The organism is Geobacillus sp. Sah69, from assembly GCF_001414205.1.
Classification (GTDB): domain Bacteria; phylum Bacillota; class Bacilli; order Bacillales; family Anoxybacillaceae; genus Geobacillus; species Geobacillus stearothermophilus.
On record NZ_LLKS01000040.1, the window covers coordinates 1 to 54,634 of the forward strand.

General features: G+C 51.4%; 50 protein-coding genes and 11 pseudogenes. 41 read left to right on the top strand and 20 right to left on the bottom strand.

The genetic code is table 11. The features are described from left to right. Both AP057_RS10560 and AP057_RS17530 read left to right on the top strand, forming a co-directional pair. Nucleotides 1–820, top strand: an 820-nt coding sequence (locus AP057_RS10560; RefSeq protein ID WP_152968879.1) for an IS4 family transposase, incomplete at its 5' end; no start/stop codon positions are given. A 192-nt stretch (nucleotides 821–1,012) separates the two neighbouring features. Further along, nucleotides 1,013–1,678 (top strand): hypothetical protein, encoded by a 666-nt coding sequence (locus AP057_RS17530; protein WP_055358707.1) that lies wholly within the window; start codon nucleotides 1,013–1,015, stop codon nucleotides 1,676–1,678. On the opposite strand, the gene AP057_RS10570 is transcribed toward AP057_RS17530, so the two are convergent. From AP057_RS10570 to AP057_RS10580, 3 genes and pseudogenes are all read right to left on the bottom strand, one after another. Next, on the bottom strand, nucleotides 1,648–2,781 hold the full coding sequence (locus AP057_RS10570; RefSeq protein WP_055358708.1) for an IS4-like element IS5377 family transposase: 1,134 nt from the start codon (nucleotides 2,779–2,781) through the stop codon (nucleotides 1,648–1,650). The two genes, AP057_RS17530 and AP057_RS10570, sit on opposite strands and share 31 nt — an antisense overlap. 104 nt (nucleotides 2,782–2,885) lie before the next feature. After that, nucleotides 2,886–3,272: pseudogene (locus AP057_RS10575) on the bottom strand (ATP-binding cassette domain-containing protein); the annotation flags it as partial. 17 nt (nucleotides 3,273–3,289) lie between these two features. Further along, nucleotides 3,290–4,612 (bottom strand): annotated as a pseudogene (locus AP057_RS10580) (permease); the annotation flags it as partial. Between the two features lie 120 nt (nucleotides 4,613–4,732). Between AP057_RS10580 and AP057_RS10585 the strand changes: the two are divergent. From AP057_RS10585 to AP057_RS10600, 4 genes are all read left to right on the top strand, one after another. Continuing rightward, a complete protein-coding gene (locus tag AP057_RS10585) occupies nucleotides 4,733–5,920 on the top strand; it encodes an IS701 family transposase (protein WP_055358709.1) in 1,188 nt (395 codons plus the stop codon). Nucleotides 5,921–5,968: 48 nt separating this feature from the next. Continuing rightward, nucleotides 5,969–6,214, top strand: a complete 246-nt coding sequence (locus tag AP057_RS10590; RefSeq protein ID WP_055358710.1) for a nucleotidyltransferase family protein — start codon at nucleotides 5,969–5,971, stop codon at nucleotides 6,212–6,214. 169 nt (nucleotides 6,215–6,383) lie between these two features. Beyond that, entirely contained in the window at nucleotides 6,384–7,358 is a 975-nt protein-coding gene (locus AP057_RS10595; protein ID WP_055358711.1) for an aromatic acid exporter family protein, read from the top strand. 68 nt (nucleotides 7,359–7,426) lie between these two features. Next, nucleotides 7,427–7,933 carry a L,D-transpeptidase gene (locus AP057_RS10600; protein WP_053532715.1) on the top strand — a complete coding sequence of 169 codons (507 nt, stop codon included), beginning with the start codon at nucleotides 7,427–7,429 and terminating at the stop codon, nucleotides 7,931–7,933. Nucleotides 7,934–7,976: 43 nt separating this feature from the next. On the opposite strand, the gene prli42 is transcribed toward AP057_RS10600, so the two are convergent. Then, a complete protein-coding gene (gene prli42 / locus AP057_RS17050; RefSeq protein ID WP_152908485.1) occupies nucleotides 7,977–8,069 on the bottom strand; it encodes a stressosome-associated protein Prli42 in 93 nt (30 codons plus the stop codon). A 212-nt stretch (nucleotides 8,070–8,281) separates the two neighbouring features. On the opposite strand from prli42, the gene mce reads away from it, so the two are divergent. The 6 genes and pseudogenes from mce to gndA all read left to right on the top strand — a co-directional run bounded on the left by mce (nucleotide 8,282) and on the right by gndA (nucleotide 13,370). Continuing rightward, nucleotides 8,282–8,692 (top strand): methylmalonyl-CoA epimerase, encoded by a 411-nt coding sequence (gene mce, locus AP057_RS10605; protein WP_055358712.1) that lies wholly within the window; start codon nucleotides 8,282–8,284, stop codon nucleotides 8,690–8,692. Next, nucleotides 8,616–9,542, top strand: a pseudogene (locus AP057_RS10610) (acyl-CoA carboxylase subunit beta); the annotation flags it as partial. The gene mce and the pseudogene AP057_RS10610, both read left to right, overlap by 77 nt. A gap of 258 nt (nucleotides 9,543–9,800) precedes the next feature. After that, nucleotides 9,801–10,925, top strand: a complete 1,125-nt coding sequence (locus tag AP057_RS10615) for a tripeptidase T (RefSeq protein ID WP_033016462.1) — start codon at nucleotides 9,801–9,803, stop codon at nucleotides 10,923–10,925. A gap of 117 nt (nucleotides 10,926–11,042) precedes the next feature. Then, nucleotides 11,043–11,528 carry a chemotaxis protein CheW gene (locus AP057_RS10620; protein ID WP_049624856.1) on the top strand — a complete coding sequence of 162 codons (486 nt, stop codon included), beginning with the start codon at nucleotides 11,043–11,045 and terminating at the stop codon, nucleotides 11,526–11,528. 81 nt (nucleotides 11,529–11,609) lie between these two features. Continuing rightward, entirely contained in the window at nucleotides 11,610–11,804 is a 195-nt protein-coding gene (locus tag AP057_RS10625) for a hypothetical protein (RefSeq protein ID WP_011231827.1), read from the top strand. Nucleotides 11,805–11,960: 156 nt separating this feature from the next. After that, the gene (gndA, locus tag AP057_RS10630; RefSeq protein WP_055358713.1) at nucleotides 11,961–13,370 is read left to right on the top strand and encodes an NADP-dependent phosphogluconate dehydrogenase; all 1,410 of its coding nucleotides are present in this window, start codon (nucleotides 11,961–11,963) and stop codon (nucleotides 13,368–13,370) included. 164 nt (nucleotides 13,371–13,534) lie between these two features. Here gndA and AP057_RS10635 read toward each other — a convergent pair whose 3' ends face one another. The 4 genes from AP057_RS10635 to AP057_RS10650 all read right to left on the bottom strand — a co-directional run bounded on the left by AP057_RS10635 (nucleotide 13,535) and on the right by AP057_RS10650 (nucleotide 17,996). Continuing rightward, the gene (locus tag AP057_RS10635) at nucleotides 13,535–15,460 is read right to left on the bottom strand and encodes an FtsX-like permease family protein (protein WP_055358714.1); all 1,926 of its coding nucleotides are present in this window, start codon (nucleotides 15,458–15,460) and stop codon (nucleotides 13,535–13,537) included. Continuing rightward, nucleotides 15,457–16,212, bottom strand: coding sequence for an ABC transporter ATP-binding protein (locus AP057_RS10640; RefSeq protein WP_015375338.1), 756 nt, complete (start codon nucleotides 16,210–16,212; stop codon nucleotides 15,457–15,459). The genes AP057_RS10635 and AP057_RS10640 overlap by 4 nt, the downstream gene beginning before the upstream one ends. 93 nt (nucleotides 16,213–16,305) lie before the next feature. Continuing rightward, nucleotides 16,306–17,310, bottom strand: a complete 1,005-nt coding sequence (locus AP057_RS10645; RefSeq protein ID WP_049624858.1) for a sensor histidine kinase — start codon at nucleotides 17,308–17,310, stop codon at nucleotides 16,306–16,308. Continuing rightward, complete coding sequence (locus AP057_RS10650) at nucleotides 17,310–17,996, bottom strand: response regulator transcription factor (protein WP_015375336.1); 687 nt, start codon at nucleotides 17,994–17,996, stop codon at nucleotides 17,310–17,312. Before AP057_RS10650 ends, AP057_RS10645 begins: the two co-directional genes overlap by 1 nt. A gap of 179 nt (nucleotides 17,997–18,175) precedes the next feature. Between AP057_RS10650 and AP057_RS10655 the strand changes: the two genes are divergently transcribed. Together AP057_RS10655 and AP057_RS10660 are read left to right on the top strand one after the other, a co-directional pair. Beyond that, nucleotides 18,176–19,456 carry an IS110 family transposase gene (locus tag AP057_RS10655; RefSeq protein ID WP_055358715.1) on the top strand — a complete coding sequence of 427 codons (1,281 nt, stop codon included), beginning with the start codon at nucleotides 18,176–18,178 and terminating at the stop codon, nucleotides 19,454–19,456. Nucleotides 19,457–20,285: 829 nt separating this feature from the next. Further along, nucleotides 20,286–21,914: a YncE family protein gene (locus AP057_RS10660; RefSeq protein WP_235468555.1), complete on the top strand. Its 1,629-nt coding sequence runs from the start codon at nucleotides 20,286–20,288 to the stop codon at nucleotides 21,912–21,914. A gap of 64 nt (nucleotides 21,915–21,978) precedes the next feature. On the opposite strand, the pseudogene AP057_RS17875 reads toward AP057_RS10660, so the two are convergent. After that, a pseudogene (locus AP057_RS17875) lies at nucleotides 21,979–22,210 on the bottom strand (hypothetical protein); the annotation flags it as partial. Nucleotides 22,211–22,521: 311 nt separating this feature from the next. Here AP057_RS17875 and AP057_RS10665 point away from each other — a divergent pair. Beyond that, nucleotides 22,522–23,889, top strand: coding sequence for a glycoside hydrolase family 1 protein (locus AP057_RS10665; protein WP_055358716.1), 1,368 nt, complete (start codon nucleotides 22,522–22,524; stop codon nucleotides 23,887–23,889). A 107-nt stretch (nucleotides 23,890–23,996) separates the two neighbouring features. Here AP057_RS10665 and AP057_RS10670 read toward each other — a convergent pair whose 3' ends face one another. Then, the gene (locus AP057_RS10670) at nucleotides 23,997–24,614 is read right to left on the bottom strand and encodes a cyclase family protein (RefSeq protein WP_025948588.1); all 618 of its coding nucleotides are present in this window, start codon (nucleotides 24,612–24,614) and stop codon (nucleotides 23,997–23,999) included. A 73-nt stretch (nucleotides 24,615–24,687) separates the two neighbouring features. Next, nucleotides 24,688–26,181: a glucose-6-phosphate dehydrogenase gene (gene zwf, locus AP057_RS10675; RefSeq protein ID WP_049625498.1), complete on the bottom strand. Its 1,494-nt coding sequence runs from the start codon at nucleotides 26,179–26,181 to the stop codon at nucleotides 24,688–24,690. Nucleotides 26,182–26,409: 228 nt separating this feature from the next. On the opposite strand from zwf, the gene rnz reads away from it, so the two are divergent. Further along, nucleotides 26,410–27,333 carry a ribonuclease Z gene (rnz, locus tag AP057_RS10680; protein ID WP_055358717.1) on the top strand — a complete coding sequence of 308 codons (924 nt, stop codon included), beginning with the start codon at nucleotides 26,410–26,412 and terminating at the stop codon, nucleotides 27,331–27,333. Here the strand turns inward: rnz and namA are convergent. Both namA and proI read right to left on the bottom strand, forming a co-directional pair. After that, the gene (namA, locus tag AP057_RS10685) at nucleotides 27,330–28,352 is read right to left on the bottom strand and encodes an NADPH dehydrogenase NamA (protein WP_033016477.1); all 1,023 of its coding nucleotides are present in this window, start codon (nucleotides 28,350–28,352) and stop codon (nucleotides 27,330–27,332) included. The two genes, rnz and namA, sit on opposite strands and share 4 nt — an antisense overlap. A 139-nt stretch (nucleotides 28,353–28,491) precedes the next feature. Beyond that, nucleotides 28,492–29,331 carry a pyrroline-5-carboxylate reductase ProI gene (proI, locus tag AP057_RS10690; RefSeq protein WP_049625499.1) on the bottom strand — a complete coding sequence of 280 codons (840 nt, stop codon included), beginning with the start codon at nucleotides 29,329–29,331 and terminating at the stop codon, nucleotides 28,492–28,494. 509 nt (nucleotides 29,332–29,840) lie between these two features. On the opposite strand from proI, the pseudogene AP057_RS10695 reads away from it, so the two are divergent. Both AP057_RS10695 and AP057_RS10700 read left to right on the top strand, forming a co-directional pair. Further along, nucleotides 29,841–30,371: pseudogene (locus AP057_RS10695) on the top strand (MBL fold metallo-hydrolase); the annotation flags it as partial. A gap of 59 nt (nucleotides 30,372–30,430) precedes the next feature. Then, the gene (locus tag AP057_RS10700; RefSeq protein ID WP_049626761.1) at nucleotides 30,431–31,219 is read left to right on the top strand and encodes an SDR family oxidoreductase; all 789 of its coding nucleotides are present in this window, start codon (nucleotides 30,431–30,433) and stop codon (nucleotides 31,217–31,219) included. Between the two features lie 126 nt (nucleotides 31,220–31,345). Here AP057_RS10700 and AP057_RS10705 read toward each other — a convergent pair whose 3' ends face one another. Together AP057_RS10705 and AP057_RS10710 are read right to left on the bottom strand one after the other, a co-directional pair. Further along, nucleotides 31,346–31,543 (bottom strand): YqzH family protein, encoded by a 198-nt coding sequence (locus tag AP057_RS10705; RefSeq protein WP_049626760.1) that lies wholly within the window; start codon nucleotides 31,541–31,543, stop codon nucleotides 31,346–31,348. A 15-nt stretch (nucleotides 31,544–31,558) separates the two neighbouring features. Then, entirely contained in the window at nucleotides 31,559–31,777 is a 219-nt protein-coding gene (locus tag AP057_RS10710; protein ID WP_047818654.1) for a CDGSH iron-sulfur domain-containing protein, read from the bottom strand. 84 nt (nucleotides 31,778–31,861) lie between these two features. Here AP057_RS10710 and AP057_RS10715 point away from each other — a divergent pair, with 84 nt between their 5' ends. The 12 genes and pseudogenes from AP057_RS10715 to AP057_RS10775 all read left to right on the top strand — a co-directional run. Further along, nucleotides 31,862–32,206, top strand: a complete 345-nt coding sequence (locus tag AP057_RS10715) for an iron-sulfur cluster biosynthesis family protein (protein ID WP_033016481.1) — start codon at nucleotides 31,862–31,864, stop codon at nucleotides 32,204–32,206. Next, nucleotides 32,196–32,435 carry a YqkC family protein gene (locus AP057_RS10720; protein ID WP_033009050.1) on the top strand — a complete coding sequence of 80 codons (240 nt, stop codon included), beginning with the start codon at nucleotides 32,196–32,198 and terminating at the stop codon, nucleotides 32,433–32,435. The genes AP057_RS10715 and AP057_RS10720 overlap by 11 nt, the downstream gene beginning before the upstream one ends. A 270-nt stretch (nucleotides 32,436–32,705) precedes the next feature. Continuing rightward, nucleotides 32,706–32,948, top strand: a complete 243-nt coding sequence (locus AP057_RS10725; protein ID WP_033009052.1) for a YqkE family protein — start codon at nucleotides 32,706–32,708, stop codon at nucleotides 32,946–32,948. A 15-nt stretch (nucleotides 32,949–32,963) separates the two neighbouring features. After that, nucleotides 32,964–33,317, top strand: coding sequence for a hypothetical protein (locus tag AP057_RS17535; RefSeq protein ID WP_049626759.1), 354 nt, complete (start codon nucleotides 32,964–32,966; stop codon nucleotides 33,315–33,317). A gap of 45 nt (nucleotides 33,318–33,362) precedes the next feature. After that, complete coding sequence (locus AP057_RS10735; protein ID WP_055358719.1) at nucleotides 33,363–34,610, top strand: RNA-guided endonuclease TnpB family protein; 1,248 nt, start codon at nucleotides 33,363–33,365, stop codon at nucleotides 34,608–34,610. Between the two features lie 63 nt (nucleotides 34,611–34,673). Further along, nucleotides 34,674–35,543, top strand: a pseudogene (locus AP057_RS10740) (aldehyde dehydrogenase family protein); the annotation flags it as partial. Nucleotides 35,544–35,964: 421 nt separating this feature from the next. Next, nucleotides 35,965–37,139 (top strand): annotated as a pseudogene (locus AP057_RS10750) (iron-containing alcohol dehydrogenase). 222 nt (nucleotides 37,140–37,361) lie between these two features. Continuing rightward, a pseudogene (locus AP057_RS10755) lies at nucleotides 37,362–37,761 on the top strand (acyl-CoA thioesterase). A gap of 18 nt (nucleotides 37,762–37,779) precedes the next feature. Then, entirely contained in the window at nucleotides 37,780–38,184 is a 405-nt protein-coding gene (locus AP057_RS10760) for a DnaA N-terminal domain-containing protein (RefSeq protein WP_014195972.1), read from the top strand. A 354-nt stretch (nucleotides 38,185–38,538) separates the two neighbouring features. After that, nucleotides 38,539–40,965 (top strand): nitrite reductase large subunit NirB, encoded by a 2,427-nt coding sequence (nirB, locus tag AP057_RS10765; RefSeq protein WP_055358720.1) that lies wholly within the window; start codon nucleotides 38,539–38,541, stop codon nucleotides 40,963–40,965. Between the two features lie 221 nt (nucleotides 40,966–41,186). Continuing rightward, complete coding sequence (nirD, locus tag AP057_RS10770; RefSeq protein WP_049626735.1) at nucleotides 41,187–41,489, top strand: nitrite reductase small subunit NirD; 303 nt, start codon at nucleotides 41,187–41,189, stop codon at nucleotides 41,487–41,489. Nucleotides 41,490–41,500: 11 nt separating this feature from the next. Beyond that, a pseudogene (locus tag AP057_RS10775) lies at nucleotides 41,501–42,702 on the top strand (molybdopterin-dependent oxidoreductase); the annotation flags it as partial. Nucleotides 42,703–42,874: 172 nt separating this feature from the next. Here AP057_RS10775 and AP057_RS17540 read toward each other — a convergent pair. Continuing rightward, nucleotides 42,875–43,012, bottom strand: a complete 138-nt coding sequence (locus tag AP057_RS17540; RefSeq protein WP_011231352.1) for a hypothetical protein — start codon at nucleotides 43,010–43,012, stop codon at nucleotides 42,875–42,877. Continuing rightward, entirely contained in the window at nucleotides 42,972–43,187 is a 216-nt protein-coding gene (locus AP057_RS16405; RefSeq protein ID WP_082432207.1) for a Fur-regulated basic protein FbpA, read from the bottom strand. The genes AP057_RS17540 and AP057_RS16405 overlap by 41 nt, the downstream gene beginning before the upstream one ends. A 180-nt stretch (nucleotides 43,188–43,367) precedes the next feature. On the opposite strand from AP057_RS16405, the gene AP057_RS10780 reads away from it, so the two are divergent. From AP057_RS10780 to AP057_RS10800, 5 genes and pseudogenes are all read left to right on the top strand, one after another. Further along, nucleotides 43,368–43,673, top strand: a complete 306-nt coding sequence (locus AP057_RS10780; protein WP_047818455.1) for a MerR family transcriptional regulator — start codon at nucleotides 43,368–43,370, stop codon at nucleotides 43,671–43,673. Between the two features lie 324 nt (nucleotides 43,674–43,997). Continuing rightward, a pseudogene (locus tag AP057_RS10785) lies at nucleotides 43,998–44,559 on the top strand (hypothetical protein). A gap of 60 nt (nucleotides 44,560–44,619) precedes the next feature. Next, the gene (locus AP057_RS10790; RefSeq protein WP_055358721.1) at nucleotides 44,620–45,468 is read left to right on the top strand and encodes a metallophosphoesterase; all 849 of its coding nucleotides are present in this window, start codon (nucleotides 44,620–44,622) and stop codon (nucleotides 45,466–45,468) included. Nucleotides 45,469–45,633: 165 nt separating this feature from the next. Next, nucleotides 45,634–47,139, top strand: coding sequence for a Na+/H+ antiporter NhaC family protein (locus AP057_RS10795; protein WP_049625239.1), 1,506 nt, complete (start codon nucleotides 45,634–45,636; stop codon nucleotides 47,137–47,139). A 63-nt stretch (nucleotides 47,140–47,202) separates the two neighbouring features. Then, a complete protein-coding gene (locus tag AP057_RS10800; RefSeq protein ID WP_049625240.1) occupies nucleotides 47,203–48,129 on the top strand; it encodes an endonuclease I family protein in 927 nt (308 codons plus the stop codon). A gap of 161 nt (nucleotides 48,130–48,290) precedes the next feature. Here the strand turns inward: AP057_RS10800 and AP057_RS10805 are convergent, their stop codons facing one another. After that, a complete protein-coding gene (locus AP057_RS10805; RefSeq protein ID WP_055358722.1) occupies nucleotides 48,291–49,250 on the bottom strand; it encodes a bile acid:sodium symporter family protein in 960 nt (319 codons plus the stop codon). A 226-nt stretch (nucleotides 49,251–49,476) separates the two neighbouring features. Here AP057_RS10805 and AP057_RS10810 point away from each other — a divergent pair, with 226 nt between their 5' ends. The 4 genes from AP057_RS10810 to AP057_RS10820 all read left to right on the top strand — a co-directional run bounded on the left by AP057_RS10810 (nucleotide 49,477) and on the right by AP057_RS10820 (nucleotide 52,177). Beyond that, nucleotides 49,477–49,698, top strand: coding sequence for a FeoA family protein (locus AP057_RS10810; protein WP_055358723.1), 222 nt, complete (start codon nucleotides 49,477–49,479; stop codon nucleotides 49,696–49,698). Next, nucleotides 49,698–51,692, top strand: coding sequence for a ferrous iron transport protein B (gene feoB, locus AP057_RS10815; protein WP_082432208.1), 1,995 nt, complete (start codon nucleotides 49,698–49,700; stop codon nucleotides 51,690–51,692). The genes AP057_RS10810 and feoB overlap by 1 nt, the downstream gene beginning before the upstream one ends. Before the next feature lie 15 nt (nucleotides 51,693–51,707). Beyond that, nucleotides 51,708–51,854 (top strand): FeoB-associated Cys-rich membrane protein, encoded by a 147-nt coding sequence (locus AP057_RS16410; protein ID WP_014195950.1) that lies wholly within the window; start codon nucleotides 51,708–51,710, stop codon nucleotides 51,852–51,854. Between the two features lie 113 nt (nucleotides 51,855–51,967). Then, a complete protein-coding gene (locus tag AP057_RS10820; protein ID WP_021321482.1) occupies nucleotides 51,968–52,177 on the top strand; it encodes a hypothetical protein in 210 nt (69 codons plus the stop codon). Nucleotides 52,178–52,355: 178 nt separating this feature from the next. On the opposite strand, the gene AP057_RS10825 is transcribed toward AP057_RS10820, so the two are convergent. Both AP057_RS10825 and AP057_RS10830 read right to left on the bottom strand, forming a co-directional pair. After that, nucleotides 52,356–52,778 carry a type II toxin-antitoxin system death-on-curing family toxin gene (locus AP057_RS10825; protein WP_021321483.1) on the bottom strand — a complete coding sequence of 141 codons (423 nt, stop codon included), beginning with the start codon at nucleotides 52,776–52,778 and terminating at the stop codon, nucleotides 52,356–52,358. A gap of 20 nt (nucleotides 52,779–52,798) precedes the next feature. After that, the gene (locus tag AP057_RS10830) at nucleotides 52,799–53,080 is read right to left on the bottom strand and encodes an AbrB/MazE/SpoVT family DNA-binding domain-containing protein (RefSeq protein ID WP_049626673.1); all 282 of its coding nucleotides are present in this window, start codon (nucleotides 53,078–53,080) and stop codon (nucleotides 52,799–52,801) included. A 408-nt stretch (nucleotides 53,081–53,488) separates the two neighbouring features. Between AP057_RS10830 and AP057_RS10840 the strand changes: the two genes are divergently transcribed. Both AP057_RS10840 and AP057_RS10845 read left to right on the top strand, forming a co-directional pair. After that, nucleotides 53,489–54,082, top strand: coding sequence for a DUF5317 domain-containing protein (locus AP057_RS10840; protein WP_055358726.1), 594 nt, complete (start codon nucleotides 53,489–53,491; stop codon nucleotides 54,080–54,082). A gap of 254 nt (nucleotides 54,083–54,336) precedes the next feature. Next, nucleotides 54,337–54,634, top strand: a pseudogene (locus tag AP057_RS10845) (IS4 family transposase); the annotation flags it as partial.

Below are 54,634 nucleotides of genomic sequence, written 5' to 3' on the forward strand. Positions count from 1 at the left end.
TCGTTTGGCCTTTCATGACCAGCATACGATTTTACCGAATGACCTAGGTATTCGGGATTTGGGCTTTTTCTCCGTTGCCGCACTGTCCGAGATCGACGCCCGCGGAGCGTATTATATTACTCGGCTCCGTTCCGATATGAAAGTGTATATCAAGGAGAATGGCCAGTGGAAGGAATGGGATTGGGAATCCCTTGGGAATCAATTAGAGGAAGGGGAATCAGTGGAAATGGAACATGTGTACATCGGACATGAACGCTTGTATGTTCCACGGTTGGTTTTCCGCCGTCTGACGGCGGAAGAATGGCAAAAACGGATGGCGTATGTGCGGAAAAAGGAAAAAAGAAAAGGGAAGGCGCTGGCACGCCAAACCCTCGAACAAAAGAAATACCACATCTTACTGACGAATTTACCACAAGAGTCGTTTGATGGTCAACAGGTTTATGAGCTCTATTCCCTGCGCTGGCAAATTGAATTGTTGTTTAAAGCCTGGAAATCCGTATTTGATTTGGAGAAAGTCAAGGAGATGAAAAAAGAACGTTTCGAATGCCATTTATACGGGACGTTGATTGCCATTTTGGTCACCCAGACGTTTCTGTTTCAAGCTCGGATGTATTGGCATCAAAAGGAAGACATTGAAATCAGTGAACGGAAAGCGCTCGATCTTCTCCAATCGTATTGGCACCAGTTGCTTTTGCGTTCGCATATGGCGGAAATCAACCTTTTCTCTCTCCTTTCCCTGTTACGAAAACATGCCAAGAAAGGTCGAAGGAAAGGGGAAGAAACGGCATCAGATATCTTAACGAAATTAGAGATATGGTAGAATTAGATATGGATATAAATACCAAATACCCCTCTTCTGGAGGGGTATTTGGTATGCCCAATAATGGATGTGATCCCCATCATTCACTGCGGGGATGAACACGAGTATCGTCTTAAAAATTTTATACCGCTAAACTTGACGGGTATGGGCGATACTCCTTCTTTAAAATTTTTTAGCTGAGAGTGATTTTGTATGGTTTTTGAACGGTTAAAAAACAAAGAAAAACTATATACTGTTATTGTCTCTCTTTTAGGGATGTGTATATTTGCTACAGAGGTTGATATCCATTCTCAATCCTTAAAAGATTGGGTTTTAGTATATATATTGACTGGTTCTGTCGTTTTGTTGAATCTTTTTCCTATTATCTTGCCCCCTAAAGCTAATTCTTTTTCAATGGATTCTGCTGTTTACTTGGCTACCCTGTTTTTATATGGATTGAACTTTACGTTACAGGTTCTTTTTATTTTTAGTTTGATAGAATTGTATCGTAATCAACGAATGTCTGCATGGAGACATTTATTTAATTTCTCAATGTATTGTTTGATGATATCAGGTGCTTATTACTCATTTTTATTCTTCGATGGGAATATTGGGAAGATAAATGTCCATCATTTACTTCCTTATTTGATTAGTTTGCTAGTTTATTTTAGTATTAATGTATTATTGATTTTTCTTTTCTTCTATTTCATTGGACAAATATTTAAAGGTGCTCTAGAGTTAGGCGTCTTAAAAGAGGCGTGTGTTGGTTATTCAGTAACATTGCTTCTTTCAATGGTTTTAGCCATTTTATTGTCGGAAGAGAAATATTTTGGCTTCACGAGTGTTGATTATCCAAAATTATACATACGCCTTCCATAAATTTGGGCATACTCAAACAAAGCAGCGGCCATCCCGGATTTCCAATCGAGAGGAAGCTGCCCAGAGAAAAAACGGCGAACGAACGAAATGAAGGAAAGAGAGACGTTCGTCTGTTTTTTGGTTTGATCATACAGCCATCGCAGCAACACATACGCAATGAACGCCCCAAACAGCTGATTGTATACCGCATTTTCCGTCGTGCCAAACAAGGTTGGGACATTCAGATATTGCTTTACCCAGCGGAAAAAGACTTCAACGGTCCAACGTTGTTGGTACATGTCGGCAATGGTTTCCGCAGACGCATGGAAGAGATTCGTCACGACCCGAATGTCGCGGCCATTTGCATCTCGAAAGATCACCACCCGGTGACGCTTGGTCGATCGGCATTGTTTCGTCCCCAACTGGCACGTGAAGTCGGCTTGAACCGATGARGATGTGCTGGAAAGGCGTTTCAAGCTTTTTTTCTGATGAAGTTCGATGTTGTCCTTCATTCGAATGACAAAGAGCTGATGCTGCTCCACAAATCGATCGAGGCGTTCGATTTTGAAATACGCCCGGTCTTCCACGAGCACTTGTTGAGCGTTCGTCAACTGTTCTCCCACCGGGCCATCATGACGCAGTCCGATGGTTTCCACCACGTCTGCCGGCAGCGAGGATTCCGGCGAATACGCGACGTGCAGCTTCACTCCGGCGCGTTCGCCGTGATATGGCGCCCATGGCAGGCGGTTTTTCCCGACCGTGACGGTCGTCGAATCCACCACCCGAAGCGGTTTGGGAAACCGAAGCGAGCGGCGGGTTTGGCGGTTGCACTTGGAAATGATCAACGCCAACAAGCGTTTCATGATGTCATAGGGAACTTCTTTCGCTTTCTTGGATACTGTKGAATAATGGAATCGCGGCAATCCATACAGAGGCCCCACATCGGCTCCGTGGCGAAAGCTTTTCCATTGATGCATGGCGGCCAGCAGGAAGAAGTGAATCAACTCGCGCAACGTAAAGGTTCGAGACGAATCACGATACCCAACCGCTTCGGCAATCAGTTGAATCTCTTCATCCGAAACAAGTTTTTGCATCAAATTCGGGAGTGTGGTATGCTTGTTCATAGAGAGCACCTCCTGGGTTTGTTTGTGTCGTTACTCACATTCTACAGGAAAGGTGCTCTTTTTTCTATACCCTTTGGATTTTATTGGATAATCAACACGCCTGGTTTTACCTTTTGTGTCGATTCTGGATTTAATCCAACCATCTTCATCGTTTTCTTTATTTTGTCATCATTAATTTTGTTTCTAATTAGGGCTAATGCTTTTAAATTATCAAACCCTGTCTTTCCCGCTATATATCCAGGCCGATCAATGATAATCCCAAAATTATTCGGAAACCGTTTATTGGTACCCAACTCTTCCCCATCCACGATCACACTACCGTGATCAGGAAATATAAATCCGCATATTAGTTTGAATAATACTGACTTGCCAGAACCGTTAGGACCAATAATTCCATAAATTTTCCCCTTTTCCACTGCAAAATTCATATTTTCAAAAATCGTTACCCCTTTAAAAGATTTACTGACTTGATTCAGTTGTATATGTGGCAACTTCCTCACTCCCCTTTTTATAAATCAATGTCTTTTTTATGAAAAATATACAACACAAAAATTATTCCTAAAATATTCCATAAAGATAGAACCACACTTATACGATAAATAGAGTGATCGCTTAATATATAGCCAATACTATTCAATCCAGATGGAATGATTAACCAATTATTAAGACCTGGAAACATAAAGATCGAAAGTATACAAATAGCCAATAGACTATAAAAAATTTCTTTGCTTAGCCAAGAAATAATAAACACAAATAACACATAGAAGAGAACTTGTAGATAACCATTGACAAAAAAATGATAAAATACCTCGGATATCGTAATAGAGTTATCAACAGAAATATAGAAATCAAAAGAAAAACGTTTCAAAGAAGAGAGCAACAAAGAAAATAATGCCAATATTAACAAATAGAATGCAATATATATCATTATTTTGCGATACCATTCCCAAAACCACTTACTTATAGAGCGATAACGCAAAAGCTTATAATAACCAATTTCCGACAATTCTCTTTGTAAATACAATTGTATTAAATAGATAAAACCAAAATATATAACCCAATAAGACAAAAATGACTTTAAACTAAATGTGTGGTTTGAACCGCCTATAAACATGAAAATAAATTGATCCCAAATGGTTTTTCCTAACTTTTCTCGCATACCGGACCATAATGCTATGACAATCAGTGCAAAAAAAATGATATAGCCCCAGTTATATCGCAATTTACTAAATATTTTCGTATTTAAATCTATTCGATTTACACTCCATACAATCAACGTCGCCAATCCTATTACAATTGCGAACGGTCCCCATATATTACCGAACTGTGCAGCCCCCGAATGTAAAATGAGGTAATTGCACAAATTGAATAAATAAGCATGACTAGGAAGAAGTTTAAATGACACTCCACTATATACCCATATGAAAACCGCAATGAATATGACAATACCTTTTCTTTGTGATTTTACATAAATGATGGCTAGAATAAAGTGGATACAAATCAAACTTAGAATGAGTAACGAAAGATGTAATAACAATGCTAAAAAGGGTGTATCTATAAATTTTTGCAATATTTGCGTTTCACTTAGAGAACCATCAAGCTTACTAAACGGGCTCCAACCAGCAAAAGAAGGAGCGCCAATTAATAAAAGCCCACTCACTGCTCCCCAAACTATCGTTGCTATACTGAGGCTTTGAACAAATTTATTTAATGTTTGATACACCCAACTTCGATAAGAACCTAATCGTATAAGAATCGTGTACTCAAAATCAGATATGATAATCGAAATAGAACGGTATAGTAAAACAGGTAAAATGAAATACAAAATAACTGTAGATGAGCAAATTCACTTACATAAATTGACAACTAAACAAAAAAGGAGACATGAACCGGACTCCTTGGGTAAAATAGATGTGCTCAAAACCCATTCACACAAGGAGGTTCATGTCTCATGAATAGATTAGCACATCACCAAGGAATCCACAAGTTTTTCTTCACGCTGGGGTTGACGCTGCAGCTTTCCAAACCGGTCATCAAGCATCTCATTCATATTGTCGATGCCTTGACCACCAAGGGATTCTCGGGAACATTGACTGATATTCATTACTGGAGCTTTCATCCGAATCATCGAACGACGCTCAGTCACTTTTTCACGAAAAGCCCTTGGAACGAGGAAAGGCTGCTTGGGAAGCTTCAAGAGTGGATCCTTTCCCAGGTCGAACGACTGGCCAAACGGAAGAATCAACCCCTTTTKGTTTCGATTGATGATACGATTTGCCAAAAAACAAAGCCTTCGTCACGGGCTGTGCACGCCATTCAAGGGTGCGACTGGCACTACTCGCATAAAGATCATCAATCGGTCTGGGGGCATTCGCTCGTTTGGCTGATGGTGCACACCTTCACGCAGGCGTTCCCATTTGCGTTCCGCCTGTATGACAAGAAAGCGGGAAAAAGCAAGATCGACCTGGCGATCGAGATGCTTTCCTCGCTCAAGGTGAAGCGGGCTCAGCSGGTGTATGTGCTCATGGATTCGTGGTATCCGTCTAARAAGCTCATCGAAGCCTGTCTGAAACAGGGATTCCATGTCATCGCGATGCTCAAGACGAACCGGATTCTCTACCCGAAAGGCATCGCCATCCAAGCCAAGCAGTTTGCCCGCTATATCGAGTCCAAAGACACCCGCCTCGTCACGGTGGGGCAGGAGCGTTATCGCGTGTATCGCTATGAGGGGGCCATCCATGGCCTCGATGACGCGGTGGTGCTGCTGGCTTGGAAGGCGGATCAGCCGATGGCGCCGGAACATCTTCATTGCATCTTGAGCACCGACCGGGAACTCGGGGACGAAGACATCTTGCGTTACTATGCTCAGCGTTGGACGATCGAGTGCTTTTTCCGGCAGGCGAAAGATCAACTGAAGCTGGATGGATACCGCGTTCGCCACATTCGGGCGGTGAAACGGTATTGGGCGGTGGTGCTGCTCTCCTGCGTGTACAGCATCGCCGAATCCCGCCAAAACCTCTCCACCGGGCTGGAGCTTCTTCGGTCGCGGAAAGGCCACAGCGTCGTCGAGTTCATTTATGACGCTGCAAAGCAAGATATTCCCATTGATGTGATCAAAAAACAGCTCCGTATCGCGTAAGGGGTACCCTGTTTGTCTCTCTAACCATGGAAATTATTGTAATGAAAAATGCTCATCTACAGACAAAAAGTCGTTTTGTTCGGCTCGCGGGCGCGCGGCACGGCCCGCTACAACTCGGACATCGACTTGTGCGTGGACTACACCGGCAAACAAAAGTGGAAAATCAAAGAGGATCTTGACGAGATTGTCGGCATTTACTCATGTGACGTGCTTTTTTTCGACGCGCTGAACGAAGCGATCCGGCGCGAAATCGAGCGCGACGGGAAGACGATTTATGAGAAATCTCCATCGTGAGCCTAGGCGGCTTGCCCTGCATGAGCGGACAGCCGCCTTTTTTGTCCTTTTGCGCCTGTTGGGACAGATCGGCTTCGGAGCGGAGGCCAGGATTGTCCGTTTTTCCTTGCACCGAAAGCGCCGTCATCGGTACAATGAAGTCGGCAACCATCGGCAAAGGAGACTCGCGATGAAAATCGGCTATCGGACATTGAAAACGGCGGTGGGGGTGGCGCTGGCGATTGCCATCGCTCAGCTCATCGGTCTTCATAACTTCGCTTCTGCCGGCATTATCGTCATCTTATGCGTCCAAGTGACGAAAAAGCGGTCGCTTGAGACCGCCCGGGCTCGTTTTGCGGCGTGCGTTGTCGCGATCGGGTTTGCGGCGTTGTTTTTTACCGTCTTCGGCTATCATCCGTGGACGATTGGGCTGTTGCTTTTGTTGTTCATTCCGGTGACGGTTCGCTTGAAAATCAATGAAGGCATTGCGACAAGCTCGGTCATTATTTTGCATTTGTATGCGGCCGGGGACATCACGTGGGGATTGGTCGCCAATGAGATCTTGCTGGTAGCGGTTGGCATTGGGGTAGCGCTGCTGATGAACATGTATATGCCGAGCGCCGAGAAGCAGCTCAAAGAGTACCAGTGCATTGTCGAAGATTTGTTTCGCATTATTTTAAAAGAAATCGTCCACTACTTGCGCACAAATGAGCTTGATTGGGATGGGAAGGAGCTGCCGCTTGCGGCGGAGACGCTCGACAAAGCGAAAAAGCTCGCCATGCGCCACGCCGACAATCAATTATGGCGGAATGAGGATGAATATGTCCGCTACTTCCGCATGCGCGAGCGGCAGTTGGAAGTCATCGAGCATATGCTTCCGCTTGTGACATCGCTTGTCTACACGGTCGAGCAGCGGATGATGGTCGCCGATTTTATCGACGAATTAAGCGACGCCATTCACCCGGGAAATACGGCCGATTGGTTTTTGCGGCGCCTTGCCGAGATGCGCGAACAGTTTAAGGCGATGCCGCTGCCAACGACGCGCGAACAGTTTGAAGAGCGGGCGGCGTTGTTTCATTTGGTGCGCGAATTGGAGCGATATTTAATCATCAAAAGCGAATTCCATCTCGGAAACGAACGAAAACCGCAGCGGCTGAAGGCATGATGCAGGGCATATGTCCATCCGTTTTGGCGCACACTATAGCCAAACGCTCAAGCAAAGGATGGACGGATATGCGGGTATGGTTGGCCATTTGTCTCGTGATCGCCGCCGTATTGGGGGCTCCTTTTCAGACAGCGGCGGAGGCGAAGCCGCTTGTCATTGTGAACAAAGCGATCAATAAGCTCGCGCTCGTCCGCGACGGCCGCATCGAAGCCGTCTATCCGGTGGCGACCGGGGTGAATGCGGCGTTGACGCCGGAAGGAATGTTTACCGTGACGGTAAAGGCGAAACACCCGTATTATCGGAAAAAGAACATCCCGGGCGGAGCGCCGAACAATCCGCTCGGCACAAGGTGGATCGGTTTTGATGCGCGCGGGACGGATGGGCGCATCTATGGCGTCCATGGAACAAACAACCCTGCATCGATCGGGGGCTACGCTTCGCAAGGCTGTGTGCGTATGCACAACCGCGATGTCGAGCATTTGTACGAGCGAGTGCCGATCGGCGCACGCGTGCTCATTCTCCGCAGCAACGAGTCGTTTTACGACATTGCCAAGCGATACGGCGCCATCCAATGAGAAACGCAAGCTTCCTGTTTCGGAGCTTGCGTTTTTTGCCGGGTTAAAACCATAGGCTGATGCCGGCAAGGAGCGTCGTCAGCAGCATGCAAATGAGCATCAAGTAAACCACGAATTTTTGCGTTTTGCGCGACAACGGTCCGTCCTCCTTCCGTCCGCTGTTCTACGTTTATTGTAACGGCAAACAGCGGAGCGGACAAGGAAAAAAGCAGGATGAGAGATGAAACGAACCGCTCCATGGCTTGACCGTTGCGCAGACAAAGAAAAACAAAAAAACAGGATTTTTTGTCGAAACGGCGAATAATAAAACGTTGGCCTCATCATTTTGCAGCAAAGGGATTGCAGACGATGCACGTGAAAAAAGTCGACCATATCGGCATCGCCGTCCGCTCGATTGAGAAAGCGCTTCCGTTTTATACAGATGTGCTCGGCCTGCCGTTTCTCGGCATCGAGGAAGTCGAGTCAGAGCAGGTGAAAGTGGCGTTTTTGCAGGCGGGAGAGGCGAAACTGGAGCTGCTTGAGCCGCTGTCGGCAGAGAGCGCGGTGGCGAAATTTATCGAGAAGCGCGGCGAAGGGATTCATCATGTGGCGCTTGGGGTGGAAGACATCACCGAGCGCATCCGTGAGCTGAAGGAGCACGGCATCCGCATGATTCAAGATGCGCCGAAACGCGGCGCCGGTCATCGGCTTGAACGATTCGGGCGGCGCCCGCGTGCACAACACGATCAGCGGCAACGCTCATTTTGCGGCGGCGAATGAAGAGGAAGCGCTCGCCGAGGTGCGGCGGCTCTTAGGCTATTTGCCGTCAAACAATAACGAAAAGCCGCCGTTTGGCCCGATTCCGGACGGGGACGACTACCGCCCCGATTTGGCCGATGTCGTGCCGATTGACGCCGTCCGCCCGTACGATGTGCGCCACGTCATCGCCCACGTCGTCGATGACGGATCGTTTCTGGAAGTGCAAAAAGATTTCGCCAAAAACATCGTGATCGGCTTTGCCTGCATCAAAGGCGAAGTGGTGGGGCTTGTGTGCAACCAGCCGAAGTTTATGGCCGGCGGGCTTGACATTGATTCGTCCGACAAGGCGGCGCGTTTTATCCGTTTTTGCGATTCGTTCAACATCCCGATCGTTACGTTTGAGGACGTCACCGGCTTTTTCCCGGGCGTCAAGCAGGAGCACGGCGGCATCATCCGCCATGGGGCGAAAATTTTGTACGCCTACTCGGAAGCAACGGTGCCGAAAATTACGGTCATTTTGCGGAAAGCGTACGGCGGCGCGTACGTCGCCTTAAACAGCAAATCGATCGGCGCCGATGTCGTCTATGCGTGGCCGAACGCCGAAGTGGCCGTCATGGGGCCGCAAAGGGCGGTGAACATCATTTTCGCGAGCGAAATTGAAAAAAGTCCGAATCCGGAAGAAACGCGGGCGCAAAAAATTGCCGAATACCGCGAGAAATTCGCCAATCCGTATGTCGCCGCCAAATACGGCATGATCGATGACGTCATCGACCCGCGCGATACGAGAATCAAGCTCATTCAGGCGCTCGAGATGCTTCGAAATAAGCACGAGGAGCGGCCGAAGAAAAAGCATGGCAATATTCCGCTGTAAAAACGGGGTCAAGGGGCCCCGTTTTGTTGCTTGGCCTCTATTTTCGCATACGGATTCGCATCCATCAGGCTCATTCCGCTGCTATGTCTCCCATTGCTTACGGATTTTTTCGTCTGTCGAACCCGGGAGCTCGCGCTGGCGCATTGCGAACGTGGCTGTCAGCGCTGTGCGTGCCGATCGTTCCGGCGTCTGGTTTGGCTCTTGGCGGAACATTTCGGTATACTTAAGGTGGAATACATAAGCAGGAGGAAAAAAGCGATGGTCAATGAACAGCGTCTTGTCGACGAATTTTTGGAACTCGTGCAAATCGATTCGGAAACGAAGCATGAAAGGGACATTGCGAAAGTGCTCAAACAAAAGTTTGAAGCGCTTGGCCTCGATGTGATCGAAGACGATGCGGCCGCGAAAACGGGGCATGGGGCAGGCAACTTGATTTGCACGCTCGCGGCGACGAAAGACGGGGTGGATCCGATTTATTTCACGTCGCATATGGATACGGTCGTGCCGGGCAAAGGCGTGAAGCCATCGATTCAAGACGGCTATGTCGTCACCGACGGGACGACGATTTTAGGCGCGGATGATAAAGCGGGCTTGGCGGCGATGTTGGAAGCGATTCGGGTGTTGAAAGAGCAAAACATCCCGCACGGCGTGATCCAGTTTATCATCACCGTCGGAGAAGAGTCGGGGCTTGTCGGGGCGAAGGCGCTCGATCCGTCGCTCATCCAAGCGAAATACGGCTATGCCTTGGACAGCGACGGCAAAGTCGGCAACATCGTCGTCGCCGCCCCGACGCAGGCGAAGCTGAAAGTCGTTGTGCATGGCAAAACCGCTCATGCCGGTGTGGCGCCGGAAAAAGGGGTGTCAGCCATTACGATTGCGGCGAAAGCGATCGCGAAAATGCCGCTCGGCCGCATCGACGAGGAAACAACGGCCAACATCGGCCGCTTTGAAGGCGGCACGCAAACGAACATCGTCTGCGACCGCGTCGATATTTTAGCGGAAGCCCGTTCCCTCGTTCCGGAAAAAATGGAAGCGCAAGTGGCGAAAATGAAAGAAGCGTTTGAAACAGTCGCCGCAGAAATGGGCGGCCGCGCCGATGTCGAGGTCGAAGTGATGTACCCAGGCTTCAAGTTCAGCGACGGCGACCACGTCGTCGAGATCGCCAAGCGGGCGGCGGCGAAAATCGGCCGGCCGTGCAAGCTGGAGAAAAGCGGCGGCGGCAGCGATGCCAATATCATCGCCGGCTTCGGCATTCCGACGGTCAACCTCGCTGTCGGCTATGAAGAGATCCATACGACGAACGAGCGGATGCCGATTGAAGAGTTGGTCAAACTGACGGAAATGGTCATCGCCATTGTCGAAGAAGTCGCCAATGCCGAGTGAGCATCCCGAGGCTGGATGCTCTTTTTCTCGAGCGGAGAACATTCGCGCTGAAAAGTAGGATGAAAGCTGCCGATAAAAAAAGCAAAGGCAAGATGTTGAAGAAGAGAGGGCTGGGGAATGGACAAATACGTCATCTTTCGCGTTGAGCGGGAACAGTACGCCGTTTCGATCGCGTATGTCGTCTCGATTGAAAAAATGACAGCGCCGACCGCCGTTCCGCATATGCCGGACTATATGGCCGGCGTCGTGCGCATCCGCGGCGAGCTTGTGCCGGTGCTCGATATGCGAAAGCTTCTATATGGGAAAGCGATCGAGGAAACCGAGCAGACGCGTCTTGTCGTCGCCGCGGTCGACGGGTTGTCGGTGGCGTTTATCGTTGACGAAGCAAAGGAAATTGTCGATATTGAACCGGAAGCCATCAAACCGCTGCAGCTCGTATCCGCGGAGCGCACGCCGTATGTCGTCGGGATCGCGACGCTGCCGGAGCGGCTGCTCACGGTGCTGGATCCGCGCGTCTTGTTTGCCCATTTGGAAGAAGCGGACGCGATTCGCGAGCAGGTGGCCGCTGCCCAAGCCGCTGCCCGGGCAGGAGAGACGGTATAGGTGTTTGCCTATACCGTTTTTTCTTCCGCGCATATCCTAACCATGGAAATGAACTTCAACACATGAGAGGAGGCGCATTCCATGGTTCGACCGTTCGGTCCGTATATGGGCGGATTTTATCCGCCGTACGTTGGCGGCTACGGCTATCCTCCATACGGTTATCACCATCCTCATTGGCATGGAGGGTATGACGGCTATCATCACTTCCCGTATGGCGTGCCTTATGGTCATTACCCGTTTGGACCATACGGCTTCCCGCATTATGGAGGCTACTAAGCATGAGGGGCGTTACGCCCCTTTTCGCATGGACAGGTCAAGCAAAGTCCGTCGTACCGCCTCGTTCCTAAATCGGTTTAGAAAAACTTGCAGGCAAGCGCAAACGTATGGTATGTTGTTTGATGAACAAACCAAAACGGAAAGGGACGTTGGACAATGGCGAAGCAGCAAATCGGCGTCATCGGACTGGCGGTCATGGGGAAAAACTTGGCGCTCAACATCGAAAGCAAAGGCTATTCGGTGGCGGTGTACAACCGTTCGCGCGAAAAAACGGACGAGTTTTTGCAAGAAGCGAAAGGAAAAAACATTGTCGGTACATACAGCATCGAAGAATTCGTCAACGCCTTGGAAAAACCGCGGAAAATTTTGCTGATGGTCAAAGCCGGAGCGCCGACGGACGCGACGATCGAACAGCTGAAACCGCATTTGGAAAAAGGCGATATTGTAATTGACGGCGGCAATACGTATTTTAAAGATACGCAGCGCCGCAACAAAGAGCTCGCCGAACTTGGCATCCACTTTATTGGCACGGGCGTCTCGGGCGGCGAGGAAGGGGCGCTGAAAGGCCCGTCGATCATGCCAGGGGGCCAAAAAGAAGCGCATGAGCTCGTGCGCCCGATTTTTGAAGCCATCGCCGCCAAAGTCGACGGCGAACCGTGCACGACGTACATCGGTCCGGACGGCGCGGGGCATTATGTCAAAATGGTGCATAACGGCATCGAATACGGCGACATGCAGCTGATCGCTGAAGCGTACTTCTTGCTCAAACATGTGCTCGGCATGGATGCTGCAGAGCTGCACGAAGTGTTTGCCGACTGGAACAAAGGCGAATTGAACAGCTACTTGATTGAAATTACGGCCGACATTTTCACGAAAATCGATGAAGAAACAGGCAAGCCGCTTGTTGATCTCATTTTGGACAAAGCTGGGCAAAAAGGGACGGGCAAATGGACGAGCCAAAACGCCCTCGATTTGGGCGTGCCGCTGCCGATCATCACGGAATCGGTGTTCGCCCGTTTCCTCTCGGCGATGAAAGACGAGCGCGTGAAAGCAAGCAAAGTGCTCGCAGGCCCAGCGGTGAAGCCGTTTGAAGGCGACCGCGCCCACTTCATCGAAGCCGTGCGCCGCGCGCTTTATATGAGCAAAATTTGCTCATACGCCCAAGGGTTTGCGCAAATGAAGGCGGCTTCTGAGGAATACAACTGGAACTTGCGGTACGGTGATATCGCCATGATCTTCCGTGGCGGCTGCATCATCCGCGCGCAATTTTTGCAAAAAATTAAAGAGGCGTACGACCGTGATCCAGCGCTTTCGAACTTGCTCTTGGATCCGTATTTCAAAGACATTGTCGAACGCTACCAAGACGCGCTCCGCGAAATCGTCGCCACCGCGGCGATGCGCGGCATTCCAGTGCCAGGATTCGCAAGCGCCCTCGCCTATTACGACAGCTACCGCACCGCGGTGCTCCCAGCCAACTTAATCCAAGCGCAGCGCGACTACTTCGGCGCCCACACGTACGAACGCGTCGACAAAGAAGGCATTTTCCATACGGAATGGTTGAAATAAGAAAAAAGCCCTTAGAGTCATTCGCTACTCTAAGGGCTTTTCGTGTTCGATAAAGCTAAAATTCGTTCCGTCAACTGGAACTGCATCTTCAGAATGGGATGACCACTGATCGAGTGGGCGAACGTTGGAACGGTTTTGGTTCTTCCCTCACTCGCTGCATCGTTTTAAAGCGCCTCGCGAATTAGCTTTTTGTAATAACGAACGGACAACACGCCAAACAGCGAATAGCAGACCGTGTAAATCGCCATCACCGTCAACATTGGCGTCCACAGTTCGGTGCCGAAAAAGAACCAGCCGGAACGGACAGCGAAATAGCTATGGGACAATCCCAGCAGCAACGGAATGCCAAAGTAGAACAGCTGTTTCCGCCGAATGCCCCCGAGCAAGTCTTTTTCGGTGAATCCCAGTTTGCGCAAAATGGTGTAATTCGGCCGCTCTTCTTCGCCGGCGCCCATTTGCTTGAAGTAAAGAATGCAGCCGGATGTGACCAAAAAGGCGAGTCCTAAAAAGGTGACGACAAACAAGATCAATCCGAACGTCTGCTTTTGGTGGCGGCTCATCATCAGGCGCGAATCGGTGATGGAGGAAAACTCCATGCGTTGAAACAACTGATCAGCCCGTTCAATATTTGTTTCGTCAGTCAGATGAATTCTGATATGCACCTTTTTCTTTTGTGGATCGGTTTCTTTTTGCAAACGATCAAACATCGTTTGGTCGACGATGACAGTCGGCATGCCGTACGTGAAATGATAGTTGACGTAATAGTCTTTTTTCATCCCAAGGTAATGAAGCGGGACCATGCGGCCGTTTACTTCTAAGCGAATCGTTCCCGTTTCTTTAAACGGCAAGAATTGACGGAGCATGTCCTGATATCCCGTCAGCAGTGCTTCATTAGGCTTGACATCGATGCGGCCTGTACTTGTGTCGCTGATCACCGATAGCGGCGCGGCGGACGGCTGAAACTGGCGCCGGCTTTGATCAGCGATGTCTAAAATCATCGAAATATCAGTCGGTGCTTCGATGACATCGATCATCGTTTCCCGATAGCGAATATCATGAGATCGCAGCGCCGCCGTAAAACGGGCGGCATCCTTTTTGTCCGTAAACGCGAAATCGGCGGCGACGTTGTTTTTGGCTGATTGCTCGGCTGAATAATAGGAAATATAGCTTAGTGAGATCAACCCGATCGCGATGGCCGACACGGTCGTGATGATCGTAAGCAGCAACGCGTTCGATTTCATGCGAAACATGAGCGACGATACCGATAGCACGTCGTTGATCGACAAATAGCCACCTTTTTGTTTTCGCCATAGGTGGAACAGAAAGCTGATCGTTCCTTTGAAAAATAAATAGGTGCCGATGATGACAGCGCCTAAAATGAACGCCATGGCCATGAATAACCCTTGAACGCTCTTCCAGTCGCTGCTAAACAATTTCGTCGATATACCATAGCCGCTGCCGATGAGGATGATCCCCACCATCCCTACGACCATGTTCCATACGGATACGTGTTTTGCTTCGGTTGTGGATGTAGTGCGGAACAAGGATAAAATCGTCTGTTTTTTGAGAAACAAGCGGTTCATCCCCATCATGAGAACATCAATCACGCTGAACACAATCAACGTTTGCACCAATGCTCGTCCAGAAAAGGAGAGAGATGCCGCTAGCGGAATATCGATGATTTTAAACAAAATCATCATCAACAGCTTGGAAGCGGCAAATCCCACCAATATGCCGATGATCAGTGTGCCGTAATAAAGAATGACGTTTTCGGCCGCCAGCATAAAAAAGATGTTTCGTTTCGTCATGCCGATCAACTGCAAAAGAGCGATCTCATGGCTCCGACGCTTGATAAACAGGGCGTTGGCGTACAAAAGAAAGACGGCGACAATCACGATAAGAAGCACCGCGCCTGTGCGGACGGCCGCCGCGCCTTTCACTCCCCCTTTGATGGCATCAAGCGATGGATCGTACTGCAATGTCACGAACGCGAAATACAAGGCGGAAGCAAACATCAAGGCAAACACGTACAAATAATAATGTTGGATGTTTTGTTTCAAGTTGCGGAACAGGAGTTGCTTCATGCTCATGGCCGAACACCGCCCAGCACGCCTTGCGTTTGCATAATGGCTTGGAAAAATTGCTGCCGCGTTTCCGTTCCTTTATACAGTTGCGTATACAATTGTCCGTCTTTGATAAAAACGACACGGCCTGAGAAACTGGCGGCGACCGGATCGTGGGTGACCATGATGATTGTCGTCTTCCGTTTTTTATTAAGTTGTTGCAGCTTGTGCAATAAATCGGAAGCCGATTTTGAATCGAGTGCGCCCGTCGGCTCATCGGCAAAAATGATGCTCGGTTCATGGATGAACGCCCGCGCCGCCGCAGCGCGCTGTTTTTGCCCACCAGAAATTTCGCTCGGATAGTGGTTTTGGATGTCAGTGATGCCAAGTTCAGCCGCCAATTCTGCAAATTTCTTTTCCGCTTCTCGCTTGGGCGTTTTCGTAATCGATAAAGGCAAAAGGACGTTCTCCTTCACCGTCAGCGTGTCAAGCAAATGATACTCTTGAAAGATGAATCCGACATGGCGTTTGCGAAATTCTGCCAGCTCTCGGTCTTTCATGGCGACGACGTTGTTTCCTTCGATGAAAATAGCGCCCTCGCTCACCCGGTCGATTGAGGAAAGAACGTTGAGGAGCGTCGTTTTCCCTGATCCAGAAGGCCCCATGATCGCGAGAAATTCCCCCTTCTCCACACGCAGATCGATGCCTTTGAGCACTTCTTGTAGGTTCTTTTTCGTTCCGTACGTTTTGTAGATGTTGGTTGCTTCCAATATGACCATCTCGTTTTCCCTCCTTCGTTTCTATCATAAGCAATGGGGTTGGTTTTTTCCTGCGTTTGGCCGAACAAAACGAAACCGCGTGTGACAAAATCGTCACATGCGGTGCGTGCGGATGATGTCATTTTCTTGTGGAAATAGGATCGTAAATGTCGTTCCGCGTCCGGGCGTGGATTCGACATGAAAGTCAAGAAGAAGCGGTTTGGCGGCTTTTTTCGCCAAATACAGCCCCATCCCCGTCGCCGCTTCATTTTGGTGTTCGGTGGTGGAGGTGAATCCTTTCTCGAAAATGCGCGGCAAGTCCTTTGGATCAATGCCCAAGCCGAAATCTTGAATTTGCAAGCGGGCATGGCCGTTTTTCATAAAGCTTTTCACGACAATGTCAGATGACTCGCTGTATTTCACCGCATTCGTGATGATTTGCCGGATGATAAAAGAAAGCCATTTGGCATCGCTTAGGACGGAGCGGACGTCCAATTGAAGGTCAAAGCCGATGCCTTTTTGCATACACCACGATTGCAGCGGTTTAATCTCATTGATGAGAAGCGGCTCAAGCTCGACTTGTTCGATATATAAGTCGTTTTCCATGTGTGGAAGCCGTCGTTGATGAAGTTGCTGATCAAGAAGCAGATGAATGCGCAGCCACTCGTACAAGAGTTGCGCTTTCGTGTTTTCGTCCCCGACCCGTTCGATGATGAGCCGCATGGCCGTCAGCGGTGTTTTCATTTCGTGAATCCATGACAACAGTTCATCTTTCTCTTGTTCCAACGTGGCGAGGTGTTCTTTCAGCTCCTGTTTCCATTGGTCCGTTTGGCTGGCGAGGACGCGTTCGACGATCTTCTCCAGTGGGCTTGCCGCCCGCAGGGCAGAGACGGGATCGAGGCCGCGCTCCCACTCTTGCAAACGTTGATAAAATGCCGTTTCTTTTTTCCAACGGATGATGACAAAGACAACAAAGATGATAGTCGTTAAAAAGACGATGTAAAGGATGGAGGAGAGCGGAATCGTCGGATCCAGATAAGCGACAAACAGGATGAACAGCTCCAGAAAGAGAAAGAGGGCCATCCAGCTTTTTCGTTCCCACAAATAGTCTTTGATCATCAGTGGCTCCCTTCTTCCGTAGCCATATAGCCTTGCCCAATTTTCGTTTCAATGAAGCGGCCCAAACCGAGTTCGTCGAGTTTTTTCCGCAGGCGGTTGACGTTGACGGTCAGCGTGTTGTCGCTGACAAACCGTTCGTCTTCCCATAGCCGTTTGATCAGCTCCGTCCGAGCAACGATCTGGTTTTTCTTGGCCAATAAATGTTTCAAAATCAACAGCTCGTTTTTCGTCAGCTCCACTGTTCCGTGTTCATTTGAGACTGTGCTTTTTTCATAGTCGACCGTTGCCCCGCACCATGTTTGCAGCTGAACGGGTCCGGCATTGTAGTTGTACACGCGGCGGAGCAGCGCTTGGATTTTGGCGATCAGCACATCGAAATGAAACGGCTTTTGGATGTAATCATCAGCTCCAAGCTGCATCGACATGACCATATCAGTCGGGTGGTCGCGCGATGATAAAAACAAAATCGGGACGTTCGAATGAGCACGAATCTGGCGGCACCAGTGGAACCCGTCAAATTTCGGCAGCTGGATGTCGATGATCACCAAGTGCGGCTTGCAAGCAGAAAACTCTTCCATCACACGACCGAAATCGCGGATGCCGCAAACGTCGTACGACCATTGTTCCAAACGTGCTTTGATTTCTTGAAACAACGTCACATCATCTTCAATGAGCAAAATGTTCAATTTTGCCTCACCCCACTTGTTTCTATTGGGAGTTCCGTTTTCATTATATTTGTTTCACCGTTCGGGGGAAAGGAGCATTCCCGTTAGGAGCTTTTCCGGGGACTTGATCAAAAAAAGCCCTCTTGGTATGATGCAGGGGTGTCAAACAATACCTACCATCATGCCAAGGAGGACTTCAGATGAATTGTACACAAAACTATAAAATTGATCAAGTTACGGAACAAACGCTTGTCGTGGGCATCGATATCGCGAAACGAACCCACTACGCCTGCTTCGTGGATGACCGGGGGCGCGTGCTTCGCAAGTCGTTCCCGATCTTCCAGTCGAAAGAGGGGTTTCAGCAGCTGTATAAAGCGATTCAGGAGGCGATGCAAGCGTTTGGGAAGTCAGAGGTGATCGTCGCSGTGGAGCCGACCGGGCACTACTGGTTGAACCTGGCCTACTTCCTCGAGGAGCACGGGATCCCGTTGGTCATGGTCAACCCGGCGCATGTGTGCCGGTCGAAAGAACTTGATGACAACCTGCCGACGAAACACGACGCCAAAGACGCCCTGGTCATTGCCAGACTGGCAAAAGACGGACGATTCCTCGTTCCCCGGCTGCTGCACGAGATTGAAGCCGATTTGCGCGTGGGRAGCACGCTCAAAGAGAAGCTCCGCAAGGAACAGACGGCGGTGAAAAACGCGATCGTCCGCTGGACGGATCGGTATTTTCCAGAGTTTTGGACCGTGTTTCGTGACTTGGGGAAAACGGCGCTTTCGGTGTTGGAGTGGACGCCGCTTCCGGCTGATATGGCCGGCCGGACGGTGGAGGAGCTTCTTGAGGTGTACCGGCAAAGCGAAGGGCTGAAATGCCCGCAGAAAGCGAAAATTCAGGCGTTGATCGACGCCGCGAAGGGCTCGATTGGGGTGACGGAAGGGACGACGATGGCCCGGTTTGAGATCGCCGCGCTCGTCCGCCGATACCGCCAATTGGAGGCGGAGATCGCTGCACTGGACGCCGAGTTGAAGGCATTGGTTCAAACGACGATGGAGTACCAATGGTTGAAAACGGTCGACGGGTTGGGAGACGCCACGATCATCGATCTGCTGGCGGAGATCGGCAGCTTCGCCCATTATCGGGACCCGCGCCAATTGGTGAAGTTGGCGGGCCTGACGCTCAAGGAGAACTCCTCCGGCCAGCGCAAAGGGCAAAAGCACATCTCCAAACGGGGACGGAAACGGYTGCGCTCGGTGCTGTTTCGGGCGATGATTCCGCTGATTCGGCAYAACGAGGCGTTTCGCGAGCTGCATGAGTATTATACGACCCGATCCGTCAATCCGCTGACCGGAAAGCAGTCCATCGTCGCCTTGTGCCGGAAGCTGTTGAATGTGCTGTTTGCGATTTGTACGAAGAAACAAGCGTTTGACGCGGAGCGAATGAAACAGGACGTCTTGTCCCAGGTGCAACGGGCGGCCTAAGGCCTCCCCCCTGCGAACGGAAGAATCGTTGGACAACGAGATGACACCGGAGAAGCTGGCGTGATTTCATCCATTCGACCTTGAGTCCCKAAAGGAGCTTGGCCGGCCTCCGCCTGATGACGAGACCGAACGAGGGAATGTTGGCGCGAAGACGCCCGGAGACATGGGAGGGTTCGTCCTCATCAGCGACGCGGAGATCCAAAGGGTGCATCGAATATGCTTCCCCCCGCGGCAGGAAAATATAACCAGCCGTGGCCGCGAAGCGCACCCTAGGTCTGTAAGATATCCACAAAACTGAAAAAGGATGTAAGGGATTTTGTCGAAAAATATTTTTTGGACACCCCTGAGAGGCCGAAAAGCCTTGATAGATCAACATTTCTAGAGGGAGGTTCAAAAGGGAAAGCATGAAAATGCATTACACAGCAAAGCGATGGCCGCTGTTCGTGATCGGCGGCAGTTGGTGCATGCGGCCGAACAGGGGGCGTATGGCAAAAAGAGCTTGAAGTGATGATCAACGGTGGGCTATCATGGATATTGAGGATGGATAAGGAATGGTCAAATGTCGGTGCTCGATTGTTTGAGCTATGCTATGCGCAAGGAATGTATAAGGAAGGAATTAGAAATCATTGTTTGACGGGGGATTGGAATGGGAACAACATTTAGGAAAGGTTTTTTATTTTGTCTCTTCTTGTTTATCTGTCTTTTCCATGTGTTTCCTTCCGCTAAAGCGGAAGCGGCCGGACCGCGTACGCAACAGCTTCCTGGGCGCGTGCTCGATTGGGTCATGGATGATCAAAATGGGTATATTTATGCGCTCACGGAAAAGGGGATGTTATTATTTATTGAAGCGAGCACATTGTCGATCAAAAAGCAGGAACCCGTTTCTCTGCGGGCATACAGCGCTTTATGGCGGAAATATGCCCAGCGGTCGGTCACTCTTCTTTTGCGGGACGGGAAGCTGTATGTGCCGTCTGAAACATCGATAGACGTTTTTGACGTCAAAACAAAACGGCTGATTCAACGAGCCCCGTATAACGGATTGCCGTTTGGCCTATTAGGCAACAAAATCGTAACTTTCGGAAAGCAGTACGGGCGCGGGAAGACGACGTATGAGATGTACATGTGGGATTTGGCGGCGAAACGCCAAACAAGCCGGCTGATTGCTGATCCTAACTTTTTTTCCGTTTTTTCAGAGGAAAATACGTTGTTTTTCGATGAGAAGCGAGGTCTGGCCTTCATCGGCCGCAATGTTTCCATTCCTGATTTAGCGGTATTGCGCCTGTCCGATTTGAAGGTGGTGAAGCGAGTTTCGTATCAAGGGCCGAGAGGCAGCGCGCCCATCCATCCGCTCATCGTTGACGGAAGCGATGTGTTTTTTGCGGGAAGGCGCATTGATGCCGGAAATATCAACATGGTGCACGACTGTTATAACGGCCCCGTTTTAGATGTTCAAGGGGCCTACGTGGTGACAAATAAGGCGGTGTATGACCGTTACACCTCTGCTAAGATAAACGCGCTTCCATTCCCGACGAACTATGCGTTGATGGATGCAAAGTACAATTTGTATTTGATCAAAGAAGGGGAAAATCGAATTTATAAATATCCATTGCCGGCCGATGAGAGCTATTATGTTCGATCGTCCCATTATGCTTTCACCAATGTCCCCATTTCCCATTTGGCTTATGATTCGTCGACCGGATGGTTGTATGTGTTGTCCGCCGAAGACAGCAAACTGTTTGTCATTCGCGCCAGCGACATGAAAATGGTGAAAGAAATTCATCCCGGACCGCAGCCGACGGATGTAAAAATTGATGGCGGCAAGGTGTATGTTGCGCTATCGGGAGCGACGAAAATGGCGATTTACGACGCCAAAACAATGCGGTTTCTTGGAACGGTGCCGCTGATCGCTGCTCCGCGTTCATTGGCGATCGGGGACGGGAAAATTTTCTTCACGGACAATAGCCGCACGTTGACGGGATCGATTGCCGTTTATGATATGAAGACGAAAAAACAATGGCGAATCCCAAAGGTATTCATCAATCCGTTGATTGGGTATGACGAAAAACAAAATGTATTGTATGTCGGACAGGAAGGAACATCGGATCATGATCTGTATGCGGTGCGGCTTTCCGATTGGCATGTTTCGCAACTATTGTCCTTCCCTGGAGGGGATGATGCCTTTTTTATGAACGGCGGGGAGATTTTTTACGGAAAGGCGCGCATCAATCCAGCCCAGCCCGGCGCATTGGTGGCCGCTGAATTTCCGGAGCCGCTGCGGGCGGCGAGCCGTCAATATATCATCACCAGCCGTGCCATTTATAACCGGGCAACAGGAACGAAAATCGCCGATTTGTCATCTGAAGCGTTGCTCGCAACGGCTGGAGATGATGGAATGATCTTCACGTATCGAAAAGTGGCTACGAACCATTATTTGATTAAGCAAAAACTGTCTCAGTGAACTACCCCCACTTAATTTTCTAGCGAAAATTTGAAGTGGGGGCTTCCAAAGAAGTTTGACTGCTTCAAGCAATCCTTATTCTTTGAGGCGTGTCCACTTCGCCGCTAGAGCATAAGACACTCAGGTCTACAGCTTTACTTTTCTTTAAGATGTTTAATGCGCCATTGACATCCTGTTTACGAGTGGTGCCTTTGATTTTTTGCTTATCTTTCATGCTTTGAAGTCTGGCATTTTCTTTGAAACCATTGATTTATACTTTTTAATCTCCGCCCATCAATGATGAATGATCTGCCGTCTATATTTTACTGAATCTATCCTATTTTCAGCAAAATATAGTTAAGGCGATTCATCTCCCACTTACTCCGCTTCGCTTCGTTGAAGTGGGAGTCTTCTCGCCTAATTAAGATAAAATTGCCATTGCTGGGAGCGTTGGTGCTCTCCAAAGCGCATGAAACAGTTTTCACAACGTCTAGACGGGCTTCGTACCTCCGCCCGTCTCGTTTTATAAAGAAGCAAATATGTCATCATGAGGATGATGCCCAAAGGTGAATTTTCCAAGGCGTTCAATCACTGAAACACGTCTGTTCACAGATAGGAGGGTCTTTCCATGTCACAACAGCGTAAATCGATCATCCCCGACAACTTTTTATGGGGCGGGGCGGTGACGTCGTTTCAGACGGAAGGGGCGTGGAACGAAGGCGGCAAAGGGCTGTCGATCGTGGATGCGCGCCCGATTCCAAAAGGGCATTCCGACTGGAAAGTGGCGGTCGATTTTTACCATCGCTACAAAGAAGACATCGCGTTGTTCAAGGAGCTCGGCTTTACCGCCTACCGGACGAGCATCGCTTGGACGCGCATTTTTCCGGACGGGGAAGGGGAGCCGAATGAAGCGGGCTTGGCGTTTTATGACGCTGTGTTTGATGAATTGAGGGCGAACGGCATCGAGCCGGTCATTACGCTGTACCATTTTGATTTGCCGCTGGCGTTGGCGAGAAAATACAACGGCTTCGCATCAAGGAAAGTCGTCGACTTGTTTGAGCGGTACGCGCGCACCGTATTTGCGCGTTACCGCGGGAAAGTGAACTATTGGCTGACGTTCAACGAACAAAATTTAGTGCTCGAACAACCGCATTTATGGGGGGCGATTGGGCCGGAAGACGAAGACCCAGAAGCGTTTGCCTACCGCGTCTGTCATAACGTGTTTATCGCCCACGCGAAAGCCGTGAAGGCGCTGCGCGAAATCGCTCCCGAGGCGAAGATCGGCGGGATGGTGACGTATTTGACGACGTATCCGGCGACATGCCGGCCGGAAGACGCTTTGGCGAACGTGCAGGCGAAAGAGCTGTTCCTTGATTTCTTCTTTGATGTGTTCGCCCGCGGCGCCTATCCGCGTTATGTGACCAACCGGCTTGAGAAAAAAGGAATCTGCCTGCCGCTCGAAGCGGGGGATGAGGAGTTGCTCCGTTCGCAGACGGTCGACTTTTTGTCGTTCAGCTACTATCAAAGCCAAATCGTCCGCCATCAGGAACAGGATGAGCGGATCATCAAAGGGCTTGAACCGAATCCCTATTTGCCAAAGACGAAATGGGGCTGGGCGATCGATCCGATCGGGTTGCGGATGGCCTTAAAAGACGTGTACGCCCGCTACCAGATGCCGATTTTCATCACCGAGAACGGCATCGGGCTTGAGGAGGAGCTGAATGAGGACGGCACGGTCGAAGATGATGAGCGGATCGACTATTTGCGCCGCCATATCGAACAAATGAAGATGGCGATGGAAGAAGGAGTCGAGGTGATCGGTTATTTAATGTGGGGAGCAACCGACTTGTTAAGCTCGCAAGGGGAGATGCGCAAGCGCTACGGCGTCATTTTCGTCAACCGCGACGACGAGAACTTGCGCGATTTGAAGCGCTATAAGAAAAAAAGCTTCTACTGGTTCCAGCGCGTCATTCGCACGAACGGGGAAGAGCTGTAAACAGAGGCGGGGAAGCCCCCGCCATTTTACCAGTCTTTAGGGCGGCCATGGCGAATATTCAATTTGACATGATCAAACAGCCGGTCCCATCGGGGGACCGGCTGTTTTTACGGCTCGCGGTCCAACAGCAAGACGCGCGCCGGGGCGGCGTCGGTGCCGACGAGTTTGAGCGGGGCGGCGACCATGAAATAGCGGCCTTCGGGGACGTCTTTCAGCCGCAGCCCTTCGATGATGATGACGCCGGCCGAAAAGAGCGTTTTATGGGTCGGATGGCCTTCTTGCGCTCGCTCAATGCCAAGGGCGTCGATGCCGACGCCGCGGATTTGTTTGTCGGCCAAATAACGAGCCGCGTCTTCGGCGACGAAAATAAACTCAAAGTTAAATGCATCATCAAAGGAGTTTTTCGTTTTAAACAGAACGAAGTCCCCTTCTTGAATGTCAAGATGCGCGATGTCGTCTTTCGTGATCCGGTCGTTGACATCGGTTAAATCGAACAGCTTGCACGGGCCGACGAGGTCGTCCAATGGAATCGTTTCAAACGTCGCTCCGCCTTCGACCATATGAAGAGGGGCGTCAATGTGCGTGCCGGTGTGCACGTCCATGTCAATGCGCGATTCGGTCACATAGCCGTTGGTGACGGTGGTGCGCTTCGGTTGTTTTTCCGGTTTGTTTTTATATACGGGCATGCCCTCGTAAATCGGGGCCGTGACGTCATACACCTTCATCGTTCATTCGCTCCTTTGCATGAGAGATAACGCTCGCTTGTCCAAAAGGGCGGCGGGCGCAAACGATTCGCGGTTATGGCCGCGGATGCTCGATCGGCCACCAGTGGAAGCCGTCTTTTTTGAGCAGCTCGCCCGCGGCCGCCGGGCCCATGGAGCCAGCCGCATAGTTCGGAAAGTCGGAAGCTTTTGTGTTCGCCCACACCTCAGAAATTGGGTCGACAAACTGCCATGACGCTGCTACCTCATCCCAATGGGTGAAGTTTGTCGCGTCGCCGCGCATGCAGTCGTACAGCAGCTTTTCGTACGCTTCCGGCGTGTTGATCCCATCGATGCAGTTGTTGCAATAGTCGAGTTGAAATGGAGCTGTTATGGTCGTCGATTCCCCGGTTTTTTTGCCGTTTAAATGAAGGGTGATCCCTTCGTCCGGCTGGATGTGGATGACGAGCAAGTTCGGGGCGATCGTCTCATTCGTCCGGTAATACAAGTTCATCGGTACATCTTTAAATTGGACGACGATTTTCGTCGATTTTTCCGCCATCCGTTTGCCGGTGCGAATGTAAAACGGCACGCCAGCCCAACGGAAGTTGTCGATCAGGAGTTTTCCAGCGACGAACGTTTCCGTGTTCGAGTCCGGATCGACGTTCGGCTCCTCGCGATACGCCGGCACGTGTTTGCCGTGGATCACCCCGCGCCCGTATTGGCCGCGCACGAAATAGCGGTCGACTTCATCGTGCGCAATCGGTCGCAAGGCGCGCAACACTTTCACTTTTTCATGGCGGATGTCATCGGTCGTTAATTTGATCGGCGGTTCCATCGCCAACAGAGCGACCATTTGCAGCATATGGTTTTGCACCATGTCGCGCAACGCCCCGGAATGGTCGTAGTAGCGGCCGCGGTCTTCGACGCCGAGCGTTTCGCTCAATGTGATTTGAATGTTGGCGATGAACCGGTTGTTCCAAAGCGGCTCGAAAATGGCGTTTGAAAAGCGGATGACCTCGATGTTTTGCACCATTTCTTTGCCGAGGTAATGGTCGATCCGGTAGATTTCCCGCTCGGAAAAGACGCGGCGAATCTCGTCATTCAGCTTCTCGGCGCTCGCCAAGTCATGCCCGAACGGCTTTTCGATGACGAGCCGCTTAAAGCCGTGCGTTTCCGTCAATCCTTCCGACTGCAAGCGGGAAGTAACGGTGCCGAAAAATTCCGGCGCCATCGCCAAATAAAAGATGCGGTTGCCTTCGGTCTTGTATGTGCCGTCGAGCTGTTCGAGGAGCGACTTTAAGCGCTGATACGACTCGGCTTCCGTCACGTCGAACGGATGGTAATAGAAATGGGAGGTGAATCGGCCGTCGGCGAGCTTTTGGTGAAACGCCGTTTCGACCGAGTCGCGCACATAGTTCCGGAACTCGTCGGCCGACAACGGGCGGCGCGCGACGCCGACGACAGCGAATTGCTCGTTCAAATGCCCTTTTTCATACAGGCGGTAAAGGGACGGAAACAGTTTCCGTTTCGCCAAATCTCCCGTCGCTCCGAAAATGACGATGATCGATTTCGGATTCATGTTGTCCACCGTATGTACCTCGCTTTAACCAAATTTGTCTCTTCAATGAAACCATTGTAGAGGTTTGCCGGTCGGAACGCAAACACTTTGTTGCTTTCCGGCGGGAAAGCGTTTATGTTCATGAAAGAGCCGGGCGCCAACCCGGCGTTTTTGAGCGCAAAAGAAAGTTGAAAAGCCGTTTTGACATTGGTACGCTAACAACAGGCCATATTGAGCGAGAAAAAGGAGTGAAGCGCGTTGGAACTGTTGTTTTTAGGCACGGGTGCCGGCGTGCCGGCCAAAGAGCGCAACGTATCGTCCGTCGCCCTGCAGCTGCTTGGTGAACGCGGGGCGACATGGCTGTTTGACTGCGGCGAAGCGACGCAGCATCAAATTTTGCATACCGCCATTCGCCCGCGCCGCATCGAGCATATTTTTATTACGCACTTGCATGGCGACCATTTGTTTGGATTGCCTGGACTGCTAGGCAGCCGTTCGTTTCAAAGCGGCGAGACGCCGCTTACGGTCTTCGGCCCAAAAGGCATTCGCGCGTTTGTCGAAACGGCCCTTGCCGTCAGCGGGACAAAGCTCCGCTATGAACTGAACATTGCGGAGATCGATGAGGGCGTCATTTTTGACGATGAACGGTTTTCCGTCATCGCCAAACGGCTCGATCACGGCATGCCGTCATACGGTTTCCGCGTCGTTGAAAAAGATTTGCCCGGCCCGCTCTTGGTCGAGCGATTGCAAGCACTCGGCGTCCGCCCCGGCCCGATTTATCAAGAAATTAAGCAAGGAAAAACGGTCGTGCTGGATGACGGCACGGTCATCGACGGGCGCGAATTTGTCGGGCCGCCGCAAAAGGGGAGAATCGTCGCCGTGTTGGGCGATACCCGTTTTTGCGAAGCGGCGATTGAACTCGCCCGCGATGCCGATGTCGTCGTCCACGAGGCGACGTTTGCCGCGGCGGAACAGCGGCTGGCCCATGACTATTTCCATTCCACGACCACAGACGCAGCCGAGGTGGCGAGGCGGGCCGGGGCGAAGCGGCTTATTTTGACCCATATCAGCTCTCGCTACCAAGGTGAGGCGGCGCTGCAGCTCGTCGCCGAGGCGCGGAAGGTGTTTCCGAACACCGATCTTGCCGCTGATTTCGCCTCGTTTTCGATCCCGCGCGGTTAAAACCGCCAGCCGCGCTCATATTGGACGGGCGCCGAGATTTTTGCGCCCAGCTCTCTCGCCGCGGCGTATGGCCAATACGGGTTGCGCAGCAGCTCGCGCCCCAAAAAGACGAGATCGGCGCGGCCGTTTTGCAAAATTTCTTCCGCTTGCCAGCCGGACGTAATGAGGCCGACAGCGCCGGTCGGGATGTCTGCTTCACGGCGGATCAGTTCGGCAAACGGCACTTGGTAGCCGGGATAGACGTTCATGCGCGCCGGAACAATAGCGCCGGAGCTGACATCGACGAGGTCGACTCCTTGTTCTTTCATCCGCTTGGCGTATGGGACATAGTCTTTGGCCGTCAGCCCGTCCGGATGGTAGTCGGACGCCGAGATGCGGACAAAAAGCGGTCCGTCCCACACCTCGCGAACAGCGTCGATCACCTCGCCCAAGAAACGGTAACGGTTTTCCGGAGAGCCGCCGTACTCGTCTTGGCGCCGGTTGGAGAGCGGCGATAAAAATTCGTTAATGAGGTAGCCGTGGGCGGCATGGATTTCAATGACGTCAAAGCCGGCTTCCTTCGCGCGCCGTGCGCCGTTTTGGAACGCTTGCACCGTTTCTTCAATGTCGGCTTTCGTCATTTCTTTTGGCGTCGGCGACGAATCATCAAACGGGACGGCTGACGGAGCGATGATCTCTCCCGGCACTTGCGATTTTCTCCCCGCATGGGCAAGCTGGATGCCGATGGCCGCCCCATGCTCTTTCACAAGCCCAACGAGTTCGCGAAGCCCGGCGATATGGTCATCGCTCCAAATGCCTAAGTCGCGTTCAGAAATGCGACCTTGCGGCGTCACGCCGGTCGCTTCAACGATAATCAAGCCGACTTGGCCGACAGCGCGAGCCGGGTAGTGGATTTTATGCCACGTGCGTACGGCGCCGTCTTTCGTGTCGCACGAATACATGCACATCGGCGACATGACAATTCGGTTTTTCAGCGTCAGCCCGCGGATTGTATACGGCGAAAACAATACCGTGTTCATGACAAGCAGCTCCTTTCTAGGCCGATGAGTGGTTCATGACTGATGATAGCACGCTGCTTATCAAAAACAAAATAAAACGGATTGTCGCCGTGTTCGGGCTAGGCGGGAAAAGGAGCGGCGCGCTCCGGAGGTCCGCTCTTTACGCTTCGGCGATGGCAGAGAGAAGAGCGCTGCCGAGCTCTTCGGAGCGGGCCGTCGCCCGGCGGATGCAGGCGATGACCGCTTCTTGGAACCGGTATTGCTCAAGCACGCCAATGCCGGCTTCGGTCGTGCCGCCTGGGCTCGTGACTTCACGGCGCAGGACGGATGGGTGCTTGTCGGACGCTTTTAGCATCTCGGCTGCGCCGATGATCGTTTGCAAAATGAGCCGTTTGGCGACATCTCGCTCAAGGCCGATGTCGGCCGCCGCTTTTTCCATCGCTTCGACCAAGTAATACACATACGCCGGACCGCTCCCGGACAGGCCGGTGACCGCATGCAAGTCGCGCTCCGGCACAACAGCGACGATGCCGACCGTTTCAAACAGCTGTTTGGCGACCTCAAGATGTTCTTTCGCGGCGAAGCGGCCGCCGGCGATGGCGGTCGCTGATAAGCCGACGGCGGCGGATGTGTTTGGCATGGCGCGCACGACAGGGATGTTGCGTCCAGCGAGCCGTTCGATCGTCTCGGTCGTGATGCCCGCGAGCAGTGAAAGAATGAGCTGATGGGCGCGGAGGGTCGGTGCGATGGCGTTCATCGCTTCGACGACGTCTTTCGGCTTCATCGCCAAAATGACGATATCCGCTTGTTTGACGGCTTCTTGCGCGCAACCTGCCGTGCAAACACCGTATTGGCGCGCCAGCTCCTCAAGCCGAGCGCGGTTTTGTCGGTTGGCGACGACAATGTGCGCCGGATGGCAAAACGCTTTCGTCATGCCGGCGATGAGCGATTCCGCCATCGAGCCGGCGCCGATGAGCGCGATCGATCGTTCGTTGTTCATCATTCCACTCCTCCTTGCCTTGGTGTATCCATCCAAAAGAGAAAGGTTTCCCGTCCTGCAAAAGGACGGAAAACCTTCGTTTCCGCGGTACCACCTTTTTTGGCCCGATTTGGCCCAAGCGCCAAACAGGCCCGACTCTGCCCCGATAACGCCGGGGAGGCGTTTAGGTTGGCCTAACAGCTCCTAGGGTAGGTTCAACCGCAAAGAGGGCCGCAAAGCCTTCCAGCCGCGGGCTTCGCTCTCTGGTGCCGTTTGCGGTTTACTGGCCCTGTTCATCGCCGGTTTGCCGTATCCGTGATGTTATTAGTCATTATGCCGCGGGACAGGTGCTGTTGTCAAGAGAGGAGAGCGAATTTTTTTGCAATTTCGTCGTGCGGAAGAAAAAGGCATGACAAATGGATGAAATCGATGTAAACTGTAAAATAAAATATAATGAATAACTATTCATTTTGACTGATGAAACGGTTCGAACGGGATGGTTCATGAACTTGAGGAAAGAAGGGAACGCAATGAACGAGGAACGAGTGTATCGGATCACGGTGCCGACGCCGTTTCCGGTCGGCGATGTGCATATGTACGTGATCGCCAGCGATCGGTTGACGCTGGTCGATGCCGGAGTGAAAACAGAGGAAGCATGGCAGCTGTTTGTGAAGCAGCTTGGCGAGGTCGGTTATGCGCCAGAGGATATTGAACAAATCGTCATTACTCACCATCATCCGGATCATGTCGGCTTGCTTGATTATGTTCCGCATGCGCCGATCATCGGCCATCCGAAAGCGGATCCGTTTTTGCGCCGCGAACGTTCGTTTATGGAGCGGTACGTCCAATTTTTTCAGGAATTTTTTACGGAATGCGGCGTCGACCGCCGTTTGTTCAGTCAGCTGTCCAAAGAAGGCGGATCGCTTCGCTACGCAAGCCGGCGCGGGCTTGACATCATGGTGACGGAAGGGGACGCGGTGCCGGGGATGCCCGGGTGGCAGGTCATCGAAACGCCGGGGCATGCGCAAAGCCATATCGCCCTCTACCGCGAGGCGAACGGGTATGTGACGAAAAAGCAGGAAGCCGGCCGATACGTCTACGAAGCGGCGGGGGTGTCGGTGTGCGGCTGAAGGGGCGCCATGTCGTCATTACCGGAGCGTCGGGAGGAATTGGCGAGCAAATCGCCTATGAAGCGGCGCGCCAAGGGGCGGTGCCGGTTCTCTTGGCGCGCAGTGAAGAAAGGCTGAAAGAAGCGAGCGCGCGGATCGAAGCGCAAACCGGTATTCGCGCCCCGTATGCATTGCTTGATGTCAGCGACCGCGGCATGATCGAGGCGGTTGTTTCCCAGCTCATTGCGGATCTTGGCGCGATCGATGTGTTGGTCAACAACGCCGGGTTTGGCGTCTTTCGCTATGTCGAGGACATCGACTTGGATGAAATGGAGAGGATGTTTGCCGTCAACGTCTTCGGCCTCATCGCCTGTACGAAGGCGGTGTATTCGCATATGAAAGAGAGAGGAAGCGGTCATATTATCAACATTGCGTCGCAAGCCGGCAAAATCGCGACGCCGAAGTCGAGCGTCTATTCCGCGACGAAACATGCCGTCATCGGCTTTACTGACAGCCTTCGCCTCGAGGCGGGGCGCTTTGGCATTTTTGTCACGGCCGTCAATCCGGGGCCGGTGGAGACGAACTTTTTTTCAACCGCTGATGAATCGGGAGAGTATGTGCGCAACGTGTCGCGTTGGATGCTGCGCCCGGAGGCGGTGGCGAAGCGTGTGGTCGACGTGATGATGACGCCGACGCGCGAAGTGAACATGCCGCGTTGGATGGATCTCGGCAGCCGGCTGTATCGCCTTGCGCCGAGTTTGGTGGAAAAGGTGGCGAAAGGGGCGTTTTTCCAAAAGTAAGCGAGGGTGTCCCAAATATAAGGGGCACCCTTTCTGATCATCGTCTAGACGCGCGAAACGCCTTTCCTCTTCTTGAAGAAAGATGGCCTTTGGGGCCAACCCCGTGTTCGTTTGACACGAGCCGGGTCAAGCGCTGGTGATGAACCGGTAGACGGCGTCATGGACAAGTTCATACATGTCCGCGTTTGGCTGCCTCTCTTTGGCGGCGGCAATGCGGGCGCAAAGCTCGTGCCAGTCGTCTTCGCCAAGCGGCATCATGTCATCATCATAGCCATAATGCCGCAGGCAGTTGCGCACTTGTTTTTGCAGCCATCGTTCGTCCATCGGCTTCTCACCGCCTTATTGTTTATCCGTTTCCGGCAAAGGGGCGCGGACGACCGATTGGAATCGGCCTTTATGTGAACCGTCGCAAAACGGTTTATTGTTCGACAGCCCACAACGGCAGAGCGAAAACGTTTGTTTGGTCACAAACGGCTTTCCTTCTCCATCGAGCAGTTCCACATCGCCGGTGACGCGCAGCGAACCGTTGTCATTCACTTTGATTTGCACGTTTGCCATCGCTTGTTCCTCCTTTGCTTTGACAGTTTCGCGTGTTGGCAGGTAAAATGAAAAAGAAAATCAATAAGGAAAAAGGAGTCAAGCATGAGTGTATCGATCACGTTTACGGATGCAGCCAAACGAGCGCTTGCCTCTATTGTAGCGCAATCCGAGCGGCAGTTAAAGCTGGCGTTTGACACGGACGGCTGCGGCTGTTTGGTCGACGGCGTGCCGGTGCTATGGCTTGTCGACAAGGCCGATGACGATGATTTGGCCGTCGAGACGAATTTCGTGCCGGTGCTCGTGGAACGGTCGCGCCTTATCTTTTTTGATGAAGCGATGACGATTGACGTCAAGCCGGGAACAACCGTTTTTCAGCTCAAAAGCCTAGGGCAAACGTTGAATGGTCATATGCCGCTTGTTGAGGTGAAATCCGGCGATGAACGGTAAGTTAGAGCAGCTCGCAAAGACGGCGAAGCAAAAAACATGGGTGTCGTTCACCCATGAAAACGATCCGTACAGCTTGCTTCATTGGTCGGTCGCCGGCCCGTATCATGAGGCGAAAGACGTCTGGCTGCTGCAAAACGAAATGACGTTTGAAACGAAAGAGTTTCCGACGCTGGAGGCGGCCATTGCTTGGCTTGGTGAGCATATGCCGCACATCACCGAAGTGTTGTAAAGGGGACGCCCTGAAAGCCGATTTGGGCTGCAGGGCGCCCCTTTTGATAAAAGCTGCATCGTCCATGTTGCGGTTATTGAGGACTGTTTTGCCGCTTGGTCGGGTGGATTGCTTTTTCCAATTCTTCTTTTGCGATCACCGGCTTGACCGTATCAGCGGATGGTTTCCCTTTTTGGGCGCGGTTTTTCGCCATCCATCATCTCTCCTTTTCTTTGTCGTGTAGTTGTATCGTTTGACAAATGAACGATTGTTATGCAAGGGGGGGCGGACATGATGAAGAAGATCGGGCGAAAAAAAGAGCAAGGGACGGAGGCTTTGACGATCGCCGACCGGCTTGGCGCCGCGGTGGAAGCGAAGCTGCTTGAGAAAAAGCGCGCACTTGCCGAGGAAGAAGCGCGGAGGCGAGCGGCAGAGGAAGCGCGGCGCCGCGAGGAAGCGCGCCGCCGTGAGGAACAGAAATCGTTTGCCGAGCTGCTTGAGGAAAGCGAGCTAGACTGGCGGAAATTTAAGTAGCGGAGGGGATGGACGATGAAATCGAATGCGGCAGCGACGCGCCCCTCTTCTTTTCCATTCTGGACGGCTGGAGCAGTCGTCGCGTTGGCCGTCAATTTGCGCGCGCCGCTTACGACGGTCGGCCCGCTCGTCGCAAATGAGCGGCCGCACGTACCGAACGAGAGCCCGTATGCGGCCGTCAACGGCCGCCGGGCTCTCGATTTGTTTGCATTTTTTGGCTCGATCTATTTTTCAGCAAGGCATGTCGGCTTTCTTTCCGCTCCTTTGGTTTTTATCTTAATTAGGCGAGAAGACTCCCACTTCAACGAAGCGAAGCGGAGTAAGTGGGAGATGAATCGCCTTAACTATATTTTGCTGAAAATAGGATAGATTCAGTAAAATATAGTATAATATAGTTAGATGGGAGGTGAAAACATGTATTTTTGTATCAAACAACAGCTAAATGGTTTGACCAAAGAAGAATACTTGACTCTTCGAGAACTGTGCCATATTGCCAAGAACATGTACAACGTCGGATTGTACAATGTCAGACAATACTATTTTGAACACAAGGAATTTCTTAATTATGAGAAAAATTATCATCTTGCMAAAACTAACGAAAACTATAAGCTGTTAAACAGCAACATGGCACAGCAAATTTTAAAAAAGGTCAATGAAGCCTTTAAATCTTTCTTTGGTTTGATCAGTCTTGCCAAACAAGGAAAATATGACYACAAGGCTATCAGTATTCCAAAATATCTTAAAAAAGATGGCTTTCATTCACTGATCATTGGCCAGATTCGTATAGACGGCAACAAATTCACGATACCGTATTCTCGCCTATTTAAAAAGACTCACAAGCCTATCACGATAACGATTCCGCCTGTGTTACTGGACAAAAAGATTAAGCAGATTGAAATCATTCCTAAGCATCATGCCAGGTTCTTTGAGATTCAGTACAAATATGAAATGCCTGAAGATCAAAGAGAATTAAATGACCAAAAAGCACTGGCAATTGATTTAGGATTAAACAATGTTGCCACTTGTGTCACATCAGACGGCAGATCATTCATCATTGATGGGCGGAGATTAAAAAGTATCAATCAATGGTTTAACAAAGAAAATGCCAGACTTCAAAGCATAAAAGATAAGCAAAAAATCAAAGGCACCACTCGTAAACAGGCTTTGCTTGCTATGAATCGCAATAATAAAGTGAATGATTATATCAACAAGACTTGCCGTTACATCATTAACTACTGTATTGAAAATCAAATTGGCAAACTTGTCATTGGCTATGCGGAAACATGGCAACGCAATATTAATCTAGGAAAAAAGACAAATCAAAACTTTGTCAATATTCCTCTCGGTAACATAAAAGAAAAACTAGAATATCTTTGTRAATTTTACGGCATTGAATTCTTGAAACAGGAAGAATCMTATACGTCTCAAGCCAGCTTTTTTGACGGCGATGAGATTCCTGAATATAATGCCGACAATCCAAAAGAATATAAGTTCAGCGGCAAACGTATTAAGCGCGGCTTGTATCGAACAAAGTCTGGCAAACTAATTAATGCTGATGTCAATGGCGCATTAAACATCTTAAAGAAAAGTAAAGCTGTAGACCTGAGTGTCTTATGCTCTAGCGGCGAAGTGGACACGCCTCAAAGAATAAGGATTGCTTGAAGCAGTCAAACTTCTTTGGAAGCCCCCACTTCAAATTTTCGCTAGAAAATTAAGTGGGGGTAGTTCACTGCCGAACTGTTCGAAAAAGCCGGTTTGCCGAAAGGGGCGCTCAACGTCGTCACCGGAAGCGGCCGCACGGTCGGCGACAAAATCGTCACCGACCCGCGCATCAGCATGATCACCTTCACCGGCAGCCCGGAAGTCGGCATCGCGATCCGCAATAAAGCTGGCTTAAAGCGGGTGACGCTCGAGCTCGGCTCGAACTCGGCCGTGATCGTCGATGAACAGGTCGATCTTGACCGCATCATCCCGCGCTGCGTGTTCGGTGCGTTCACGTTCCAAGGGCAGGTGTGCATTTCACTCCAGCGCATTTACGTGCATGAGAATCGTTATGACGAGTTCGTCGAAAAATTTGTCGCCGCCGCGAAACAGTTGAAAACAGGCGACCCGTTGGATCCAACCACCGATGTATCCGCCTTGATTACGCCAAACGATGTCGACCGGGCGCTCTCTTGGATCGAGGAGGCGAAACAAGGCGGCGCAAACGTCGTCCTCGGCGGCGAGCGCGACGGCAATATCTTGCTTCCGACGGTCATTGTGGACGCCGAACCGACGATGAAAGTGTCTTGCCAAGAAGTGTTCGCCCCGATCGTCTTGATCAACCGCGTCCGTTCGATCGATGAAGCCATTGAACTGGTCAATGACTCGCGCTACGGCTTGCAGGCGGGCATCTACACCGACAACGTCCATACCGCGTGGAAAGCGGCGAAACAACTGCACGTTGGCGGCGTGTTGATTAACGACATCCCGACGTTCCGCGTCGACCATATGCCGTACGGCGGCGTGAAAGAAAGCGGGTTTGGCCGCGAGGGGATCCGCTATGCGATCGAGGAAATGACGGAGTTGAAATTGATTATTTTTAACCAGAATTAAGCGGGATGAGAAGAGATTGGAGTAAAGTTTGTTCCTAAAATTCTAGAAGAATAGTTGCGCAGCCTTGGAGAGAGTGGCACTCCAAGGCTGTATGTTTAAGCATGCTTTTCCAGAATATATCCCCAACGGTTCGAGGCGAGAACAGACAGGTGGTATTGATGCTCGAGCTGTTTGCTGAACCATGCTTTTTTCACGAGAAGCAGGCTTCGGCTTGTATGCAAGAACGTTTTCAGTCCTCCGTGCCGAGGTTTGAGGTCATTCGCAAGCTCTGCTGTCAAGACCGCATTTTGCGGCCAGCGACCTTTCTCGCGCAACGGATGGGGCTTCTCGGGTAATTTGGTTTGGTCATGATGCAGAACAATTTAGCCAATTTCGCAAATCCACAGAAGGATACTACGAATGAAAGAAAGGGGCAGTATTGATGACCGCATCCCGCATCGTCTTTCCGCCGCTCAGCTATGTCGGCTGGGGGGGCGCTTACGCAGTTGGTTCCAGAAGTAAAAAGGCTTGGGGGTACACACGTGTTGGTGATCACCGATCCAGCGCTTGAAAAACTCGGTCTCGTCGAGCAAGTGGCATCTCCGCTCCGGCAAGCAGGGTGCAGCGTGCATGTGTATACGGATGTTGTGCCGGAGCCGCCGCTTGAAACGGGGGAAAAGGCGGTGGCGTTTGCCCGCGGCGGAGAGTTTGATCTCGTCATCGGGGTCGGCGGCAGCGCGATGGATTTGGCGAAACTGGCCGCTGTTTTGGCCGTGCATAAAGGTTCGGTCGCCGATTATTTAAACTTGACGGGGACGAGAACGCTTGAGAAAAAAGGATTGCCGAAAATATTGATTCCGACGACATCAGGCACCGGGTCGGAGGTGACGAACATCTCCGTCTTGTCGCTAGACACGACGAAAGATGTCGTGACGCATGACTATTTGTTGGCGGATGTGGCGATCGTCGACCCGCAGCTTACGGTTTCCGTCCCGCCGCGGGTGACGGCGGCGACTGGGATCGATGCGCTCACCCATGCGGTCGAGGCGTACGTGTCGGTCAATGCGAGCCCGACGTCGGACGGCTTGGCGCTTCAGGCGATGCGCCTCATTGCGCAAGGCGGTGGAACATGGAGCGGACCAACAGGCGCGCATCGATATGGCGAACGGCAGCTACCTGGCTGGGTTGGCGTTTTTCAACGCCGGCGTGGCGGGCGTGCATGCGCTTGCGTATCCGCTCGGCGGACAGTTTCATATCGCCCATGGCGAATCAAATGCTGTGCTCTTGCCGTATGTGATGGGCTACATTCGCCAAAGCTGCACGAAACGAATGGCTGATATCTTAAACGCCCTCGGCGGCAACTCGAGCTTTTTATCAGAGGAGGAGGCGTCGCACCGCTGCGTCGAGGAGCTTGAGCGCCTCGTCGCCGATGTCGGCATTCCGAAGACGCTCAGCGGTTTTGGCATTCCGGAAAGCGCATTAGAAAGTCTGACGAAAGACGCCGTCCAGCAAAAACGGCTGCTCGCCCGCAGCCCGATGCCGCTTTCGGAAGCCGACATCCGCGCGATTTATCAAGCAGCGTTTACAGGGACGATCGTCGAACCGGATAAAGGGTGAGGAGAAACAAACAGGGGCTGCTTCAGGCTCCTGTTTTTTCTTTGGCTGTTGGAAATAGGGTCTCACTTCTCAAGTTGGATCCCCCTTCCGCTCAAGGGGCGACGTTTTTCATGTTTTCTTGATGGTGAAGCAGGAATTTCCACGTCGTGAAGCGAACACATATACATCAGCCGCCGAAATTCGACAAAAGACGATTCCAGTTCTTGTGGAGGAGGGGCGTTCGTGTTTACGACTGTCATTACGCCGCGCGTGTCAGAAACGGACGGAGTCGGCCATAAACAATACGACAGTGCCCGTTTGGTTTGAAGCAGGGCGGCATGAAATTTTCAAGCTGTTTACACCTGACTTGTCATTCAAACGTTGGCGGATGGTGATCATCCGCATGGAGGTTGACTACGTCAACCAACTGTATTATGGGCAAGATGTGACTGTGTATACCGGCATTGGGCGCATCGGCAACACAAGCCTCACGATTTATGAAGAAATCCACCAAAACGGGGTGGTGTGCGCGAAAGGGCGGGCGGTGTATGTCAATTTCAATTTTGACACCGGGCGGCCTGAACCGATTCCGGATGACATTCGGGCGAAATTGCGCGAACATGTATGGCAGCCAGGCGAGTAGACGAAAGGAGGTGAGTGTGTGAAGGAGCACCATCTTTGGGAACAAGTGAAAACGAAGCTTGCGCAAAAGCTGCCCGGCCCGTCGTTTGACACGTGGTTTGCCTCGACGTCGGCGACGGTGGATGACGATTGGCTCATCATTGAATGCCTCAACGACATTCAATGTGAATGGCTGCAAACAAGATACGGCGAACTCATCAGTGAAACCGTCCGCGAAGTGTTCGGCCGCGAGATGCGCATCTTCGTCTCTGTCCACGGCGAGCGGCAGAAAATCGAAGAGCGGCTCGAACAGCGATTCGGCGCTCCGATGACCTTCCGTCAATACGTCACCCGCCTTGAGCGGCAGATGGAGGAGCTGGAGCGGCGCATTGACCACTACGCGCGCATTATCGATGAATTGCTGGAATCCCGTCCGATTCACTGATGATCCCCTTAACGAGTAAACCTCCAACAAGAAGCGGCCTCCGCTCCATCAAGCGGAAGGTCGCTTTTTTATGGTTATAAAAAAGTTACATTTTTCGACAAATACGTATATTAATCTGATTTTTTATTTTTATATGATTATTATGTTTCTTGTTAAAATTGTGTTATATAATCTTACAAAAAAATGCATGCTTCATGTTTGACGTGATATGATGGGCACAGCCAAGGCAAAGGGGAAATTGTGAGGGTGATGCGAACAAAAACAGTCGGATTATGGGAGCTGCTGGTGATGACGATCCGACTTTGGCTGCATCGATGACGATAAACAAAGTAACGAAGATGGAGGGATGGCGACGTGAGACGAAAACTCGTGTTAATCGGCAACGGCATGGCGGGGGTTCGCTGCGTCGAGGAGATTTTAAAACTTGACCGCGAGGCGTTTGAGATCACGATTTTTGGCAGCGAACCGCATCCGAACTATAACCGCATTTTATTGTCGGAGGTGCTGCAAGGAGATACGCGTCTTGATGACATTACGTTGAACAGTTGGGAATGGTACGAACGAAACGGTATTCAGCTGTTTGTCGGCGAAACGGTGACGGAAGTCGACATCAAGCGGCGGCTTGTCCGGACCGACCGTGGGCGGGTAGTCGAATACGATGAATTGATTTTCGCGACAGGGTCGAATCCGTTTATCTTGCCGGTGCCGGGGGCGGATTTGCCCGGGGTGACGGCGTTTCGCGATATCCAAGATTGCGAGCGGATGATCGAATATGCGAAGACATACAAAAAAGCGGCGGTCATCGGCGGCGGCTTGCTTGGATTGGAGGCGGCGCGCGGGTTGCTTCACTTAGGGATGGATGTCGATGTCATCCATATTTTCGACTATTTGATGGAACGCCAGCTTGACCCGACCGCTTCGAAGCTGCTGCAGCGGGAGCTGGAGAAACAAGGAATGAACTTTTTGCTTCGCAAAGAGACGGCTGAATTGTTCGGCAACGGCCGTGTGGAAGGAGTGCGGTTTAAGGACGGTACGTCCATTGCCGCCGACTTGGTGGTGATGGCGGTCGGCATTCGTCCGAATGTTGATTTAGCGCGGAGAAGCGGCATTGAAGTGAATCGAGGGATCGTTGTCAATGACTACTTGGAAACGAGCGTGCCGCACATTTACGCGGTCGGTGAATGCGCGGAACATCGCGGTGTTGTGTATGGGCTCGTCGCTCCGCTTTATGAGCAGGGGAAAGTGCTGGCAGAGGCGATTTGCGGCCGAAAAGGAAAGCCGTATGAAGGATCGGTCGTTGCGACTCAGCTGAAAGTGTCCGGTGTCGATGTGTTCTCGGCTGGTGAATTTATGGATGGCGAAGGGACGGAGTCGATCAAACTGTATGACGAAGCGCGCTCGGTGTACAAGAAAGTCGTCGTTCGCCAAGGGAAAATCGTTGGGGCGGTGCTGTTTGGCGATACGAGCGAAGGTCGAAAGCTGTTCGATATGATCCAGCGCGGCGATTCGGTTGAGGCGCTCTCGCTGTCGCTGTTTGCCCCAGCCGCTTTAGGCGGGAAGGGAAGCCTTGCGGCGGCGATGGCCGACACCGATGTGGTTTGCGGTTGCAACGGGGTGACAAAAGGCGCGATTTGTCAGGCGATTGCCGAACATGGGCTTAAGACGGTCGCCGAGGTGCGCGACTATACGAACGCGTCTCGCTCGTGCGGCGGATGCAAAGGGCTTGTCGCCGAGCTGCTTGAGCTTATGCTTGGTGAAGAAGCGAACCGGTATGCGGTGAAAGAAACGATCTGCGGCTGCACGGACCTAAGCCGCGAGGAAGTGGTTGCAGCGATCAAAGAAAAGCGGCTGATGACGGTCAAAGAAGTGATGAGTGTATTGGGATGGAAAAACGAGGAAGGGTGTTCGAAATGCCGTCCGGCGCTCAATTATTACCTGGGCATGTTGTATCCGGGCGAGTACGATGAAGAAGCGGAATCGTTGTTTGTCAATGAGCGGCTGCACGCCAACATCCAGGCCGACGGCACGTACTCCGTTGTCCCGCGCATATATGGCGGGGTGACGACAGCCGAACAGCTGCGGAACATCGCTGATGTCGCGGAAAAATACAACGTGCCGATGATTAAGATCACCGGCGGGCAGCGCATTGACTTGCTTGGGGTGAAAAAAGAAGATTTGCCGCGCATTTGGGCCGATCTCGGCATGCCGTCAGGCTACGCCTACGCCAAGGCGCTTCGGACGGTGAAAACGTGCGTCGGCAAGCAGTTTTGCCGCTTTGGGACGCAAGATTCGACCGGGCTTGGCATTCGGATGGAACAAACATTTGAGCGGCTGAAAACGCCGCATAAAGTGAAAATGGCCGTCTCCGCCTGCCCGCGCAACTGTGCGGAATCGGGCATTAAAGATGTCGGCGTCGTCGGCGTCGAGGGCGGATGGGAGATTTATGTCGGCGGCAACGGCGGCACCCATTTGCGTGCAGCTGACTTGCTTTGCACGGTCAAGACGGAAGACGAAGTGATCGAGATGACTGGTGCTTTTTTGCAATATTACCGCGAGTCCGCGCATTATTTGGAACGGACGTCCAAATGGGTCGAGCGCGTCGGGCTTGAGCATATCCGCGAAGTGTTGTTCGATGTGGAAACGCGCCGCGCGCTGCTTGAGCGGCTTCACAAAGCTCTTTCCGCGACAACAGATCCGTGGCGGGACATCGTCGAAAACGAGAGAGTGCAGCAACTGTTGTTCCGCGATATCGGCGACAAAGAGCCGGTGCCGGTGGAATGAAGGGGGATGACGGCGGGCGGAAAAAGTTGATGTTCCGCCGCCTGGATTGATCATGGGTTAGGATCAATGCTGGAACGAAGAGAGGGAAATGATGTCCATCGTCCAGCCGGAAACGAGGTTTTCGTTTGCGAAACGACGATTTTACGTTGTTGTTCATGAAAGTTTGTAAAGGAATGGCCAAACAGGATCAGATATCGATGCAGAGGGAGGACGAAGAGAGGATGAAGGTGGAAGTGGGAACATTGGAACAGCTGCCGAAGCGGCTCGGAAAATGCGTGCGGGTCGGGAATCGTGAGCTGGCGTTGTTCCGGACGAGTGATGATCAAGTATTTGCCGTTGAAAACCGCTGTCCGCATCGAGGAGGCGATTTGTCACAAGGTATTGTGAGCGGCGAGTTTGTGTTTTGTCCGCTCCATGATTGGAAAATTTGCCTGAAAGACGGCCGGGTGCAGGCGCCGGATGAAGGGTGTGTCAAAACGTACCGCGCGGCGGTGAAAGACGGCTTGGTATATGTCGAGCTGTAGGAAGCGGGGGAATGGCGATGACGAACGAATTGCTGCGCTACTTTCGCGCCAAGGAAAAAGAACGGGCGTCGGAAACGGCCGCCGCGACGCAATGTCCGTTTTGCAGCGTCCAGTGCACGCTTCAGCTGGTGGAGGAGCGGATTGTGGAACGGCGCCGCTACAAGGCGGTCCCGACCGACAACCCGACGTCCAACGGCCGCCTTTGTTTAAAGGGGATGAACGCCTGCCAGCACGCTTTGCATCCCGAGCGGCTGTTGGTTCCGCTTGCGAAAGTGGACGGCCGGTTTGTGCGGGTCCGTTGGGAGGAGGCGCTTTCGCTGATCGCGGAACGAATCATCTCCATTCAGAAGGAGATGGAGTCGATGCGTTTGCTGTTTACGGCGGCGGATCCTTGACGAATGAGGAGGCGTATTTGCTCGGGAAATTTGCCCGCGTGGCGCTCAAGACGCGGCACATCGACTACAACGGCCGTTTTTGCATGTCGGCTGCCGCGGCCGCGATGAACGACGCGTTTGGTCTTGACCGCGGGTTGACAAATCCGCTCTCCGACATTCCACTCGCCCAGACGATCATTTTGGCTGGAACCAATGTCGCCGAATGCCAGCCGACGTTGATGCCGTATTTTTATGAAGCGAAGAAGAACGGCGCTTTTATCATCGTGGTGGATCCGCGGGAAACGAAAACGGCGGCGTTGGCGGATCTGCACCTGCCGCTCAAGCCCGGAACGGATGCGGCGCTGGCCGTCGGCATCGGGAAAGTGCTGCTTGACGAAGGATATATCGATGAAGCGTTTGTGCGCGAGCGGACGGTTGGGTTTGTCGAATGGAAACAGCACATAGAAGCAGTGGAGATGGATGAGATCGTCCGGCTGACTGACGTGCCGGAAGAGAAGATTCGCTTGGCGGCGCGAAAGTACGGGGAGGCGGCCGATGCGATCGTGCTCACGGCGCGCGGCTTGGAGCAGCAGACGGACGGCTATGCGGCGGTCAGACAGTGGATCAACGTCGTGCTGGCAACCGGAAACATCGGCCGTCCTGGCTCTGGGTTTGGCTCGATCACCGGACAAGGGAACGGGCAGGGCGGGCGCGAGCATGGACAAAAAGCCGATCAGCTGCCGGGCTACCGAAGCATTGAGCATCCGCAACACCGGCGGTATATCGCAAGCGTATGGGGCGTTGCGCCGGATGAGCTGCCGCGAAAGGGGGTGTCAGCCGTTCTCCGTCGGGAACACAGTCCTTTCTTTAGGTTGACAAAGAGGGGGGTTCGCGGCGTTTCTTAAGTTTTTCCAGCCTTGGCGCTGATTTCGGAAGGATTTCTGTTGAAGAATGAGGGTGAAAAAAGGTGCCCGTGAAGAAATTCAGGGCACTTTCTCATTTGCGATCGTTTTACAATCGATTTTGCAAAAATCGAAGCAGTTCATCTGCTCGGTTGCCGATGAGCGCGATCAGTTGCTCAAACATCGCGTCGCGCTCAAGATCGAGTTCAATGATGCGTTTGGCCAGTTCGAGCGCTTGTTTGTCCATGGCGGCGTCCTCCTTCGATCGTGTGGGCGGGGTGGAATCGTTCGTATTCGCGTCGCAGTTTGGCCATTGTCCATTCTTCAAACCGATCACGGTCAGCGGCTAAGCCGAACCGTACGAGCTGTTCAATATAAAATTGCTTTTTCTTCCGCACGGCGTTTCTCATCCATGTCCCCATTCGATTCCCTCCCTGTTTTTACCTTTACCATACTATCTTTTTCTTCAGTGTACAGCAAATGTGTTAAGTACATTTACAGGAAATTTAAAAAATATGTTAATTTTATTTACAAAAGTTAGCGGGCTAACATCATTTTTTGTATAATTACGTTAGAAAATACAACGAATTGAGGTGAGGAGTATGACAGATCATCCTCAAGAGGATCATTACAAATACAAAAAAGTCATTTCGATCGGTGTCGTCAGCGAGCTGACCGGGCTGTCGCAGCGGCAAATTCGTTATTACGAGGAACGGAAGCTTGTGTTCCCTGACCGTTCGAAAGGCATCCGCAAATATTCGTTCGCCGATGTGGAGCAGTTGATGAAAATTGCCAATCAGCGCGAGGAAGGGGTGTCGACGTGGGAAATCCGTCAGGAAATGACGAAAGAGCTGCGTGAGCGGATGTTGAAAGGGCAAATGAATGCGCATTTTCGGATGCGTTCCTAGGAGCGCGGTCAGATTCGAATTTTGGATGCATCCCCTGCTTGGAAGCAAAGCATGCGGAAAACCGCCTGGCCGTGTGCCAACAGGATGTAAACACAGTGGCGTTTGTCCAATCATAAGAGCATGGTTGTTTGGCGCGCATAGAGATTCGTGCGCGCTTTTTTTGATAAAGCCTCGAGCAGGGGGCGAAATGGAACTGGACCTCAGTACGCGCGTCTCCCGACTGGTCATGTAGCCATCTTTTCTCCTTTTTTCTCCATATTATAATGCCGCTCGATCGATTCCATAATGTAAATGGATAGAACGAGCAGGGGAAGGATGCCGCCAATGAGAAGCAAAGCGACGCAGTGGCTGTTGTCTGTATGGGGACTGATGGATCCGCTCTATTATGCATGTTCCCGCCTTGAATATGCTGGTGGGAAAGAGAACGGCTGTCGTTCCATTTTTCGCGTCCGTTTGCTTCGATACAAGGGTGAAACCATTCACCTTTCGGACGGAACGACGATTGCGGCCAATGACTGGCTGTTGAAAATTCACCTTCATAATGTTCGTCTGCTTCGCGAACTGATGCAGTATCGAGGCGATATTCAAAAAGGACGTTATATTTTCGAACAGGTGAAGGCCAGTTTGCCGTATGTTGCCCATTATCTTTACCATCACGAACAGTCCGCCTGCATAAAAGGGATTATCGGCGTAACGATGTTAAACAAAGGTTTTTGATGTCATTGACATAGCGGATTCATTTTAACGTTGGTTGAAAATGGCATCCCATTGGCCGATGATGACAGTGGCCCAACACCGTCTCATGCCGCTTGTTCGCCCGCCGAAATATTTGTTGATGTCGAAGGAAAAGTTGTTTTCATTGTATGGTTACCATCTCATCCACTAACTCCCTCTTTCTTCTCTCCCCCGTTTCACTATAATAGTGATGGAGGGAGGAGAGAAGACAATGACGTTCGTTTTCATTATTCTATCAATCTTTTTATTGCTTGTTTTGGCCATTCGCAAAGCCCACCGCAACACGTATGAAGCGGTTTTGCATAAAGTTCAGGTCGGCAGTCTGGATGGTGGGAACGGCGCCATCCGCATTTTGCAGCTGTCTGACCTTCATTTGGAAAAGCTGTCCATTTCCCCGGATGATGTGTATGAAAAGCTGAAAGGGGAGCGCATCGATTTGATCGCCTTAACGGGCGACTTTTTGGACCGTGAGGAAAGCATTGTCAAACTCGGTCCGTATTTGACGGCGTTGAAACAGTTGAATCCGACATATGGCATGTACGCCGTGTTTGGCAACCACGATTACGTGCTGCAAGGCGAGTCGTTCGAGCGCCTGAAAGCGACGCTTGAGGCGCACGGCTGCGTCGTCTTGCAAAACGAGACGAAGACGATTACCGTCAACGGTCACACCGTCAATATCATTGGCATCGATGACTTTTACACGGGGCGCAGCGACATTGAAAAGGCGTATGCGGGCGTCAAAGACGGCCTTAACCTCGTGTTGACGCACGATCCAGACATCGTGCCGCATATGAAAGACTATCATTTTGACTACTTGTTGTCCGGCCACTTCCACGGCGGACAAATTCATTGGCCAAAGCCGTACCATTTGGCGAAAATGAGCAAAACGCTCACCGAACGGAATATGATCAAAGGCTATCACGAATGGGACGGGAAACCGTTTTACATTAACGAAGGGCTCGGGCAAACCGGGGTAAACATCCGAGTCGGCTCGAAGCCGGAGATGACGCTCCATTTGTTGGCGCTCTCGTCCCAAAAAGAAGCAGTGAAAGCTGTCTAATAGGCAGCTTTTTTATTTTCGGAGCAGGAAAGCGGTTTCATTCGTGTATGTCCTCTTGCACTTTTTTCGCAGCTGTTTCCGTGTTGTTGGATGAAGATTCGCAGCGGATTGCATAGACAGAGGAAACAATCGCCATACTATTTTAAAGAAAGGAGTGAATGGCCAATGGAACCGTCGTGGAAAGCTCTCTTGCCATTTTTCGTCGTCATCCCGATTTCGATTTGGACGAAGCAAGTCATCCCGGGGCTGTTTGTCGGGCTGTTGGTTGGCAGTTATTTGATGACCCCGTCCTTGCTTGGTGGACTGCGGACGATGCTTCATTACGTCGTCGATAACTTGATGCAGACGAACAACATCCGCATCATCATGTTCTTGTATGTGTTCGCCGGCCTTGTCAGCATGATCAAATACACCGGCGGAATCAAAGGATTCGTCCATCTCGTCAGCAAAAAAGTGAAGTCGGCGAAAACCGCCATGTTCTTGACGTGGATATCGACGATGGTGACATTCAGCGACCCCGATTTTCGCATCGTCACCGTCGCTCCGATCATGAAGGCGCTGAGCAAACGGCTCGGGCTGTCGTCCCAGCAAATCGGCTTTGCCATTGAGGTGACTTCCAACCCGGTCGTTGCCTTGATTCCGATCGCCACTGCCTTTGTCGGCTATATGGTGTCGGTCATCGACAAGGCGCTTGATACGGCCGGCATCGGTGCGGAGCCGTACATCGTGTACGTCCGAAGCATTCCGTTTAACTTTTTCTCGTACGCGATTATCGCTGTTGGGCTCTACTATAGTTTTTTTGTTTATTCGCGGCGAAAGCAGGCGGCGGTGAGCGAAGCGCGGGGAATGGAGCCGATTCGGCGCTGGAACAAGCGGTTGGCGCTCGAAATGGCGGAAGAACAGCAGCCTGATGGCAGCGATCCGAACGAAGCGCAAGGGGAAGAAGGGGACGCGATGCAGACGTGCCCGCGCGCCTATCAGAAAGAAACGCCGGTGAAACCGTGGAATTTGATCGTTCCACTTTCAGTCGTTCTTGTTTTGACGCTGTTTTTAAGCTGGTGGGACGGCCATCGCGGAGCGCGGACGTTTTGGGATGCTTTTTTGCGGAGCGATGCGCTCGGCGCGATGTTGGAGGCGCTGTTGTTTACTGTAATTATCGCTGTCGCCTTTTTCCTTTGGCAACGATTTAAATTGAACGATTTGTTGACCCATTTTGTGAAAGGCGGCAATGAGCTGATGTCGGTCATTGTGATGTTGGCGCTCATTTGGGCGCTGTCGGCGGTGGCGGAAGACTTAGGGTTTTCCCAATACATTACGAGCCATGTGCAACAATGGATTCCACCGTTTTTTGTCGCCCCGATTTTGTTTTTGCTTGGCGCCGTCATTTCCTACTTCATCGGCTCGTCATGGGGGACGTGGGGGATGTTGATGCCGCTTGGTGTGACGCTCGCGAGCCAGTCGGGAACGAACATTTTGCCGGTCATCGGCGCGGTGTTTGCGAGTGGGACGTTCGGGGCGTTTGCGTCGCCGCTTAGCGACAATACGGTGACGCTTTGCACTATTTTGGATTTGCCGGTGATGGAATACGCGCGAACGAAGCTGATTCCGTCGTTGATCGCCGCCGGCATCGCCGCCGTTTTGTTCGGCGCGACATCGTTTCTTTTGCATTAACGCCGTTATCGTCCTCTTTCGTCTTCCGTGATACACTAAAAGAAAAAAGAAAGGGGAACGCTGATGGGAGAGGCGGAACGGCGGCTTGAGGAGCTCGGCCAATGGCGGGAGGAAGATCCGAAAGAACGGCTCGAGCAGCTGAATGAGCGGCTCGCGGTGGAGGATGCGTATTATCAGGCCGCAGAAGATGAGCGGGCGCGCGAACGGTATTACCGCCGTCTGCCGCTTGAAGGGGATGGATTGATGTTGTTTGTCCGCTATCATGAATTAGCGGCGCGCACCCATAAGCGACGGCTGCCGTATTTTTTCAGCAAGGATGAGTATTTGTACACATGGGTCGACTTGCAGCCGGACGGAACGGTGCGCAGCTTGTATTCGGGCGAGCGGAAAGATCCGAAAACGTTAATCGTCCAAGATGTGGAAACGATGAAGCGGCGTTATGACGAATTCCGCCAGCTGCTGAAAAAAGCCAAACAAGGGCCGGGCGAGGTGCACGAGCGGGTGAACACGATCGAGCAGCAGTGGAAATTCAATGCCGAACATGTTGTCCCGCAGTCATGGTTTGGCGCGCGTGAACCGATGAAAGGCGATTTGCATCATTTGTTCGTCTGCCAGCCGGAGTGCAATACGATGCGGTCGAATTTTCCGTACGCGGATTTCCCGTTTTACAATCCGGAAGATCCCGACGAGCAAATCCAAAACCGCTGCGGCGTCGTTCATAACGGCTATTTCGAGCCGGAATACGGCAAAGGGACGGCGGCAAGGGCGATGCTTTACTTTCTGCTTCGCTACCCGAAGGCGATCGCGAAATCATTCCGGCGCAAAATCGATATTCCGCTCCTTGTCCGTTGGCACGAACAATTTCCGCCGACAGTGTATGAGCATCATCGCAACAGCGCGATTTTTTTCATCCAAGGCAACCGCAATCCGTTCATTGATTTCCCGGAACTAGCGGGAAGGATGGTGTTTCCGTTTGAGGGGGCGCTGTGAAATGAGATTGAGGGCGGATGTCCGCTTTTTGTTTCCAAAGAGCGCCTAATCGTCCGAGAGCGGAAAAACAGCGTGATAATAGGCAGAAAAGCTGTCTCCGAAAAACGGTCGTTTCATTTCGGGAGACAGCTTTTTTGCGGCTAAACAAAGCGTGAGAGAGGTCAAGCGGAAATCGTTTGTTCATCCGTTGTCTGGCGGTCTGCTTGTTTGCGGAAGTATGTTGCGACCATCGGACCGGAAATATTGTGCCAGACGCTGAAAATAGCGCTTGGAACGGCGGCGAGCGGCGAAAAATGGGCGGTCGCTAAGGCCGCACCAAGCCCAGAGTTTTGCATGCCCACTTCAATGGAAATCGCCTTTTGTTTTGGCGGCGACAGGCGAAACAGTTTGGCAAACCAATACCCAAGCAGCAGCCCCAATCCGTTGTGAGCGACTACAATCAGAAAAATAAGAAGCCCGCTTTTGGCAATGGCGGCTTGGTTTTGCCCGACGACGGCGGCGACGATGGCTACAATGGCGATGACCGAAACGAGCGGCAGCGCCGGGATGCACGCTTTTACTTGCTTTTGGAACAGCGCCTGGGCGATGAGCCCTAAAACAATCGGAATCAGCACGACTTTGACGATTGACCAAAACAACGCGGCAGCGGATACGGACAGCCATTTTCCAGCTAAAAGCAAGATGAGCGAAGGCGTCAAAATCGGCGCCAAAATCGTCGAAACCGAGGTGACGGCGACCGACAGCGCCGTGTCCCCTTTCGCCAAATACGTCATGACGTTGGACGCCGTTCCGCCCGGACAGCAGCCGACTAAAATAATGCCGAGCGCCACTTCGCGCGAAACCGGCAAGAAATAAGCGAGCAAAAACGCGATAAGCGGCATGATCAGAAATTGGGCAACGACGCCGATCAACACATCAAGCGGACGTTTGAACACCTCTTTAAAATCGTTCGCTGACAGCGTCAATCCCATGCCAAACATCACGATGCCTAGAAGCGGCACGATATACGGAGCGATCCACGTAAATGCGCTGGGAGCGAAAAAGGCGAGCGCTCCAAACAGAAGCACCCAGATGGCAAAGGTGTTGCCGACAAAGTTGCTGATTTTTCCTAGTGTGTTCATTGAGCTTCCTCCTTGAGCAAAGATGGGAAAGATATACAAAAAATTATATATACTTTTCAGAAAAATCCAACTGATGAGGTGGCGAATTTTGAAGAAATGGTGACAATGAGGAATGATTGTGAAAAATGTCACTCCTTTTTTCTTAGCTTATGGTATGATTGAAATTGAGAAGAAGAATCATTATTGAACCACAGGAGAGCGGATAGAAAAACAGGGGGAAATGATCATGGTGCTGACTGATTTGCATAAAGGGGAAACAGCGGTCGTCGTCCGTCTGGCCGTGGAGCAGGAGGCACTGAAACAGCGTCTTCTTCATCTAGGGGTGAAAGAAGGAAAAATGGTGCGGTTGAAAGCGGCGATGCCGTTTGGCGGACCGGTGATGGTCGAAGTCGATGGGCAGGCCATCGGCTTGCGGCGCAAAGAAGCGTCGGCGATTGAGGTGAAATGATGGCGTACGTAGCGCTGTTTGGCAACCCCAATACTGGCAAAACGTCATTGTTTAACTGCTTAACTGGGTCTTATGAATATGTGGGCAACTGGAGCGGGGTGACGGTCGAGAAGAAAGTAGGAGTGCTTCGCCAGCACGGGGTGCCGGTCGTCGATTTGCCCGGCGTGTATTCGCTTCAGCCACTGTCCCGTGATGAAGGAGTGGCGACCGATTTTTTATTGACCGAGCCGTGCTCAGCGATTGTCAATATCGTTGACGCGTCGCAGTTGCGCCGCAATTTGCATTTGACCGTTCAGCTGCTGGAATTTGGCCGTCCCGTTGTCATCGCGCTAAACATGGTCGATGTGGCGGAAAAACGGGGCGTGAAAGTGGACGCCGCTAAACTGTCGAAGTATCTTGGCGTTCCTGTTATCCCGGTCATCGCCCGAACAGGAAAAGGAACGAACGAATTGGTTCACGCCGTTTTGGCGGCAAAAGACAAGCCTCATTCCTCCATCGCCGTCGATTACGGCGTCGAGGTGGAGAATGCCATCCGGAGCATTGCCGAGCAGCTGCCGGACGATGTGCCTGGAAACAAACGATGGGTGGCGTTGCAGTTTTTGGAGGGGAATGAACGCATCGCCGCCTATTTGCGCGGGCGATTCGATTTGTCACCGTTGTTGGCGATCCGTGAGGAGACGGAACAGGCGCTCGGCTGTCAGGCAGCCAAGCATATTTATGAAACGCGTGACCGTTGGATCAGTGAAACAATCGCTGCGACGGCCATCGAGTTTGAGCAAAAACCGCTGACGCTAACGGAAAAAATCGACGCGGTTGTAACAAACCGTTATGTCGGGCTGCCGATTTTTTTGGCGCTGATGTATGTGGTGTTTATGCTGACGTTTAACTGGCTGGGGACGCCGCTTGCCGATCGGCTTGATGCGTTTTTCTCCGGTCCGCTGGCAGATGGGTTGTCCCGTTTTCTCGACTGGGCAGGGGCATCGCCGTTTATCAAGGCGCTCGTTTTGGACGGGATTGTCGCTGGGGTCGGCGGGGTGTTGGTGTTTGTGCCGCAAATTTTCATTTTGTTCTTTTTCATTTCTTTGCTTGAAGACTCCGGATATATGGCGCGCGTGGCGATGGTGATGGACCGGATGATGGAAGCGATCGGGTTAAACGGCAAGGCGTTTATCCCGATGATCATTGGCTTTGGCTGCAACGTTCCCGGGGTGATGGCGGCGCGGACGATTGAGCAGCCGAAAGAACGGCTGTTGACGATCTTGGCGCTGCCGTTCATGTCGTGTTCCGCCCGCTTGCCGGTGTACGCCTTGTTTGCCGGCACGTTTTTCGTCCGCGAGCAGGCGCTTGTCGTGTTTTCACTTTACGTGCTTGGCATTGCAGTGGCTTTGGGGCTTGCCAAGTTGTTCTCATCGACGCTCTTGAAAAACGAAAGTTCGCTGTTTGTCATTGAATTGCCGCCATACCGCGTGCCGCAGGCGCTCACGTTATGGCGGAGCACATGGGAGAAAGGGAAAGGGTTCGTTCGCAAAGCCGGCACGTTTATTTTTGGCGGTTCGGTCGCCATTTGGCTGTTGACGTACATCGGGCCGCATGGGGTCGGCGTTGCCATGGATGACAGTTTTCTCGCCGCCATTGGCGGCCTCATCGCTCCGTTGCTCGCCCCGCTTGGCTTTGGCGCCTGGCAGGCGGGCGCGGCTTTGATCACCGGCTTTTTGGCGAAAGAAGTCGTCGTGTCCACGATGAATATTATTTACCACGTTCATGAGGCGAACGGGCTGAAGCAGGTGATCGCTTCACATTTCACGCCGCTGTCGGCGTTCAGCTTTATGGTGTTCGTCCTGCTTTATACGCCGTGTCTAGCGACGGTGGCGGCGATTCGCAAAGAAACCGGGTCGCGGAAATGGACGCTGTTGTCAATCGGATGCGCGCTGACGGTTGCGTATGTCATTTCGTTTGCCGTCTATCAGTTTGGGCATATGCTTGGTTATTCATGAAAGGAGAGAGAATCGATGATCGCGAATCTTGTGATCGGCGGAGCGATTTTTGCCTACGCCGGCTGGACGCTGGTTCGCCACGTGAAAAAAAGCGCCAAAGGGGCGTGCGCGTCATGCCATGCGGCTGACCATTGCCGAGGCAGCTGCGGGACGGAGAGATAATCCGTTCAAGACAAACGGATTCCTGACGATGATCGGAATCCGTTTTTTCATTTTCCGACGAAAGACTTTCGCTTCCATGGTTGTAGGATAGCCAAAAAATAAGCGGGGATGCAATGGGCAAACTTTCGTTTCAACGGGCTCTGGAGGACAAAAGATCAGGCCGCTCTTTGTTTTGGCTGTTGGGTGTTGTTGCCTCAATGATGGCCGAAACACCGGGGGTAGAAAGCTTTTTTCGTTCAACCGTTGAAACTCAAGGGAAGACCGTGAGTGTGGAGGATAAACTTTTGACAATACTCAATACCTGCCGCAAGGTAAAAGTATGAAAAGCTGCGAATAGCGAAAAGGCGGCTTTGGATCAAGGTTCGCACAGTTGTGTAAAAACAAAGCAGCAAAAAACGACGTTGTGGTCCTGTCATCCAAGTTTACTGTGTTGGCGATGGAATTTTACGCAATAATTGAACTTGACCCGGCTTTGGCCCGCTCTTTTCCTCACTCTTTTCCTCATTCTTTTCGTTTTTGGATGGGGCGGATGTAACCTTCTAATTCGTGGACAAGATGCTGGATGCAATCATTTCCTCGGAACTTGGCATCCTCGACAAGGTACACTGTGAAATTTTCCGCTTCTTTATTGGTCATCGTGAACTCATATCCATTCAAATCAAGGAACGTGACGAATACGGTTAAAGCCGTCCGCTTATTGCCGTTGTGGAAAATATGACCTGTCGCGATGGAATGGTAATAGCAGCACGCCTTTTCGATAATCGAAGGGAACTGTTCCTCCCCGAACAATTTCGCTTTCGGCCTTTCCAACATCCACGCGAATTTATCGGGGAATTGGATCCCCGCTTGTTCTGCGTCGTCGTACATTTCCATGACCGTGTAATGGATAAATAGGATTTCTTCCGCTGTCAAATAATAAACCATGTTTTCCTCCAGCTGCTCCTTTATCTATATTTCAAGTTGCGCAGCGCTTCGTCATATTTGGAGATCGCGCGGTTCATTGCCATCGCGACTTCAGGACGGACTCCTTTTGGAATTCGGTTTGCGCGTTTCATCACGATTTCCCCTCGTTCCTTGTCGTAATATATTTCGATTTCATCGCCTTTATTTAGGTTTAGCATCGTGGCTAAATCTTTCGGGATGCTAACGGACAAACTATTCCCGACTTGGCTAATCCGACGTGTATACGTTTTGTCATTCTTGCTTCCCAACATTTCCGCGTCCATTTCTTTTTCATCTCCTTTCCATATAATGGGCAAAAAGGACGTTTTTATCCATAAAATTATTACTGTATAAACAATTATAACAATAATCTTCCGAAAAGCAATACGGAATAATAAAAAAGGGCTTTTTATCTTTCAACGAGAAAAACGCATGCCGCATTTGCAGTCGGGGGATCATTCCATTGAGGGTAGGTTCTTTGTCACTATTCAATGGATATACATGCCGCTGTTTTTGTCGTTTCTTGTTTCAAAGAATGACGAAAAAGAAAAGAAAGAAACGATATTCATCAAAATTTGTTTGCAGTTAGGACGAACAGACTATTTACATGGAATGAAAAAAACGGTAAAAATAGAAGTGAGGATAGCAGTTTAGAAAAAAGAGAAAATTCTGTTTATCAAGGGGACAGCATTATGGTTTACGATGGAATCATTTTGTCGTTGTTGATCGGCTGGTTTCGCGGCGGAAGCCTGAAAGGGTTGGCCAACATGAAATTGCGCTTCGGTTGGCTGTTCCCGATCTTATTGGCGGTGCAGTTTGTGGTCTTTTTCCTGCAAGAGCGGGTCGCATGGATCTCGAGCATGAGCAACGGCATTTTTCTCCTCGTCTACATCACCGGGCTCGCGTTTTTATGGCTCAACCGCCATCAGCCAGGGTTTCCGGTCATCTTCGCCGGCGTCTTGCTCAACTTTATCGTCATGGCCGTAAACGGCGGACGGATGCCGGTCTCGATCGAAGCCGCCCAATTTCTCGGCCGCGAATATATCGAAGCGTTAAAAGCCGGTCTGTACGGCAAGCACCAGGCGATCACATCGGATACGCTTCTGCCGTTTCTTGGCGACATCATCCCGCTGTCTCCGCCGTACCCGCGCCAACAAGTCATCAGCATCGGCGACGTTGTGATGAACGTAGGGGCGTTCTTGTTCATCCAGCATCTGATGCTCAGTGCACCGCGGCATAGAGCAGATGATGCTGAAGAAACAACGGCCGCTCCTGCGAATCAATAAACTAATTTTTAAGGGGGAAAAGGACATGAAATTCAAAGCAAAACAAGTATTGATCAATTTGTTCATCCTTGGTTCGGTGATTGTGGCGTTGACGTCGGGGTTTAAACTCATTGAGTAGAAAATAATAATGTTGATCTAATAAAGAGGGAGGCGATACTCCCATACCCATCAAGTTAAGAATTTTGGTCTTTGTGCATCGTCAAAAACATGGTATCCTTTCTAACGAACACTCCACGTTAGAAAGGATTTTTTTCATGGAAAAACAAATGAAAGCATGGATTCAAACCATTCGTCAACTCTTTTCTCCCGAAGAATTAACCCGTCTCGCACGGAAAACAGGCTTTATCCGGCGGCAGCGTTCGTTAACGGCGGAAGCCTTTCTGACTCTCTGTGCATGGGGAGATGGCTCACTGGCCAAACAGTCGCTTCAGCGGTTGTGTGCGGCCTTGACGCTCTGGCATGGCTGTTCCCTTTCAAGCGAAGGCTTGAATCAGCGTTTTACCGATCGGGCCGTGGCATTTTTGCGAGAAGTGTTTTTCCTTCTCCTCCTGC

What these genes read in the sequence shown, in the direction of transcription:
- AP057_RS17530 (WP_055358707.1), top strand. Translation starts at nt 1,013, where the DNA reads ATGGTTTTTGAACGGTTAAAAAACAAAGAAAAACTATATACTGTTATT.
- AP057_RS10590 (WP_055358710.1), top strand. Translation starts at nt 5,969, where the DNA reads ATGCTCATCTACAGACAAAAAGTCGTTTTGTTCGGCTCGCGGGCGCGC.
- AP057_RS10595 (WP_055358711.1), top strand. Translation starts at nt 6,384, where the DNA reads ATGAAAATCGGCTATCGGACATTGAAAACGGCGGTGGGGGTGGCGCTG.
- AP057_RS10600 (WP_053532715.1), top strand. Translation starts at nt 7,427, where the DNA reads ATGCGGGTATGGTTGGCCATTTGTCTCGTGATCGCCGCCGTATTGGGG.
- mce (WP_055358712.1), top strand. Translation starts at nt 8,282, where the DNA reads ATGCACGTGAAAAAAGTCGACCATATCGGCATCGCCGTCCGCTCGATT.
- AP057_RS10615 (WP_033016462.1), top strand. Translation starts at nt 9,801, where the DNA reads ATGGTCAATGAACAGCGTCTTGTCGACGAATTTTTGGAACTCGTGCAA.
- AP057_RS10620 (WP_049624856.1), top strand. Translation starts at nt 11,043, where the DNA reads ATGGACAAATACGTCATCTTTCGCGTTGAGCGGGAACAGTACGCCGTT.
- AP057_RS10625 (WP_011231827.1), top strand. Translation starts at nt 11,610, where the DNA reads ATGGTTCGACCGTTCGGTCCGTATATGGGCGGATTTTATCCGCCGTAC.
- gndA (WP_055358713.1), top strand. Translation starts at nt 11,961, where the DNA reads ATGGCGAAGCAGCAAATCGGCGTCATCGGACTGGCGGTCATGGGGAAA.
- AP057_RS10635 (WP_055358714.1), bottom strand. Translation starts at nt 15,460, where the DNA reads ATGAGCATGAAGCAACTCCTGTTCCGCAACTTGAAACAAAACATCCAA.
- AP057_RS10640 (WP_015375338.1), bottom strand. Translation starts at nt 16,212, where the DNA reads ATGGTCATATTGGAAGCAACCAACATCTACAAAACGTACGGAACGAAA.
- AP057_RS10645 (WP_049624858.1), bottom strand. Translation starts at nt 17,310, where the DNA reads ATGATCAAAGACTATTTGTGGGAACGAAAAAGCTGGATGGCCCTCTTT.
- AP057_RS10660 (WP_235468555.1), top strand. Translation starts at nt 20,286, where the DNA reads ATGTTATTATTTATTGAAGCGAGCACATTGTCGATCAAAAAGCAGGAA.
- AP057_RS10665 (WP_055358716.1), top strand. Translation starts at nt 22,522, where the DNA reads ATGTCACAACAGCGTAAATCGATCATCCCCGACAACTTTTTATGGGGC.
- AP057_RS10670 (WP_025948588.1), bottom strand. Translation starts at nt 24,614, where the DNA reads ATGAAGGTGTATGACGTCACGGCCCCGATTTACGAGGGCATGCCCGTA.
- namA (WP_033016477.1), bottom strand. Translation starts at nt 28,352, where the DNA reads ATGAACACGGTATTGTTTTCGCCGTATACAATCCGCGGGCTGACGCTG.
- proI (WP_049625499.1), bottom strand. Translation starts at nt 29,331, where the DNA reads ATGAACAACGAACGATCGATCGCGCTCATCGGCGCCGGCTCGATGGCG.
- AP057_RS10705 (WP_049626760.1), bottom strand. Translation starts at nt 31,543, where the DNA reads ATGGACGAACGATGGCTGCAAAAACAAGTGCGCAACTGCCTGCGGCAT.
- AP057_RS10710 (WP_047818654.1), bottom strand. Translation starts at nt 31,777, where the DNA reads ATGGCAAACGTGCAAATCAAAGTGAATGACAACGGTTCGCTGCGCGTC.
- AP057_RS10715 (WP_033016481.1), top strand. Translation starts at nt 31,862, where the DNA reads ATGAGTGTATCGATCACGTTTACGGATGCAGCCAAACGAGCGCTTGCC.
- AP057_RS10720 (WP_033009050.1), top strand. Translation starts at nt 32,196, where the DNA reads ATGAACGGTAAGTTAGAGCAGCTCGCAAAGACGGCGAAGCAAAAAACA.
- AP057_RS10725 (WP_033009052.1), top strand. Translation starts at nt 32,706, where the DNA reads ATGATGAAGAAGATCGGGCGAAAAAAAGAGCAAGGGACGGAGGCTTTG.
- AP057_RS17535 (WP_049626759.1), top strand. Translation starts at nt 32,964, where the DNA reads ATGAAATCGAATGCGGCAGCGACGCGCCCCTCTTCTTTTCCATTCTGG.
- nirD (WP_049626735.1), top strand. Translation starts at nt 41,187, where the DNA reads ATGAAGGTGGAAGTGGGAACATTGGAACAGCTGCCGAAGCGGCTCGGA.
- AP057_RS17540 (WP_011231352.1), bottom strand. Translation starts at nt 43,012, where the DNA reads ATGGACAAACAAGCGCTCGAACTGGCCAAACGCATCATTGAACTCGAT.
- AP057_RS16405 (WP_082432207.1), bottom strand. Translation starts at nt 43,187, where the DNA reads ATGGGGACATGGATGAGAAACGCCGTGCGGAAGAAAAAGCAATTTTAT.
- AP057_RS10780 (WP_047818455.1), top strand. Translation starts at nt 43,368, where the DNA reads ATGACAGATCATCCTCAAGAGGATCATTACAAATACAAAAAAGTCATT.
- AP057_RS10790 (WP_055358721.1), top strand. Translation starts at nt 44,620, where the DNA reads ATGACGTTCGTTTTCATTATTCTATCAATCTTTTTATTGCTTGTTTTG.
- AP057_RS10795 (WP_049625239.1), top strand. Translation starts at nt 45,634, where the DNA reads ATGGAACCGTCGTGGAAAGCTCTCTTGCCATTTTTCGTCGTCATCCCG.
- AP057_RS10800 (WP_049625240.1), top strand. Translation starts at nt 47,203, where the DNA reads ATGGGAGAGGCGGAACGGCGGCTTGAGGAGCTCGGCCAATGGCGGGAG.
- AP057_RS10805 (WP_055358722.1), bottom strand. Translation starts at nt 49,250, where the DNA reads ATGAACACACTAGGAAAAATCAGCAACTTTGTCGGCAACACCTTTGCC.
- AP057_RS10810 (WP_055358723.1), top strand. Translation starts at nt 49,477, where the DNA reads ATGGTGCTGACTGATTTGCATAAAGGGGAAACAGCGGTCGTCGTCCGT.
- feoB (WP_082432208.1), top strand. Translation starts at nt 49,698, where the DNA reads ATGGCGTACGTAGCGCTGTTTGGCAACCCCAATACTGGCAAAACGTCA.
- AP057_RS16410 (WP_014195950.1), top strand. Translation starts at nt 51,708, where the DNA reads ATGATCGCGAATCTTGTGATCGGCGGAGCGATTTTTGCCTACGCCGGC.
- AP057_RS10820 (WP_021321482.1), top strand. Translation starts at nt 51,968, where the DNA reads ATGGGCAAACTTTCGTTTCAACGGGCTCTGGAGGACAAAAGATCAGGC.
- AP057_RS10825 (WP_021321483.1), bottom strand. Translation starts at nt 52,778, where the DNA reads ATGGTTTATTATTTGACAGCGGAAGAAATCCTATTTATCCATTACACG.
- AP057_RS10830 (WP_049626673.1), bottom strand. Translation starts at nt 53,080, where the DNA reads ATGGACGCGGAAATGTTGGGAAGCAAGAATGACAAAACGTATACACGT.
- AP057_RS10840 (WP_055358726.1), top strand. Translation starts at nt 53,489, where the DNA reads ATGGTTTACGATGGAATCATTTTGTCGTTGTTGATCGGCTGGTTTCGC.